We start from the raw sequence: 57671 nt of genomic DNA on the forward strand, positions 1-57671 counted from the left end.
TAAGGAGATAATAAAATGAATATAAATACAGAAAACATAGAAAAAAACAGGATGACTTTTTGGGAGAAGATTTATCTTCCCGAAATAGCACGAGGATTAGGGCTTACTTTGAAACGTATGTTTCGGCAAAAAATGACGCGTCAGTATCCAGAAGAGAGATGGGAGCCGCTTGGTTCTTATCGCGGTCGCCCTGTTTTGGTGGAAGAAGGCGGCAAAGAAAGATGCGTTGCTTGCGGTTTGTGTTCGCGCGTTTGTCCGGCTCTTGCTATCGAAGTGCAAGCAGCAGAAACACCGGACGATAAAGAACGCTTCCCTGCAAAATTTGAAATTAATATGTTACGCTGTATTTATTGTGGTTTCTGCGAAGAAGTTTGCCCAGAAGAAGCAATTGTAATGAGCAAAGATTATGAACTTGTATTCGCAAGTCAAGAATCAGCAATTATGAACAAAGAACAATTACTCGTTCCCATTGCTCAATTGCAAGATAGACTTGAATTCCTTCGTAGATATAAATAATTTCTTAATAAAAATAAATTTAATAGAAAAGCCCGAAAGCTAAATTAGTTTTTGGGCATTTTATTGCCCGCTACGAACAATATCGTGCAAGCGGATAAGACCAAGTAGTTTCCCGTTTTCGACGACGGGAAGGACATTTATTTGACTCTGGCGGTTCTCCATCAAAGCAAGAGCGTTAAGCAGAAGTGAGTTTTCATCAATAACAATTGGATTGCGCGTCATTACATCGCTAACAACAATATCTTTTAGGTTGTCAAATCTATTAAGCAGGCGGCGGACATCGCCATCGGTTATAATCCCAAGCAAGTTCTGTTGGCTGTCGCAAATACAAACGCAACCGAGTGGTTTGCGAGACATTTCAATTAATGCTTCTTTGAAAGTAGAGTTAATTTTAATAATTGGGATATCTTCGCCGGTGTGCATTACGTCTTTAACACGCAAAGTAACGGAACGACCGATTTGACCAAGCGGATGCAAACGGGAAAAATCTTCAATTGTAACACCTTTCACCTTCATTGTAGCGACCGCAAGGGCATCGCCGAGCAGCAGGGCGGCGGTTGTGCTTGAAGTAGGCGCTAAATTAAACGGGCAGGCTTCTCGTGAAACCTGTCCGTTAAGCACAGCGTCTGAATGTCTTGCCAGATAGGAATTTAAACTACCCGTGATTGAAATTATATAAGCGGAAGATATTTTCAAATATGGGACAAGGCGGATAAGTTCTTCTGTATTTCCGCTTTTGGAGAGAAGAATAGCGACATCGTCTTTTTGCACAGCGCCAATATCTCCGTGCAATGCCTCAACAGGATGAAGAAACATTGCCGAAACACCAAAGCTGGAAAAGGTTGCAGCAATTTTTTTTGCTATAATTCCACTTTTGCCTACACCTGAACAAACAATTTTGTTTGCTTTCGAGATGAAGTCAACTGCACGGATGAAATTTTCATCAAGATTACGGGAAACATTTTGCAATTCGGCAATTTCGTCATCGAATACCTCACGAGCAATAGCAAGAACATCCAATTTATTCATTAGATTAATCCCTTTTTGTGTTTTTCGGTTAGTTTTTCAACCATATCTTTAGTCATAGAATAAATATCGTAGCTTGGTTGCCAACCCCATTCGCGTCGAGCGCAACTATCATCGATTGAATGGGGCCACGAGTCGGCTATGGCTTGACGAAAGTCAGGTTTATAATTAATTTCAAAATCAGGGATAAATTTACGAATTTCGTCAGCCAGTTGTTCTGGTGTGAAGCTAAAAGCAGCAACGTTGAAATCACTATGGTGAACTAATTTATCGAAGTCAGCTTCGGCAAGATTTATGGTCGCCTTGATACAATCGGGCATATACATCATCGGAAGCATAGTGTCTTCCTTCAAGAAACAAGTATATTTTTTATTTTTGATTGCTTCGTAGAAAATTTCGACAGCGTAGTCGGTGGTTCCGCCACCAGGCAAAGTTTCGTGAGAGATAATTCCAGGATAGCGAAGACCGCGGCAATCGAGCCCGTAACGATAGACATAGTAATCGCAAAGACGTTCTCCAGCAACTTTTGTAACTCCGTACATTGAAGTTGGATGAAGTACACTATCTTGTGGAACGTTTTCTTTTGGGATGCCACGTCCCCAAACTGCCATTGAGCTTGGAACTATAACACGAGCAAGTTCGAATTTTACGCCAAGGTCGAGCACGTTCATAGTGCCGTTCATATTGACGTTCCAGCAGAGTTGGGGATCTTTTTCGCCAACGCCCGAAAGAATAGCAGCCATATGAAAAACAGTATCAATATCGTATTTGATAATAACTTGACGTATATTGTCAGCTTTTGTAACATCTACCACCTCATATGGACCGCTCTCGGCAATATGTTTCGGAGGATTTGGACGGATGTCAGATGCGACAACGTTGCTATTACCGTAGCGGCGGCGAAGTTCCATCACCAGTTCGCTACCAATTTGACCTAAAGCCCCTGTAACTAAAATTTTCTTAATTTCTTTTCTCATAACTACACAATAATAAAGTAAATAAAAATAACTTGCAAATTTCGTAAAAAAAGCAAAAAAAGCGAAGAGATATTTTAACTATCTGCATTCAATTTTTCTGTTATTCGCCTCATTTGCGTTGCCATCTCTACATTATGGACACGGATAATTTCTATTTGCTTCGACCAAAGCAGAGCGTGTATTACCATAGTGGCAAAATCCCTTTCCTTTGGTTCGGGTATTTGCAGGAATTCACCAATAAAACGTTTTCGTGAAATGCCGAGCAATAGCGGCACCCCAAGACGACAGAAATAATCTATATTACGGAGCAATTCCCAATTTTGCTCAAAGGTTTTGCCAAAGCCTATTCCTATATCTGCGTAAATTTCCTCAACACCTTTGCTTCGGGCAAAAGCTATTTGGCGCTCCAAAAAAGTATAAATATCGTCAAGCAAATTATCGTAATGTATGCTTTGTTGCATAATTTTTGGTGGAGCAGGCAGATGCATCACACAAAGCGACTTTTTATGCTTCGCAGCGAGGTCGGCAAGCCGTGGCTCGAAAGTTAGTCCACTAATATCGTTTATCATATCAGCGCCGCTTTCTATCGCCTGCTCGGCAACTTCGTATTTTGTTGTATCGATTGATATGTAGGATTGCGGATAATGCTCTTTTATAAACTGAATTAAGGGAATAGTTCTTCTAATTTCCAGTTCTACGGGAACGGGGTCGGAACCTGGACGAGTGCTTTCGCCTCCAATATCGAGGATGTCAACTCCCAACTCAAGCCAACGCCCAACTTTTTCCAATACAACCGATAGATTTTCGTTATCTCCACCATCAGAAAAACTATCGGGAGTTGTGTTTATTATTCCCATTATTTTCATTTTTCAAGCAATATTATGAAACATTACATTTTAGATACATTCAATGTAATCAATAAATTCAATTTGAGCAAATCGCACAAAAAAGATGTTCACACTGCAATTTCAGCATTGATTGAACTTATCAAGAATTACCAAAATAGATATTCATCATATCAATTTACATTAGTTTGCGATGGTCGTACTGATGAACCTATAAATCTTGTCGGAAAAATCAGAATTATTAATTCGGGCAATCAGAGCGCAGACGCAATTATCAAGCAAATAATTGATAAAGCATCAGTTAGAACCAATCTTGTTGTTGTCAGCTCCGACCTTGAAGTGTATTCGTATGCAAAAGCGAACCTTTGTTCTGTGCTGACAGCAGAAAATTTTCTTAAATTAATAGATGATTCACCTCAAAAAAATAATAAATTGCATAAAACAATTAAAGAGAAGCCATTTGCACCAAGCAAACGTGAAATTGAAGAATATAAAAAACTATTTGGAGAAGAAAATGAATAATTTCACATATGGAGTTGTCGGGTTAGGAAAAGTTGGTTATGCTGTTTGTCGTAAACTTATTTCCAATGGGCAACTAAAATGGGTTGTAACGAGCAAACTGGCAAATGAAATTGATTTTTCTGGTAGTGTCGAAATATATTCATCAATTGAACAGGTGAAAGAACCTGTTTCGGTTATAGCAATTGCAACAAGCGATGGGGTATTCGAAAAGATTGTAAAAGATATTTGCAGGATTTCCGGCAAAAGAAAGATATGTGATATGGCGTTTCATTTTAGTGGTGCAACTTCTCGCGAGGTACTTCGACCATTATTAGAAATTGGTATAAAAATATTATCGCTTCATCCAATGCAAACTTTTGGGAGGTTTCGCGAGGATATTTTCGAGGGCATTTTTTGGGGTTGTGATTGTTCTGTGAGTGACTTTGAAATTGCAAAACAAATAATTTCAGATCTTGGTGGGATTGCTCATCTGCTTGATGAAAAAATATTACGCGACAAACCTTTATATCACGCTATCGGGGTATCAGTTTCGAATTTTTTGCAAGGAGTTATCGAATTTGCACGCTTGCAGTGCGAAAATCTTTCACTTCTGCCATCAGAAGTACTTCTCCCAATACTTCGAACATCATTTGAAAATTCAGTCTCGGCATTAGAGCAAGGCAGAGATGTACCAATAACTGGACCTGTTGCTCGTGGAGACACCGAACGTATTAATATACATCTCGAAAGCCTGAGAAGTAATAGCCAATATGCTGATGAATACAGATTACTGACTCACTTTTTAGCATCTATTTTGATGAAACAAGGCAAAATTAACGAAGAGACCTACAATAAAATTATCACTATTACTAATCACAAATAAGATGTAATCCGGATTGCTTGGAATTATATCAATTTTGTATATATTATTACTTTGAATAATTAAGCTTGTAGTTTACACCAATTGCTAAACTCATTAAGTGAGGATACCCTGGGACAAACGATACAGCAAAATCTAAACGCTCAGAAAAAGTATATTTATATTCAAACTCGCCACCGTACCACAAAAATATGTATTGCCATTTGTCATTAGCATCCCCTAAAAAAAAATGAGGATTAACGTATCCATCCAATTCAAGCCAATTCCTTCTGTAAACAAAGGTTGGACCAATTCCACCAAATAAACTATGTCTATCGATTTTAAAAATTTTCGCCCTAAGACCAATATGCGAAAACCCTCCTAATCTTTCGGCACAATCAGCATACAAAGCTTGAACTAATTTTAAAGAGAGAAAATCTTTATAGATAAACTTCTCGTAAATTAATTCGCCACCGAGATTCATTACTAAATATGCATTTTTGTCAAGTTTATTGGGCATTAATTTGGCATTCGCCTTTTCACCTTTTGGATGAATGCTCAGACCAAAGAATTTAATACCTATATTATCTTGTGGGTAAATTTCTGAATATGGAAGAATACAAAAAATTAAACATAAAATGAGCCGAAATTTTCTTTCAAACATATTGATGATAAGCATAAATCCACTATTTTGAAAAACCTTCGAAAAAATTGTCGAAAACTTCGCATACCTTTCGAGCAGTTTCTTGTCGAGAACCGCTTGCATCAATAAGGATAAATCTATCAGGTTCTTGGTTGGCAATATAGTTGTAGCCTTCTATAACTTTTAAGAAAAATTCATCACCCGCTTTTTCAATTCTATCGAATTCCTGACGTGAAGTTCTGCGTTTTGACTCGTCGAGGGAAATGGATAGGTAAATTGTAAGATTTGGTATAAGCCCGCCGGTTGCAAATAAATTAAGCTTTTGCACCAAATCGAGAGGTAAACCTCGCCCAAATGCTTGATATGCAGTAGTAGAATCATAGAATCTATCGCAAATTACAATTTTACCTTGTTGGAGTTCAGGCTTAATGATTGTATCCACAAGATTTGCACGAGCGGCTTCGAACAACAATAGCTCCGAGCGAGCTCCAACTTTATGCTTGGAAGAAAGCAGGATTTTACGTAATTGTTCCGAGAAATCGCTACCACCTGGTTCGCGCATAGTTACAACTGTTAAACCTTTGCTTTCAATATATTCTTTTAGCAACTTAATCTGGGTTGTTTTTCCACAACCATCTATTCCTTCGAACGTTATGAGCATAAGAAAACCTATTTTTTCCCTTCTAAAATAACAACAAATTCACCTTTGAAGTTACTTTTATTTTTAATTATTTCTTTAACTTCTGCAATAGATCCACGAATAAACTCTTCGTAAATCTTAGTTAGTTCGCGAGCCAAGCAAATCTGCCTATCAGCAGTTGCTATGTCATGTAATTCATCAAGCAATTTATGAATCCGATAAGGAGATTCATACATCACAGATGTCATATCTAAATCAACAACTTTTTGAAGGAATGTTTTTCGTCCTTTTTTGTGAGGCGGGAAACCGAAAAAAGCAAATTTATCCGCTGCAATTCCGCTTGCAACAATTGCAGTCAAAAATGCTGATGCACCGGGGAGAGATACAATCTGAATGTTTCTTGCAATTGCTTCTCGCACAACAGCCCAACCTGGATCAGAAATAATTGGAGTGCCAGCTTCGCTAATTAGTGCAACGCTTTTTCCACTTTGGATTTTATCGACTAATTCGCCGGCGCGAGCTCGTTCATTATGCTCGAAGTAGCTAATGAGCAACTTCGGTTCAATTTCGAGCAATTTCAGCAATTTAGATGCAGTTCTGCTATCTTCGCAGGCAATAATATCGCATTGTTTCAACACTCGCACAGCTCGAAAAGTAATATCTTCAAGGTTTCCAATAGGAGTAGGCACAATATACAAAGCAGGAGCAATCGAGTTATCCATTTTTCCTTTCCCGCAATTTTTTAAAGAAGTTTTTCAGCAATAGCGAACATTCTTCTTCGCATATGCCACCAAGGACATTAAGCCTGTGATTAAGTCTTGCATCAGAAGTAATATTATAAAGGCTTGCGGCTGCACCTGCTTTGGGGTCGAACGCACCGAAAACAAGCCTTCGCAAGCGGGCAAGGACAATTGCACCGCTGCACATAGGGCAGGGTTCAAGAGTAACGTAAATATCGCAATCGAGTAGATGCTTGTGGCCCACTTTTTTAATAGCGCGTTCTATTGCAATAATTTCAGCATGAGCAGTAGAATTATTCCTTTTCTCCACTTGATTATATCCACGAGCGATTATTTCGCCGCCCTGAACAATTATTGCACCGACGGGTACATCTTCCGATGCCGAGCATTTTCTTGCTTGCTTGATTGCTTCTTTGATATAGTATTCATCGGACTTCATAGTTAAAAGCGATATCCAAGCATTACATTGAAAACACCATCGCCAAAAGCATTTTTGCCGACAATATTAATATTATAGCCAGTATTGATGAAAACATTGTTATCGAACAATATATTAAATCCAGCACCCACTTGCAAAGTTTCTTCGTTTAGCGGACGGCGCCTTAGATTAAATTTGGGCAGTTTTAAATTATCGCCGAGCGGGAGGAAATAATGCCCAAAGAACAAAAGTTGAGTGCCAGGAACAGACACAATGCCAAGCTTTGTATTAAAAATAAATCTTGGTTTTAAATCTTCGTCGCGCCAGTTATACAAACTGCCAAGCTCGAAATTGATATTATCAATAGTTTGCTTAAAATTAGCACCGGCAATGAGTTCGAAAGCACCATCACAAAGAAAATCATAATCGGGGTCGTCTTGCCCACGATAATATCCAAACGGTACATATACACCACCAACCAAAGACACGGCTGTTTCACCATCTATAATCGCATATTCACCCGTTAGCTTCAAATTTTCCACTTGAAACATATTGAAATCGGCTTTGGTTGCCTGTCTATAGTTAGAATCGTAAGTATATTTTTCATTATAGTTTGAATAAACAAAAGATAATTCAGCGTTTAATGTAAAGTTTTTTGTTGCTCTCCATTTGAAATTAGGGATAAAATAATATCTTGAAAGTTGAAATGTATATTTTTTATATCCAATTATTGTGTCATTTTTGATAATTGGCACAGTATCAACTGCTCGAGACACAATATTTCCTTTGCTGCTGAAATAAGTAGATGCATTACTCATCTTGTAATCAAACGATAATTCAAATTTCGGCAATTCTTTTTGCTTTGGTCGCTGCACTTTTAAAGGTTGCGGGAAAAGATTAGCCGACGTCACAATCAATAAAATTCCAAAAAACAATAATTTACGCATAGCAACTCCATACAAACTTTTAAAATTAAGAAAAAATAGAATAAATCAAAAGTTTAATTAAACTTGAACTTCTCGATTGTATCATAATATAGTTGAGAAAAATACGTTTTTTAATTTTTAAACTTGTTTTGGAAGAAAAATGGCAACACGTATCGAAAAAGACACAATGGGCGAAATTGAAGTCCCTAATGAATTTTATTATGGGGCTCAATCAGCTCGTTCATTAATCCATTTTGCAATTGGGACTGAAAAAATGCCCCGCCCTATAATTCGCGCAATGGGTATATTAAAAAAGGCAGCAGCACTTGTGAACTCTGATTTGGGAATTCTGCCAAAAGAAAAAGCAGAACTAATTGTAAAAGCAGCAGACGAAGTAATCGAAGGAAAACTTGACGCGCATTTCCCGCTTTCAATATGGCAAACAGGTTCCGGTACACAAACCAATATGAACACAAACGAAGTGATTTCCAACCGCGCCATTGAAATTGCTGGTGGGGAACTCGGAAGCAAAAAACCTATTCATCCAAACGACGATGTAAATAAATCTCAAAGCTCTAACGATACTTTCCCAACCGCAATGCACATTGCCGCAGCGGAGGAAATTGTTCGAAGGCTTATTCCTGCCGTTTCAAAATTGCGTGATACGTTAGCAAAGAAGTCCGAAGAGTTCAAAGACATTATTAAGGTTGGGCGGACACACCTGCAAGATGCTGTTCCTCTGACACTTGGACAAGAATTTTCTGCTTATGTTCATCAATTAGACAAAGCTCTGGAACGACTAAACAAAGTTTTACCCGATTTATACGAGCTTGCAATTGGTGGGACTGCCGTTGGAACGGGACTGAACGCACATCCCGAATTTGCAGAATGCACTGCAAAAAAAATTTCTGAGCTGACGGGATTGCCATTTGTTTCGGCACCGAACAAGTTCGAGGCACTTGCTGCACACGATGCACTCGTTTTTGCTCACGGTGCATTAAAAACACTTGCCGCATCGCTAATGAAAATCGCCAACGATATTCGCTGGCTTGCTTCGGGTCCACGTTGTGGTTTAGGCGAAATTAGCATACCGGAAAATGAGCCTGGTTCATCGATTATGCCGGGGAAGGTCAATCCCACTCAATCCGAGGCAATGACGATGGTATGCGTTCAGGTTTTTGGCAATGATACTGCAATTAATTTTGGGGGTGCTTCGGGCAATTTCGAGCTGAACGTGTTTAAGCCGGTGATAATCTATAACTTTTTGCAAAGTGTCCGTTTGCTTGCAGATACCTGCTTGATGTTCGAAGAGCACTGCGCCAAAGGCATCGAGCCAATCAAAGAAAAAATCGACTACTACGTGCAAAATACATTAATGCTTGTTACAGCACTAAATCCTTATATCGGCTATGACAATGCTGCAAAAATTGCTAAACACGCACATAAAAATAAACTCACTTTAAAACAAGCAGCTATCGAACTTGAAATTCTCACAGAGGAAGAATTTGATAAATACGTACGCCCTGAAAAAATGCTCGGACCAAATTTATAAACAGTCGAATAATTTTATCTACTACGAATAATCGGTTGTAAGGAAGTTATTCTCAAATTAATAGAGATAACTTCCTTTTTAATTTAAAGCATACTTTTCAGGTAATTGACTTGTGATACAACAATAAACGAGAATAAACAAATCTACATTTTCTTGCGCTTCACAAGATAGCTCGAAAGTGCATAGTCGTAGCTTGAAGAGGTATCGAGTAGATTATAATCAATCTGGTGGTTCAAGCATTCTTTTTTCAGGAAATGAATATAATCATTGACAGCATTTTTGTAAGCAAGTTGAATTTGGTAAGGGTTAGTAAGCATAGTTTCTCCCGACTCCATATCGACAAAATTAGCTGGAGAACCAACTTTAAAATCAATTTCGCGAGGATCGAGAACATGGAAAACAATTACTTCGTGTTTTTTATGGCGGAAGTGTTTCAGAGCGGTTAAAATTTCGTCAGGATTATCGAAGAAATCGCTGAAGACAATAACAAGCCCACGTCGGCGAATTTTCTCGGCGAGCAAGTTCAGAGCGGAAGCAGTTCCTGTATCGTTTGCAGGAGTATTTTGCTCTAAGGCTTTCAGAATTTGACGCATATAAGAAGGCTTCGAATTCGGTGGAAGAAAAGTGCGAATACCGTTGTCGAAAAGAGTAAGTCCAATGGCATCTCTTTGCTGTATCATAAGCAAAGACAAAGCAGCTGCAAGATATGCAGAATACTCATATTTCGAAATATTTCCGTTCGAAGCATAAGCCATCGAACGACTCGCATCAATTGCAATTGTGCAACGTAAGTTTGTTTCTTCCTGAAATTCTTTAACGTAATATTTGCCAGTGCGTGCAAATACTTTCCAATCAAGATATTTAATTTCGTCTCCTGGGCGGTAAGCGCGATGTTCGGCAAATTCTACGCTGAAACCGTGGTAAGGCGAACGGTGCAATCCGGTGATGAACCCTTCAACTACAAGACGGGCAATAAGTTCCAAATTCCCAACTTTTGCAACGGTTTTCGGATCTAAATACTTACGGTAGTCATTCATTTATTCTTCGACGCCAACGTTTAATTCAACATAACCACATAGTATGGCTTTAAGTTTGTCGCCAACAGCAATTGGTCCAACTCCTTCGGGTGTACCTGTAAAGATAATATCGCCTTCTTCGAGATAATAAACTGACGAAAGAAAAGCTACGAGTTCTTCAATGCTACGCTCCATTTGCGAAGTGTTTACTTTTTGGCGAAGAGTGCCGTTCTGGTAGAGCTCAATATCGAAAAAGTTTGATGTAATTTCGGCTGCAGGAACAATTTTCGAAATAGGTGCACTTGTTGCAAACCCTTTTGCAATAGCCCAGGGATGACCGTTTCGTTTTGCTTCGGCTTGAAGATCTCGCATAGTTACGTCAATGCCCACACCATAGCCAGCAATGTAATCCTTTGCCTGTTCTTTCGCGATATTGTGACAATCCTTGCCAATGACGGCAACAAGTTCGCACTCGTAATGGACATTACTGGAAATCTTTGGAAGGATTATATTATCACCATCATATACAATTGAGGAAGGTGGCTTAATAAAAATAATTGGAGAAGTTGGCACAGCCGAACCCATTTCGCGAGCGTGAGTAGCATAGTTTTGTCCAACGCAGTATGCTACGCCTGCTTGCAAAGCATTACCGTTTGTGAAAAATAGTTTCTTTCGCATAATTCACGATTGTTAAAAAGTTATTAGACTGTTTGCAATCAAAATAATTTTATTTTAATAAAGCATTTGATAATTGCAATAGTATATCCTCGTTAAAATGTTTTGATTGCAATTGCAAGCCAATCGGCAAACCATTCGAAGGCGACCCAGCAGGGAACGAAATCGCAGGTATTGCACCAAGATTTGCAGATATTGTAAATAAATCGGAATAATACATTGCAATTGGGTCGTTTATTTTTTCTCCAATTTTAAATGGTGGAGTTGGAGTTGTCGGCATAAGTAGAACATCTACTTCATTAAATATTCTATTATAGTCGTTATAAATCAAGCGTCGTGCTTTTTGAGCTTTTGTGTAGTAAGCATCATAATAGCCAGACGATAGCACAAAGGTGCCGAGCATAATGCGGCGTTTGACCTCCATACCAAAGCCTTCGGAACGAGTACGAGTAACAAAGTCGCCTTCGCCTTCTGCCCGAAAACCATAACGAACTCCATCATAGCGCGACAGGTTGGACGAAGCTTCGGCAGTTGCTAAAATATAATAAGTCGGTATCCAAATATTTGGATTTGTAAATGATATTTCCTTAGGTTGACCACCGAGAGATTTTAATTTTTCTACATAGAAATCATAAGCTCTAACAATATCTTCGGAACAATTATTTAATAATTTGTTGCTTATTACTCCGAAAGTAAATTTTTCGGGCAAATTCTGTAAGTTATCGAAGGTTTGCGATGGTGAAATATTCGCACAGGTACTATCTTTTGCATCAGAACCTGAAATCACATCGAGCACACGAGCAGTATCATCTGCATTCGAAGCCAAAATACCGATTTGATCCAGAGATGAAGCAAAAGCAACAAGTCCCCATCGGGAAATACGTCCGTAGGTTGGTTTAAGTCCCAAAGTACCGCAAAAAGCAGCAGGTTGGCGCACTGAACCACCTGTGTCTGAACCCAGTGCAACGTGGCAAAGCCCAGCAGCGACAGCAGCAGCCGAACCACCCGACGAACCACCGGGTGTGTATTCGTTATTGATTGGATTTAGCACGTTCCCGAAATAAGAGGTTTCGTTGGAACTTCCCATAGCAAATTCGTCTAAATTTGTTTTGCCGATGATTATAGCGCCCTCAGCCATCAAGCGTTCCACAGCAGTAGCATCATAGATAGGCTCGAAATTTTCAAGCATTCGCGAGGCACAAGTTGTTCGTATGCCTTTTGTCGAAATATTGTCTTTAATGGCAACTATCATACCTTCGAGCTTGCGGGGATTTCCATCCAAGAAGCGTTTATCGCTTTCAGCAGCCTGGGCAAGTGCTTTTTCGTTGCAAACAGTAATGAAAATATTTAAATGCCTATTTTCCCAAATTTTATCGAGAATTTCCTTAGTAAAATCGACACAAGTTGTCTCTTTATTTTGGATTTTCTTTAAAAAATCACTGTATTTTATCATTTCCCTGATTCCCTTGATTTTCTTGATTTTTAGGTAATTCCTGACGAATTAAATTTTCAGGTTTAACAGATGCATCGCTGCTGCTATTTACAATTTCTTTTTTAACAACATTAATTTCGTCGGAGACTTCCTGCTGAATCTTGCTTATTTGCGTTTGAATTTCGGATTGAGCCTGACGGAACTGCCGAATACCTTTTCCCAGAAATCGAGCGACTTCCGGAATTTTCTTCGGACCGAAAAGAATAATTATAGCGAGCAAAATTAGCAGAAGTTCGCCGCCGCCAACATCAAACACAACGATGCTCCCTATGGTTCAATTTTTTTGTTATCCTTGTTCTCATCTTCTTCAATTGACGAAGCCTTTTTAAATTCTTTAATCCCAGTGCCAAGCCCACGCATAAGCTCTGGAATTTTTTTTGCGCCGAACAGCACAACAATAATGAGCAAAATTATCAGAATTTCAGAAAAACCCAGAGAACCCATAAAAGCCAATGCCTCCATAACAACCTTTATTTAGAATGAATATAATTAGCAATTGATTTAAAAATAATAAGTCCATCGTCGCAACCAAGAATTTCGTCGGAATAGCGTTCGGGATGTGGCATCATACCTAATACATTGCCTTTTTCGTTAATTATGCCGGCAATATTGTTGATTGAGCCGTTTGGATTAGCCATGTCGGTAATTTCGCCCTGCTCGTTTGAGTAACGAAAGACAATTTGATTATTGTCTTCTAAGCGTTTAATAGTATCAGCATCAGCAAAATAGTTGCCCTCGCCGTGAGCAATTGGAATACGCAGGACAGCATTTTTTTCGATTAAGTTAGAAAATGGAGTCGTTGTGTTTTCCACGCGAAGCCAGACGTCCTTACAAACAAATCGCATATTTGTATTGCGAAGAAGCACACCGGGCAAAAGTTGAGCCTCGGTAAGAATTTGAAATCCATTGCAAATACCAATTACAAGACCGCCACGGTTAGCAAAACCAACGACCGACTTCATAATCGGCGAAAATCGAGCAATAGCACCGCATCGCAGGTAATCACCATAGGAAAACCCACCGGGAATAACAATGCAATCTATATCGTTTGGAATTTGTGTGTCCTTGTGCCAAAGATTAACAACTTCTTCGCCCAAACAGGTTTGAGTAGCAAAAATTGCATCGTGGTCGCAATTTGAACCAGGAAAAGTAATTACGCCAAATTTCATTACTTAAATTTCCTTCAATTCAATAAAATAATCTTCGATAATGGGATTGGCAATAAGTTGCCTGCAAGCTTTATCAATAATTTCGAAGGCTTGCTCTTGTGTTTCAGCAGAAATTTCAGTTGTAACGAATCGTCCGATACGCACGTGGGCGATTTCGGGAATGCCCATAGAATGCAAAGCGTTCTCAACAGTTTTGCCTTGAACATCAAGTATACCTTCGCGTAAAGTAATTTTAACTTCGGATTTGAATTTTTTCATTATTCTTGCTCAATTAATTACAATAAGTCTTTACAAATTAATAAAAAAAATAAAATTATCCTAATTGACAAAATAACATAAAAAAATATGAAAAAATTATTAAAATATATTTGCATATATGATTATTTTTTATTAACTTATTTTTAAGAGTTCTTTTCCTCACTTTCTTCATTCAAAGTCGTCGAGCGACTTTTTCGCCGCGTTATTTAATTGACTTGTTTAATAATCAGTGGTACGATATGAGATTAGAATTTATACTTAATCCGAAAGAGTTGCGATTTTCCATCCCAATCAACTACAACTATTTGCTTTTTAGTTCAATTGTAAATATTCTTTACTATTCGCCTGTAAAATTTCATCCCTGGGTTTCCGACAACCAAAAAGCCACTCGGATATTGCCCAACAATAAGCTTTTCACTTTTTCCAAATTGATATGTCCAAACTCAAAAGTATCTCAAACTTCATATTCAGGGTTTGGAGACGTGAAACTACTTTTCTCAGCACCGATTGAAGACGATTTAGCCCCGGTTATTATATCAACTTTTAAATCACGCGAAGTGTTGAAAATTGAGAATTACAATGGGTATTCGGAATTTTATTTCAAAAGCATCAAGCAATTGCCGGAACCTGAATTTGAAGACGAAAGGAAGTTCGTAATGCTTTCTCCAACAATAATTTCAAAAGTTATGTTCAGCAATGGGAATAAAATTTTGCATTTTTACAGAATAAACGAAAGCGAAACAGCAGGAGCAATTGCCTATAATTTACGCCGAAAATACGAAATAATTCACAAAGCACAATATAAGGGAAGAATTGAGGTAGAGTTTGATAGCGAATATGTTGAAATAAAAGGCGGAAGCGAAGGAGTTAGCAAGCTTGTAACAATACGAGAAGGTTCCGATGAAGAATATAAGCTCAAAGGATTTATCGCACCTGTTACAATTCGTAGCGAACCCGAAATTCTACGAATAGCATATCAGTGCGGTATTGGTGAATTCAACTGCTTGGGGCTCGGGATGCTCGAAACAGTCCTTGCGAAATCAAAGAAAAAATCAGAATTTTTTGAGAATAATTCAGTCAAAAGCAAAGAAAAAGTGGAGTGCATACCTGTGTGATTTATAAAAATGTAGGTGCGTATGTCAATACGCACCTACATTTGATATATTTAAGTGAATTAATGAAATAAATTTATTCGCGTTCGGCGAACCAGATTTGGTCAAGAATATCATCGAATTTGAAAACACCCTTTTTGCCGTTAATCCACGAAGCAGCAAGCAGTGCACCAGCAGCAAATGCTTCGCGGTTTTTTGCATTGTGGGTAAGTTCGATGGTATCCACTGGTGAGTCAATTGTAACCGTGTGCTTGCCTAAATAATCCCCGGCTCGAATGCTCGAAATTTGAAGCATCTCGGGCAAAATTGCACCTTCGGGGTTTCCAAATAGAAGCTGGTTTTTGTGCTTGAATTCACGTAATACTATTTCTCCAAGCGAGATTGCAGTACCTGACGGAGCATCTTTTTTACGTTTATGGTGCGTTTCAACTATAAAAATATCATAACCAGGAGCCAAATTTATCAATTTCGAAGCAACTTGGACAATTTTCATAAAAATGTTCATTCCGATAGAAAAATTTGGGCTCCATAGCATCCCGACGTCATATTTCTTAACTATATTTGTAACTAATTCCAGACTATCATACCAACCGGTTGCACCAATGACAAAATTTTTACCGTTTTTTGCAAGAACACAAGCATTATCATAAACAGCTCGACCAATTGAAAAATCAATAGCGACATCAAAATCAAATTTTGTTTCTTCAACTATTGGATTATCAATATCATATTTAGCAACAACTTCAAAGCCATTGCCCAAAGCGGCCTTCTCGATTTCGTGCCCCATAGTTCCATAGCCAATAATTGCTAATTTTGGAAGTTCAGTGCTCATAAATTCTCCTTGAAAAAATATTAGGTTAATTTAAATCTTAAACGTATTTTTCATTGAAATAGTATAATTTCATTAAATTCCGATAAAAATAATCGTATTTTTGTAACGTCAATAAACTCAATTGAACGATAAAATAAGTTTGAAACGATGATAAAATTATCAAAAAAAGTTGAATATGCAATATTGGCATTGCAATACATTGCAGAAAACAGTTCGAAAACAAACACAGCAAAAGAAATTGCTGGGAAATTATCTTTGCCCTACGATTTTTTGTCCAAGCTTTTGCAAACATTGATGAAAAAAGGCTTGCTGGTGTCTCAATTGGGGGTAAAAGGCGGTTATAAATTAGTGAAACAAATAAGTGAAATTACAGTAGAAGAATTAATGAACGCACTCGACGAGCGTTCAAGCATTGTTGATTGTGCCGATGGTGACAGCAACTGCTGCTCGCGCACTGAAATTTGTGATATTCGCAGTCCGATTATGACCCTGCAAGAGCAAATAAATAACATTTTTAAAAATACTACAATTGCAAATTTGAAGAACAATATAAATATATAGGTTAAGAGTTATGGAAGAGAACAATAATATTCTGGGCAATTTAGCAGAGAATGAATATAAATACGGCTTTGTGTCAAGCATTGAGCAGGAACTTGCTCCAAAAGGCTTGAACGAGGACATTATTCGCTTCATTTCTGCAAAGAAGAATGAACCGGGTTTCTTGCTCGAATGGAGGTTGCGGGCTTTTCACCATTGGCAAAAGATGAAAGAACCAAACTGGGCTAAGGTAAAATACCCACCAATTGATTACCAGGATATTCATTATTATGCAGCACCCAAAAACTTCAATAAATATAAGAGTTTGGACGAAGTAGATCCTGAAATTTTGAAGACATACGAGAAACTGGGTATTCCGCTTGAAGAGCAGAAGCGGCTTGCAGGAGTGGCAGTTGATGCTGTGCTCGATAGTGTTTCTGTTGCAACAACATTCAAGGAAAAGCTGGAAGAGTTGGGGATTATTTTCTGCCCAATTTCCGAAGCAGTACATACTCATCCCGAACTTGTAGAAAAATATCTGGGAAGCGTTGTCCCATACACTGACAACTACTTTGCAGCACTAAATTCAGCAGTGTTTAGCGATGGTTCGTTTGTGTATGTCCCGAAAGGGGTGCGTTGCCCGATGGAGCTTTCGACTTATTTCCGTATAAATGCTTCATCGACTGGGCAATTTGAACGAACTTTGATTATTGCAGATGAGGGCAGTTATGTAAGTTATCTAGAAGGTTGTACAGCACCAATGCGTGACGAAAACCAACTTCACGCAGCAGTGGTCGAGCTAATTGCCCATAAAAATGCTGAAATAAAATACTCAACCGTTCAAAACTGGTACCCCGGCGATAAAGAAGGCAAAGGTGGAATTTACAATTTCGTCACAAAACGTGGACTATGCGAAGGCGAAAATTCAAAAATAAGCTGGACACAAGTCGAAACAGGTTCGGCTATTACTTGGAAATACCCAAGTTGCGTTCTCAAAGGCGATAATTCGGTGGGTGAATTTTATTCTGTTGCTCTGACAAATAATTTTCAGCAGGCGGACACAGGCACAAAGATGATACATTTAGGAAAAAATACCAAAAGCCGAATAGTATCGAAAGGTATTTCTGCGGGACGCAGTGATAATAGCTATCGCGGTCTTGTTAAAATAAGCAAAAAGGCGGACGGCGCTCGCAACTTTTCACAGTGCGACTCTCTGCTGCTGGGCGATAAGTGCGGTGCTCACACCTTCCCATACATTGAAGTTGCCAATCAAACAGCGATAGTAGAACATGAAGCAACAACTTCGAAAATTTCCGAGGATATTATCTTTTATCTCAACCAACGCGGGATATCGACAGAAGACGCTGTTGCATTGATTGTTCACGGTTATGCAAAAGAAGTGCTAAATAATCTTCCTATGGAATTTGCTGTCGAAGCAAAGAAACTGCTTTCAGTTAGTTTGGAAGGTTCGGTTGGATAATTAATTAACAATTAGTATAAAGGATTTAAAAATGGCATTGTTATCAATAAAGAACTTAAAAGCAAAAATCAACGATACGGAAATTTTGCACGGTATCGATTTAGAAATTAATCCGGGCGAAACTCACGCAATTATGGGTCCGAACGGTTCGGGCAAAAGCACACTTGCGTCGGTGCTTGCGGGCAAGCCCGGTTACGAAGTAACAGAAGGCGAAGTGCTGTTCAACGGGAAGAACTTGTTTGAAATGCAACCAGAAGTACGTGCACGCGAAGGAATGTTTCTGGCATTTCAGTATCCCGTGGAAATACCGGGCGTTTCGAATACAAATTTGATTAAATCTGCTGTCAATGAAATAAGAAAATATAGGAATTTAGAACCACTTGACGCATTCGATTTTATCTCGATGATAAAAGAAAAGGCAGCAATGGTTGAAATAGAACAATCGTTTCTGAACCGTTCAGTCAATGAAGGTTTTTCTGGTGGCGAAAAGAAACGCAACGAAGTTTTTCAGATGGCTATGCTTGATCCTGTGCTTGCAGTGCTGGACGAAACAGACTCAGGGCTGGATATTGACGCTCTTCGTATTGTTGCTAACGGTGTAAATAAACTTCGTCGCCAGGACAACTCTTTCCTTGTGATTACTCATTACCAGCGTTTGCTCAATTACATTGTCCCTGATTACGTTCACGTTCTATACAAAGGGCGTATTGTGAAATCTGGCGGTAAAGAACTTGCTCTCGAACTCGAAGAGAAAGGCTATGACTGGATTAAAGATTAACACGGGTGTAACAATGGAAATTAAAAGTAAATTTATTGAGAACTTTGCGAATAAGTTCGACACATATTTGAAAGTGTCCAATTTACCCGAAGAAATTACTCAATTCAAAGCAAAGGCTTTCGAGCGTGTTCTATTAGACCAGATCCCCACTCCAAAAATGGAAGAATGGAAATACACCAATCTTGCATTTTTGAACAAATTTAATTTTGATTTAGCAGCTTTGCCAACCCTTGATTGTAAAACAGTGGATAAATTTATTTTTCAGGGCTTAAAGGCAAATGTGCTTGTTTTCAACAATGGTAAATTTTGCAAAGAATTTTCTATAATTATTGACGAGGCTCTGGAAATAGAAACACTATCGCAAGCTTTGTCGAATGGATTTGTAGGAAATAATTTAAAGTTCGAACTTGTAAGCGATGTATTTACAAATCTGAATGCTGCATTTTTCGAAGATATTACCTTTATCAGAATTAAGAAAAACGCAATAATAAAGCATCCTGTGCATCTGTTGCAAATTTTTGATGGAAATTTGTCGCAAACTTCAATTTTTCCGAGGACTTATATTTCAGTAGAAGAAAATGCACAGGCAAAATTCATTGAAACTTACCAAAAAATTGGGGAATTCGACACTCTTTCAGCAAGCTTGACTGAAATTAAAATTGCCGCGTTTGCTCGATTTGACTTTGTGAGAACGCAAATTTTGCCTGATAATCACATTTTCTTTGGTCAAACAAACGTCGAGCAGAATAGAAATTCAGTATTCAACGATATTACTTTTACTCTGGACGGGAAATTTATCCGCAATAATCTAAATACAAAGTTCGTTGGTGAATATGCCGAAACACATTATTATGGCTTTTATTTTGCGGATAAAATCAATTATATTGATAATCATACGTTTATGGACCACGCATTTCCAAATTGCTTCAGCAATGAGATATACAAAGGCATAGTTGGCGATAGTGCAACTGCTGTGTTCAACGGCAAAATTTTGGTCAGGCCCGATGCACAAAAGACGAACGCATATCAATCTAACAAAAATATATTGCTATCGGACAATGCAACAATTAACGCAAAACCTGAACTTGAAATTTATGCCGACGACGTGAAATGTTCGCATGGTGCAACTTCTGGCACACTCGATGAAGAACAGTTGTTTTATCTGCGTTCCCGCGGAATCAATTACGAAAATGCTCGAAATTTGCTACTTGCAGCTTTTGGCGAAGAAATTATTGAAAAAATTGAAATACCGCAGATACAAAATATGCTATCAGAACTATTTGAAAGCAAACTTGTAGGAAAACTACAATGAGCAATATTGATGAAAGATTATTAGAAATTCGTCAGGATTTTCCTGTGCTAAATAGGTTGGTGTATGGCAAACCGCTGGTGTATCTTGATAATGCAGCAACAACACAGAAGCCAAAATGTGTGATTTCTGCAATTTCTGATTACTACTTGAACTATAATAGCAATATCCACCGCGGTGTCCATAGGCTAAGCCAAGAAGCAACCGATGAATACGAAAAATCGCGTAAAATTATCAAAGAATTTATCAATGCTAATAATACAAATGAAATAATTTTCACTCGTGGCACAACCGAAGGAATAAATTTGGTTGCTCATAGTTTTGTGCGTCCTCGATTGAGCAAAGGCGACGAAATACTGATTACTTATATGGAGCATCACTCGAACATAGTTCCGTGGCAGATAGTTTGCGAAGAGACCGGTGCAAAATTAGTCGTTGCACCAATTAACGATGCTGGGGAACTAATTTTCGAAGAGTTTGAAAAATTGCTCACTGAAAGAGTTAAATTTGTTTCGGTTGTGTATGTATCGAATTCGCTCGGAACAATTAATCCGATAGAGGAAATTATCAAAAAAGCACATTCGAAGGGGATTCCTGTGCTAATTGATGCCGCACAATCAATACAGCATATGAAAATCGATGTTCGCCGTCTCGATTGCGATTTTTTGGCGTTTTCGGGGCACAAAATTTATGGGCCAACGGGCATTGGAGTGCTCTACGGCAAGGATGAGCATCTTGACAAAATGCGTCCCTATCAGGGAGGCGGCGATATGATTAAATCTGTTTCGTTCGTGCGAACTATTTACAACGATTTACCATATAAATTCGAGGCAGGAACGCCAAATATAGAAGGGGCAATTGGGCTTGGGAAAGCAATTGAATATGTTAATCAAATTGGCTTCGACTTTATAATAGAACACGAGAATCAATTGCTCGAATACGCACAGGAAAAATTATCAGAAATAGATGGACTAAAAATAATTGGTACTGCTTCACGAAAAGCAAGTGTTGTTTCGTTCGTGCTTGAAAATGTACACCCGCACGATGTCGGAACAATGCTCGATGTAGATGGAGTTGCTGTTCGGACGGGACATCATTGCACGGAGCCAATTATGCGGCGCTTCGGGGTGCCTGCAACAACTCGTGCTTCCTTTGCTTTCTACAATACAAAACAAGAAATTGATATTTTAGCCAATTCAATTCAAAAAGTAATAAAAATGTTTAGTTAGGATTTGTGATGGAAGAATTAAAAGAATTATATCAACAGGTGATCTTAGACCATAACAAGAATCCACGTAATTTTGGGGAATTACCTACTTGCAATCGCCACGCGGAAGGGCACAATCCGCTTTGTGGCGACCAAATAGAAGTATTCATTTTGGTCGATGAGGACACAGGCAAAATTGAAGACGTAAGGTTCAAAGGTGCGGGCTGTGCTATTTCGAAAGCCTCAGCTTCGATAATGACAACACTGCTGAAAGGCAAGACAATCGAGGAAGCAAGGAAATTATTCGAACAATTTCATAAAGTTGTAACCTCAGACCCATCGTCTAATACAGATGTAATAAATTTAGGGAAACTTGCTGTTTTTTGTGGGGTACGTGAGTTCCCAGCACGTGTAAAATGTGCAAGCCTTGCCTGGCATACAATGTTAAATGCACTGGATAATCATACTACTACAAAAGTTAGCACGGAGCAATTATGAGCGAGAGCTACATTTCACCTCAGGAATTAGAAGAAAAAATAATTAATGAAATAAAAGGTATTTACGACCCTGAAATACCTGTAAATATTTACGATTTAGGGTTGATTTATGATATTGCAATAACTGAACAGAACGAAGTTGTTGTGCTGATGACACTTACTTCTCCAAATTGTCCCGAAGCGATTGGATTGCCTGCCGAAGTGCAGGAACGAATTAAGCAAATCGAAGGTGTCAAAGATGCGAAAGTCCTACTAACTTTCGATCCACCCTGGGACAAATCAATGATGAGCGAAATTGCTCGTTTCGAACTTGGTTTTTAACAATTAATGTGAATAATATGGCTATTGATTTTCATAGATTAAGAGTTAGTGAAATAATCAGAGAAACGCCAGAAGCAGTTTCTATTGTTTTCGAATTGCCAGAGGAATTGCAATCGGTTTTCACTTACAAGCCGGGTCAATATCTTACAATAAAATTACCTGATGGCAATACAGCAGAGCGCCGAGCGTATTCGATTTCGAGTTCGCCACACTGGGACGAGCCAATTATGATTACAGTCAAGAAACTTCCAGAAGGTAATTTGTCGGTATATCTAAATGAGAAATTGCAAGTTGGTGACTATTTAGATGTTATGCCGCCGCTTGGTGCGTTCGTACCTGATTTCGAAACAAAACCGAATGCGAACTATGTGCTTTATGCCGCCGGAAGTGGAATTACACCTATTTTTTCAATATTAAAATCAATTTTGAAAGTAAAAGAAAAATCTAAGATTCTATTGCTATATTCGAATAGAACACTTGAATCAATAATTTTCCACAAGAAATTACTTGAACTTGAACAACAATATAGCAGTAGATTGAAGATGATTTTTGGGCTAACGCGATACGACAACAACTGGCAAGGCCATAAAGGTCGCTTTACAACGCTAAATCTGACTGCACTATTGCAGAAGAATGCCCCTGATTTCCGAGAGCGTGAGCATTTTCTGTGTGGTCCATCGGGGATGATGCGACAGGTGCTCGATGCTCTGGAAATACTCGCAGTGAACAAAGCGAGAATTCACAAAGAATCTTTCACTGCCGAGGAAAGCATTTACCATAATGAGGCGAAAAAGCCCGATGTCGAAATATTACCAAGACGCATAAAAATTAAACTATACGGCGAAACGTTTGAGATAAATGTTGAGCCAGAAGATACGATTGTAAGTGCTTTGCAAAAAGAAGGATATATGCCACCGTATAGCTGTCAAATTGGGGCTTGCTCGACTTGTCGTGCAAAATCAGTAAGCGGAAGCTTCTATATGGATATATGCGAAGCGCTTACCGAAGAAGAAAAGAAAAACGGCTACATTCTTACTTGCCGTGCTCACCCACTTGAAGATAATTGTTTTATTGATTATGATTAAAGGAGAAACAAATGGAAGAAATTCGCACAGATTGCGAAAGAATTATCCCTGATATTGAGGGAATAGATACATCTGATCATATATTTGTCTCAGAGCGAGCCATCGAGGCAATATCGCAGATAAAAATCGAAAACAACATCCCAGATGATATGTTCATCCGAATTGCTACAAAAAGCGGAGGTTGCAGCGGTATGAACTACATCATTGGCTTTGATACTCTGCAAAACGACAACGATATTACTTACAAGGTTCGTAATCATACATTTATCGTCGATAGAAAAAGTATTTTTTACCTAATGGGCGTTACACTCGACTACATCGAAGATGAACGCGGCAAAGGCTTTGTGTTCGATAATCCTTACCACGAAAAAACATGTGGATGTAGCCATTAATAATTAAAAATAATGAGGCGAATAATGATAGAGAAACCAGCACAAACAAGCATAGAAATCAATGAATTAAGCAAGAAGAGGTGGAGCCCCCGTTCGTACGATGCAAATCGTCCGGTAAGCCGCCAGCAAATACTTTCTTTGTGCGAAGCTGCGCGATGGGCGCCATCGTGTTACAATGACCAGCCGTGGAAATTTATCATTTGCGATAAGTTCACAAACAAAGATGCCTACGATAAACTATTCAGCTGTCTTGTAGAGCTCAATCAAGGTTGGGCAGTAAATGCACCTGTTTTGATTGCTGTTGTTGCAACAAATAATTTCTCATTTAATGGGAAAGAAAATCGTTGGGCACAGTATGATTGCGGCGCAGCAGCGGTAACATTAGCCTATGAAGCAGTTAATCAAGGACTTGTAATTCATCAAATGGGGGGCTTCGATGCTGAAAAGCTAATGAAAGAATTTTCGATACCAGACGACCACACACCAATGGCAGTAATAGCAGTTGGTTATCAATCTGAGATTGAGAAATTGTCAGAGCAGTATCAAAAAACTGAAAAAGCAGAGCGCAGCCGTCGTCCACTGAACGAGAATTTTTATTTATCTGATTGGGGCAAAGGAATAGAATAATTTTTTTGAATAAATAATTATTTCGTTCACAATAAATAAAAAGGCGTTTGACTTGGTCAAACGCCTTTTTTCGCAGAAAACTGCACCATTAGTCGTCGGGATTTGTTTCTCTCATTCGGTAACCAACTCCACGAATGCTTTGAAGGAAGGGTTTGCCGTCATCTTTTTCAATTTTTTGACGTAAACGTTTAATATATACGTCGATAATGTTCGATTCCGGGTCGAAATTGTGTTTCCATACGTGTTGAGTGATAGTGGAACGGCTGAGAATACGATTTTTATTGCGCATAAGATATTCCAGAAGCGAATACTCCTTTGTGGTGAGTTCAATTTCGCGACCATTTCGATATGCAAGGTGCGAAACAGTATCAAGGACAAGATCGCCGCAGCGCAATTTGGTTGATTTCTCGGGGCTGCTACGACGCAAAATCGAGCGTAGTCGTGCAGCAAGTTCCTCAAAGCTGAAAGGTTTCGGTAAATAATCGTCTGCACCTAAATCAAGACCAGTTACTCTGTCTTCGGTTGTTCCACGAGCAGTAAGCATAAGAATTGGTGTCGAGACACCACTATCACGTAATTCTTTCAAAACAGTAAACCCATCTTTGCCGGGGAGCATTACATCGAGCAAAATAGCATCGAAATGATTGTTCATTGCCATTTCGATAGCAGCAACTCCATCGCCCGCCACTTCGACAACGTAGCGGTCTTCTTCAAGTCCGTGTTTGATGAAGTTTGCCACCTTTCGTTCGTCTTCAACAACTAAAATTCTCATTTTCCCTCCTGATTTTGATAATTGAGTAAATAATATTCAATATTTAACTCCTAATTTTTATACATAATAAGTTAATTGTCCATTCATAATTATTTTTTATTAATATAACTATTAATCGAAAATATCGCAAAAGTATTTTTAATTATTTTTTAATAATTCATATAAGTTAATAATATAAAGAACAAAATATAGATTGTATAATTTCTATATTTTTCAGATAATTACACAAGATATTTTAATTGTTTTTTTATAGATGTCCTAATTTTGTCTTTCATTTTTTTGAGTTATAAAAAAACTCTTTAATTAATAAACGAATTATGAAGATATGTTCATTAAAAACTTGTAATTTGTTATTAGAATTTATTTTAATTATTTTTACTTTGTTGATTTTATTAATATATAGGTTGCTTATGTATCAATTTGACAACTTATTAATTGACGAAAATATAGTTTCTACCTATTTCGCCTGCAATTTGAAAAAATGCAAAGGTGCGTGTTGCACTTTCCCCGGTGAATATGGGGCACCGCTTTTGGACGAAGAAATCGAAGCAATTGAAAACTGCCTTGAAGAAACAAAAAAACATTTATCAAAGCGCTCGCTGAAAGTGCTCGAAAGAGATGGCTTTTACGCAGGGAAGCCGGGGAAATACACAACTGTTTGCATAGACAAGCGAGACTGCATCTTTGTTTATTACGATGGCGATGTTGCCTTGTGTGCTCTCGAAAAAGCATATAACGAAGGCAAAACAAAATTTAAAAAACCGCTCTCGTGCCATCTGTTCCCAATTCGCGTCGGGAATTTTGGCGGAAAATATATATATTACGAAAAAATCGAAGAATGCAACCCAGCAATCGAAAACGGGAAAAGCAACAGAATTTTTATGATTAATTTTTTAACTGAACCGCTCGAAAGATTTCTTGGCAAGGAAAAATTATGCCATTTTATCGATTTTTGTAACAATTGCAAAAATAATATTTAAACTAAATTCGTTATTTATTACTGATGTATCATAAACATATATTTGTATGAAATTATCGATAGATTTAAAAACTACTTTAACACAGACACTCACTCCGCAGCAAATTCAATATCTGAAATTGCTGCAATTACCCGTTTTGCAATTTGAGCAGCAGATACGTCAGGAAATAGAATCCAACCCAATGCTTGAAGAAGTTTCAGAATTAGACGATTTATTAGATGCCGAAGAAATAGGTCTATTCCCAAGCGAACAGGAAAATTTCAACGATACAATAATTGAAGAGCCTATTCCCAGCAATGACTTTGAAAATATCGATAGCAATGGTGAATTTGAAGCAGAAGAAAAAGAGTTGATAATTGATGAACGCGACCCATTTGAATATTACGAAGCCATTTGGCAGGACGGAAGCGAAGTTTCCCGGAAATCAAGCGATGATTACGATGAATACGAAAACTATGAACCATACCAAATAAATGCTCCAACCTCAATTGTGGAAGATTTGTTCCAGCAATTGCGTGTTCATAACTTAACAGGAGAAGAATTATTGCTGGGTTCGCACATCTTGGGAAATATAGATGACGATGGCTATTTACGTCGTGAACTTCAAGAAATTGTCGATGAAACAAATTCATTTATCGCTAATCATAATTTTGAAATTCAAAAACGCGAATTTGAGCGAAAGAACAACAAACCGATAGATTTCTACAAGCAAAACCCCGCCCGAATGTATGCTCTTGGCGAAGAAGCCGCCCAATTGCTCTCGAATGTCATCAACGAGCATCCCGATATCGCTCAAAACATACCCAAAATGGAACTTTACAAAAAGTTCTTGCAAAAGAAAAATGAAAATAATGGCGAAAAAATTCTAAATCAAGTAAATATAGCACAAGCCGAAAGAATTTTAAAGATCATCCAATCATTAGATCCACCAGGGATTGGCTCTCGCACAATTCAGGAATGCTTATTATCACAATTAGAGCATATTCAGACTCCGAACGATGCACAAAAACTTGCCATAGACATTTTGCGCGATGGGTATGATGCTTTTGCCAAGAAACATTATCACGTTTTGATTAAGCAATTCGACATAACAGAAGAGCAACTAAAAGCAGCGCTCGACATCATCAAACGGCTTAACCCAAAACCCGGCGGTGGCGACAACGTAGTTGAGATGAACACAGTAATTCCTGATTTTATTGTTGTCAAAGACGACAACGGCGAACTAACAATCATCGTAAATGATGGGAATATGCCGCAAATTCGTCTATCGTCTGCTTACGAAAGACTTCGAAGAGAGGTAAAATCACAAAAAGTAAACAAAGAAACGCGTGAGTGGATACGCTCCAAGTATGAAGACGCAAAGTTTTTAATTCAGGCAATACGCCAGAGAAAAGCAACTATGCTGAAAGTGATGACAGCAATTGCACACCACCAAAGAGAATTCTTCGATTACGGCATTTCTGCACTAAAACCATTGATTTACAAAGACGTTGCAGAATCTACGGGACTGGATATTTCCACAGTCTGCAGAATAGTAAACGGTAAATATGTGCAAACTCAATTTGGCACTTTTGAATTGAAGTTTTTCTTCTCAGAATCTTTGCCAAACGACGAAGGAGAAGAAGTTTCCACTACTGTTATTAAAGAAGAAATCAGAAAAATCATTGACCAAGAACCCAAAGATAAGCCTTACAGCGACGACAAAATCAGCGATTTGCTTAAAGAACGTGGCTACAACGTTGCTCGCCGCACCGTTGCAAAATATCGTGAGCAACTTAAAATCTCGGTTGCCCGACTTCGTAAGGAACTATAATGGAGCAAAAAATTGAATTTCATTGAATTTGCAGCTCGCTTTGATAAAATAATAAGAAAGCAAATTTTGAAACTTCCTTCGGCTGTGCCGATTTTTCTTTATTCATATTCTCGCAAATTATTTCTAAAAGCATTCGAAACTAATTTGAATTTCGAGCAAACTTTGCCGCCCGAGCATTTAAAACAAATGCTATGGAATATTGAGTTTCGCTCGCCAATTTTCAATGCGGCAGGTGTGTTCAAAAAAGGTGTTGGCTATGACACTGTCTATAAGCAAGGTGCGGGAGCTTTTCTTGCCGGCACAACAACAAGTAAACCACGCTCGGGAAACATAACAAATGGGATATTGCACCCATTTGTTCCGTATGCAGAAACAGAAAGCGCTTCGAATTGGATGGGGCTCCCAAACGAAGGGCACTCGGCTGTTGCCAAAAGGTTATCGCAGGTGCAGAAGCAGAAAGGCTGCCCCATTGGAGCATCGATTGCTGCCGATACGGGTGCGAATGCAAATGAAATTCTTACTGGAATACTTGAAGGATTTGAGCTATACGATAGAGCTGGGGTCGATTTTATCGAACTAAACGAAAGTTGTCCAAATGTATCTCATCATAGCACAACACATAATATTATTGATAGAGATATTTCAAATAGATTAGTGTTTATTTCAGAAAAGTATCTGAAAAAACGCAAACGCAACTTACCTGTTATTGTTAAATTTTCGAATGATATTGAAATAGAAGCAATCCCGTCTATGATTGATTTGCTTGTCGAACTCGGATATGATGGGATAAATATAGGCAACACATCTACAAAATATGATTATTATAGGCAATTTGTAAGCAGCAAAGACATTAAAAATTATGATTATTTTACTGCAACTTTTGGCGGTGGATTAAGTGGGAAACTGCTAAAAGAAAATTCCTTCGAAAAGAGCAAATACGCTGCGAAATACATAAGTGGGAAAAATTTAAGAAAAGAGTTTTATGTCATTCGCACTGGCGGAATTAGTTCGCCGATTGATATTATTAATTCCCAACAAAGTGGAGTGAATCTTTTTCAGTGGTTTTCTGCATATTTCGAGAATTTTTCGAAATATGGTTATTCACTTTATTCTGAATTATATAGATGGCTTTAAAGTTATTTCGGAAGCTTAATCTTAAAGGTGCAAACCCCGCTTCGTGAAATAATGTCAATAACCCCGTAATTTTCTTTCAATATTGATTCGGCTGTGCTGACCCCGAAGCAATCTTCCTTAATAACGCTCGCTGGCGGAGCAATACTTTTGCGGCAGGCATTGTGCTGCACTTCGATAACTACAGTGCCTAAATCCTGATATGCTTTTAATTTAATATATCCATCGTTGTCTACTTTGGAAAGTGCATTCAACGAATTGAGTATCATAATATCAATGCAAGCTTTAACTCCTTTCGGATTGCATTCAACGAACAAATTATCTTTTGACTTTTCAACAAAGAAATCAAGGTGGTGAAGCACAGCAGCTTCGTTGAAATCATTGTATATTTCATCTAAAAGATTATTTACGTTTATTTTCTCTTTTTGAACTTTATGGCGTTTAGAAAATTCGACAAAGGCATCTTTCACTCTACGAGTATGTTCGAACTTAAATTTAAGTAGCGCAAGGCATTCATTAATTCCATTTTCGTCCTTGTTTGCAATTTTATCCTCAAGCCTTTTGAATTCCGATTCAATAACATCCTGCAAAATATCCAGAGCTTTGCCAAGCGAACTGAAAATATCATCTCGAACATCTTGCTGGACAAGATCTTTTTCGTAAGCAGCTTCTTTAAGAGGGCGCAAATCTTGCATAAAAGCAACTCTTCCGAGTGGATTTTTCTTGTCGTGCAGTTCAATTGCCCAAAATCGCACGGGCACTTTTGCGCCATCAATATTCAAAATTTCAATTTCGCGAGGTTTCATTAGCATTTCTTCTCCCTCGGTATAGCGGAAAAATTCTTCGGGAAGAATTCTGTTAATTAAGTTAACGCTTGGTTTCTTTGTTTCCCGCCAGTTCAGAATTCTACGAAAAGCATTGTTAATAATCTGAATTTTTCCTTTGGCATCGAAAGCAATTATTCCTTCCGAGGAATGCTGAATAACAGAATTATAGAAATCGTGAGCAGTTTTAAGTTGCTCTTGCAAATTATTAATTTCAGTAATATCCAAAGCAATTTCCATCACAAGCGAAATGCCTTTTTCGTCGGAAGTAATTGGAGCAGTAGTAACAAGGTAATATGTTTTATCGCCACTAGAGCTGAAACCAATTTGAGTAGAAGTGTGTGACTGAGCATCTTCGAAAGTCATAACAGCGGGACAGCTCGGACATTCGGTACGGCGTTTTTTGTATGCTTCGAAACAAGTTTTGTTTCGGCTATCGCCAAAAGTTTCGCGAAACTTATCATTTGCTCGAATAATATTGAAATTTCTGTCAATTATTGTTATATAGCAAGGGACTAAATCGAACAATAAATTATATTCCTTTTGCCAACCTAAATCCTTTTGCTCAGTTGATATTTCGAGAATATATGATATTTCACCGCTTTCGTCTTTGACGGGAACAAAGAAGACGGAATAGTTAAATTTTCTTCCGAGCGCATCAGTCAAAACTTCGTATGCAACCATTGGTTCGCCACCGCGCACTACTTCCGGCACCTTGCAATATGGGCATGGGAACTGATTTTTCTTGCAAATAGAGTAGCAAGTTTTGTTTATGTTGTCGTCCCCGTAAAATTTTTTGAAATGAGAATTCGCCCAGACAACCTTATAATTTTTATCCATTAACGCAATTTGAAAAGGAAGGATATCTAAAAAATCCTCTTTAATGATTTTTTCAATAATATTTTCCATCTTCTTCGCCACAAATATAAGTTTATCAAAATTAATAAATTATGCAAAAAATATCAATAAGATATACACTAAAATAAGTTATTTATGTCAAAAAATCTGAAAATTAATTAATTATAATTTTATTTTAATTTTTTAATTTTTATTAAATAATTATATTTCAGTAATCTAATATTAATTAGTATTTTTCGTTTTAATTAATTATTTTATAAAATTTGAGGATAATAGAAAAATGACGGCATATATTCTTTCAGCCAAAAGAACTCCAATAGGCGCATTTATGGGTGCATTATCAAACTCGACAGCTCCTCAGCTGGGTGCTGAAGCAATCAAAGTAGCAATAGAGCAATCGGCTGTACGGAAAGAAGATATCAACGAAGTGATAATGGGGAATGTGCTTATTGGTGGAGTTGGTCAGGCACCAGCCCGGCAAGCAGCAATTTTTGCAAATTTGCCTTATTCGGTCGAGTGTATGACAATCAATAAGGTCTGTGGTAGCGGGCTAAAATCTGTAATGCTTGCCGAACAGGCAATCCGTTGCGGTGATGCCGATGTAATTGTGGCTGGTGGGCAAGAATCTATGTCCAATGCACCATACTTTTTGCAAAAGGCTCGTTCGGGCTATAAAATGGGAAACTCTGAACTCATTGATATGATGATTTATGACGGACTTTGGGATATTTATAGCCAATCGCATATGGGATTACTGGCTGAAAAGTGTGCCGAAGAATACAATATCTCACGTCAGGAACAAGATGAATACGCAATATTAAGCTACAAGCGAGCACTTGAAGCCCAAGCAAATGACTATTTTGCAGACGAAATTATACCAATCAAAGCAAGTATTGGAAAAGAATTGGTTACAATAAACAAAGATGAAGAGCCAGAAAAAGTAAAATTCGATAAAATACCTCAATTAAAACCTGTATTCAAAAAAGATGGCACAATAACAGCTGCAAATGCTTCCTCAATTGACGACGGAGCTGCAGCATTGGTAGTCGCATCAGAAACATATGTCCGTAGTAATAATTTGAAGCCTCTGGCAAAAATCATTGCTCACGTTTCTTTTTCTGATGCACCCGAGTGGTTTACCACTGCCCCAGCCTCTGCAATTAAAAAAGCGATAAAAAAGGCAAATCTTGATATAAACGACATTGACTTGTTCGAAATAAACGAAGCTTTTGCTGTTGTTCCGCTATATGCAATAAAATCTTTGAATATCCCGATAGAAAAAATAAACATTAGCGGTGGAGCTGTATCTCTTGGTCATCCAATAGGGGCATCGGGTGCGAGAATTCTTACAACACTTATTTATGCACTTCGGAGAAACAATAAAAAGCTTGGTATTGCCTCGCTTTGCATTGGTGGAGGAGAGGCAAACGCTATGATTATTGAAATAGTGTAATTTTGCTTTTATATATTTTGTTTTATTCATATTTTAATATATGTATTATTTTGCTCAGCAATAATATGCCTTTAATTGAAGAATTTAATCGTCACGGGAATTTTCTTTTCCGATATAGGAGTATGCTTCCGTTAGTAGCTTTTTTAACAGCTTTGGGTATTTTCATCTTCAACAAAATATATTCAAGGCCGAACCTTACAGGATTAAGCGATTTGTATATACTATCTTGCTTTGCAGTAAGTATGGTAGGCTTTGCAATTCGTGTATATACTGTTGGACATACACCCGACCGGACATCTGGAAGAAACACAAAAGAGCAGGTTGCCGACCGGCTGAACACCACAGGTTCTTATTCACTTGTTCGTCATCCACTATATCTTGGAAATTTCTTTATGTGGCTCGGACTGGCAATGCTCAGTAACAGTGTTTGGTTCGTGGTTGTTTTTATTTTAGGTTTCTGGTTGTATTATGAAAGAATAATGTTTGCAGAAGAGATGTTTTTGCGCACAAAATTTGGTGATGATTACATTAATTGGGCATCGAAGGTACCAGCTTTTGTTCCAAATTTACGGAATTGGATGCCTCCCGACACTAAATTTAGAATTAAAAAAGTATTACGAAAAGAAAAAGATGGATTTGTTGCTGTTGTTTTGATTGTGTTTATTTTTAATTTTATTCAGGAATACGGAAGAGTTAAGGCGTTCGATCATTTTGATATATGGTTCTTTTTGACAATTTCGGCAATTATTGTTTACGCAGTATTGCAATTTTTGAAGAAGAAAACTCAAATTTTGAAAGATTAATCATTATTGAACCTTAAAGTAAACATTTTTGCACGTTTTCCTTCGAGCAAGGACATATCGGGCGGCAGAAAAGTGCTACGTATAACGCAGACACCACTCGTTTGGTCTAAACGTTTTGCCCAGAGATAGAGGAATTTGGCTTTATCCTCGAACTTGCAAATTTTACCGTTCTCTGTTACTTCTACGTTAAGATTATCGACTTCATAAAAATACATATGCCGCCACATTGGAAGTTTTTCGTCAATGAATCGCTTCATAAAAAAAGTAATGTAGCGTGCTTCGAATTTAAAAAGATGGGTTACTTCGTCAGTAACAAAAGCTAAAATTACCCGTCCGGCAAATTGCATTTTGAATTCGCTACAAGTCATTGCCTTGCTGCTTAATTGATTGATTCCTATCAGTTTGCAGGTCTTTGAGAATGGACAAATCGTGCGACAAATCAATTAAATTTGCCACTGCCCCATTGGTATCTACGAAATAAGTTTCGTCGAAACGCTTTTTGATTTGTTCGTCGGCATCATCTACGGCAGTACGCAGAAGATGCCGCAATTCTTCGATTGAAGAAATAAACTGAGTTTTTATAGAATCGGCACTATTGCCTATAGATTTTTTGGAAGTCTTGTATAATTGGAAAACGCTTTTTCCTGTGAAAATAAGCTTATTAGCAAAAGCAAAGTCGCCACGGCTTGCAGAAATTTCCAGAAGCACTTCTAAATCATTCTTTTTTCGAAGCCCCGATTCAGAATAAGCTTCGAGAAAATCAATCACACGCCGAGTATCTTCTGAAATATTCATTGCTACACCATATTATGAATGCAATGGCGTACTATACCAAGAATCTCGAACTGCCAATCTGGAAATATCTCTATAGGGAAGAATCTTTTGTTAGCCGAAAACAAATACACTTTCCCATTAATCAAGCGAAAAATTTTCACAAGCATTTCGCCGTTTAGCGAAGCTATAACAATATCACCATCTTTTGGGTAGTTGTTTTTTTCAACAATCAGAATATCGCCATCGAAAATGTTCTCCTCTATCATACTTTCGCCAGAAACTTGCACCATATAATAATTTCCTTTACTTGGAAGAAGCAAGCGAACTAAATCAAGTGAATTAATTTTTTCTGCAACAACTGGTTTGCCACCGGCTTTAAACTGCGCCGGCAGAACAGGAGCTTCGTAATAGAATTTTTCTTTTATTTCCGGTAATTTTTTTGCTCGCATAATAATTCATTTATCCAAATAATAACAAAACAATATCTCCGAATAATCAATTACTATGCCGAATTATAGAGAATGAATAATTTTTGTAACAACTCCGAGCAATATAAATTCGACGTAACCATCTATTTTTAGAGGAAGAAATTGATTATCAGCTGATTGCAAATATGGAACATCGCCAAATTTACGAAAAACTTTAATTGTTAGTTCGCCGCTGATAGAGGATAGAACAAGTTTTCCGTCGGTTGGCTCGATAACGGTATCTACAATTAAAATATCGCCATCACAAATACCGAAATGGCGAAGCGACTCACCATTAACGCGAGCGAAAAATGTTGCAGCAGGATGCTGAACAAGAAATTCATTAAGATCAATTTCGCTTTCGATTGTCTGGTCGACTGGTGTCGGAGTTCCTGCCGAAACACTCATCAAATATAAAGGAAGCTTTTTATATTCACCTGAACTTGTCTGATACCCAATAAGTTGAATTGTTTCCATCTTTATGCTCGAAAAATACTAATAATATTCGATAAATTAAGTAAATCTTAAGAAATAATCAAATTATTATTTATGTCAGATTTAGACGTTTAAAAAGATGAGTTTTTGATATTCTTCGAGAATAATTTTAACGTTTGTTTTCCAACTATAATTTGCACGTATATAATCAGCGGCAGACTTGCCAAGAATAGAGAGCATTTGCTTATTTCGGAGCAAAGCCAAAATGCTATTGGTTGTATCTTCGGCAGAATTTGCACGCACAAGTCCTTGTGCCTTCCCGGCAGAAATGCCTTGTGCAGCAATATCTGTTGCAACAACAGGCAAACCTGTTGCCATCGCTTCCAGAATTTTGACACGAACACCTGCCCCAACAAACAACGGTGCAATATATAGAGTTGCTTTTTGCAAACAAGGGACAATATCCTCGACATAGCCTATTGGACAAACACCCAGGCGAGCATAGTTTCGAAGTTTTTCGGGTAAACCTTTTCCGTAGAGATTTAGTTTAACACCAGATAATTCATTTTTGAGCTTTGGCATAACATTTTCGATGAACCAGACCAAACCATCTACATTAGGCTGCCACTTATAAGTGGTTGCGATAGCAAGCGTTTTGCTTTCGCGATTGCTCATATCAGCGTATTTAAATTTTTCGCAATCGACACCAACGGGAACACACAAAATATTTGCATTGGGCGAAAGCTGGCGAGCTAATTCTGCTTCGTTTTCAGTAATGGCAAAGCAAGCATCTACCGCAGACATAATTTCGATTTCTGCTTTTTTGAGTGCTTCTGCTTGTTGTCTAATGAACAATTTTTTGGGATTTGTATCGTTAAGATTTTCAGCATAGCGCTGCCATATCATAAATTCAATGTTATGAAGACGGAGCCCAACGGGTATTCCAAATTTGCGACCAAGGACAATCCCAAGTCTTGCCATTGCTGTGTGGTCGCAATGGATAACGTCGTAGCGCTCTTGTTCGCAAAGAGCAGATAAATATTCCAGTACTTTTGCCGAATAATGCTTGTTTAAATACAGTGAAGAGTTAGTTATAAATGCAAGAAATGCTCCAAACAATGAATTTTTAGGAATATGCGGATAAATAGTAACTTTCCCGTATTGTTTTGCTTCGTCTAAGGCATTATCGCTAATTTTGACATCTTCGAAAGCGAACAAATGCACCTCGCATCCCAAACGGCTCAAATTGATAAATATATTAGCTATGCCTATTTTCCCACCGTCATCCAAAGGAAACGGAAAACGAGGTGCAAGTTGCAAAATTTTCAAAAATGCCTCAATTTAAATCAAACTTATAATACTTTATATTTTGCATAAAATTCTGCAATGCGATCAAATGCTTTGTTCAGAATTTCTTCGGGTGGCAGAATAACAATTCGGAAGTGATGCGAACCAGGTTTCTGGCCAAACCCACTTCCCGGAACAACTACAACACCTGTTTCTTTGAGCAATTCTTTACAGAAATCGTTATCATCTTCAACTTCAATTGACGGGAAAGCATAGAAGGCACCATCAGGACGAACAAGCGAAATACCTGGAATAGTAGCAAGTTTGTTCATTGTGATTTCGAGCCTATTTTTCAGTCGGTTATTTACATCGGTAAGATGGGACTGGTCGCCGTCCAAAGCCGCAATGATTGAGTGTTGCTCGGGGTGGTTAGCCGAAACACGTGCACGAAGTAGCTTATTGATAGCATCAATATAATCGCTCAGAACTGAACGGTTGCCACTGACAACGCCCCAACCTAAACGAAAACCAGGAGCAATATAATTTTTGGATAATCCCGAGAATGTAATGCAAGAAACCTCTTGATTAAGAGATGCTATCGAAATAAATTCTTTTTCCCCAAATATTAATTTATCATAGATTTCATCAGCTATGATAACCAAATTGTGTTCCAAAGCTAAATCAATAATTTTTAGTAATGTTTCTTTCTTGCAAACCGAACCTGTTGGATTGTTCGGATTAATAAGAACGATAGCACGAGTTTTATCATTAATCTTTGATTTAATATCTTCAATATCGGGTTGCCAGCCGTTTTCTTCGTCAAGATAGTAGGGATTGGAAACAAGTTCAAGCTTACTTTGGACTGCTGTGTATAGCGGATAGCCGGGAGTCGGCATAAGGAAATTTTCGCCGGGGTTGAGCAATGCAGTCAAACAAATTTCAATTGCTTCGCTTGCACCTGTTGTAATGAAAACATCTAAAATGTTTTTAATTCCTTTGCGTTCAGCATCGCGAACAATAGCGTCAATAGCAGGTTTGATACCGCTCGATGGAGCATAGCCGTTTTTGTTTTCGAGCATTGCTTTGTAAGTAGCTTCGATAACGTGCTTTGGCGTAACAAAATCATAAACGTTTGGGTCGCCAATATTCAGATAAAGCAATTCCTTGCCACTTTTCTTTACTTCTTCTGCCAGAACGATAATATCACGAATTGCGTAAGTTACATTATGTGTTTTACTCGCGGGTTTGATTTTAATATCTTTCATAAATCACCAAGTCAATAAAAATTCACAAAAAATATTTACAAAGTTACCGAAAATTAATAGATTAAAAAATTGAAATAAAAAAGAATAATTGATAATAGATTACTAAAAAAATAAAAAAGAAAAGATTTACCACTTTCAAAAAAAAAAGCTACACGCAAAAAGTGCAGCCTGCCGAATTACTTAAATTATAAATCACCTGACGACAACAACCCTTTTGTTCGCAAGGAAAGAACCATTGCGAAGAACAACAAAATACACACCGCTCGGAATGCTACTTATATCAAGTTTAATTACGCTGTCTGGTGAATTGTGAACCTGGCGAACAAGCAAACCTCCGTTTTGGTTGTAGAGTTCAATTTCTACGGTCCCGCCTGAAAGTTCACCGTATGAAATAAACAGTTCTTCCGTTGCTGGTTGTGGAGTGATTGTCAGAGAAGTAGTTTCATATTCCACAACACCTTTGAGCATAAGAATTGCATCTGTTTCGTATCTAAGAGTTTGTTGTAGTTCTCCAACTGATAAATTACGTGTTTCTGCAATTTGAAGACTGCCTATTGCCTGATCTTTACGGCTCCATACCTTTACAATAAGTTCCTCGCCTTCGTAAGCACCATCTTTTTCTGGTGTAAAATCATCGTTGCCCCAAACGACCACACCACGCGATCCTTCCTGCCATACACTTGAACCTACAAGCAAGCCATCGCGAGTGAAAATGCCTACTTCGTCGCCATCTTGAATATTTGAAATTTCCATCGGAATTACTGCGGTTTTACCTGTGATATGATTTTTTCGGATAAATACGGATGGCTCAATAAAACTGTTCTTTGATGTAACTGTTTTAGTTGCTGAATTAGCTGGATATACTAATCTTGCACCTTGTATCATTTTTATCATATATCCTTTTCCTGGCTCTAATGTTTGCAAAGTATTGAAAAATGGCGGATGATATACTTGCCCATAGATGGACTTCACCTGCAATATTTTATTTAATATGCTTGATAATGCAGATGTCAATGACATCGAAGAAGTCCTTGGGTAAGGCAACCAATACCAATTCGTAGATAAAAATATTGGCAAAGCCTGGGGGGTAATCTTAATTCCATATATTGGCAATGTTGCCTGGCTGGACAGACGAAGCTGATAAGCGTGAAATCTATTCCACTGGCTAAGTGATGATGAAAATGGCGGAGAATAAACAAGTCCATAGTTATTTCTCATTATCTGCAATTTTTGAGATATAGGGGACATTAAGTATGAAATGTTTAATAAATCAGGTAAAACATAACTAGAAATCATATTCCATCCAGTATTTAAGGAAATATTGTGCGTTATTTTTACTATTGCACGAATGGTATCAATCAAAGTGATACCGTTCGGTTGGTAAGTGCTCAAACCTGATGTAATATTGAAATCGGCGTAGTGTTCGGATAATGTTTGAGCGTCCCAGACTTTAATAATATATGTTTCGCCCGAAGAAAAACCCTCTTTTGTATTTTGCGTATAATCATCATCTCCCCAAACAACTATACCAAAGTTTTGTCCATTCCATATCATATATCCGGCACATTTCTCAACGCTTTCATCAAGACAAAACACACCAATAGCATCTCCATTTGAAATGTTCCTATCGTCAATTTTATATACTCCGTTTGGGTTTAATCCAATAACTGCATAATTGCCCGTATTATTAGTATAATTCCAATTATCCGGAAGCGGAATTGAAAGGGTTGTAAAACTCCACACCGAAGACCAAGCTGATGTGCCATTCGAATTTGATGCTCTCACTCGCCAATAATACGTCGTGCTATACGATAAATTGCTCAACTGCCGGCTTGTCCCTGTTGTTTGTTCATCTATCAATGTTGTGCTAAACGTATTGCTTGCTGACACCTGCACCTGATAACTTGTCGCATTCGATGAAGCCTGCCATTCTAATGTCGGTGATATCGATACACCGCTTGCATTGTTCGCTGGAGACAATAACACCGGCACCGATAGCGGTGCTTGCTGCGTTGTAAAACTCCACACCGAAGACCAAGCTGATGTGCCACTCGAATTTGATGCTCTCACTCGCCAATAATACGTCGTGCTATACGATAAATTGCTCAACTGCCGGCTTGTCCCTGTTGTTTGTTCATCTATCAATGTTGTGCTAAACGTATTGCTTGCTGACACCTGCACCTGATAACTTGTCGCATTCGATGAAGCCTGCCATTCTAATGTCGGTGATATCGATACACCGCTTGCATTGTTTGCTGGAGACAGCAAATTTGGAACACCTGGTTGTGGAGGAGCTGGAATAATTGCACCATTGATAAAATTTAAATTAACAGAACCATACAATGTGCCAAAATTATTATCAACTAGGGTCTCCGTTAGCCCAGATGTTCCCCAGGTTAGAGGGACTGTACCTGTGCTATTGTAATAAACATTGATGTAGAACAAAACATAACCGTTTGGAAAACTAACATCGTTGAAATTTGAAACCATCCAGGTGTTGCTAATGATAGTTGGATCGTACTCCAAATTACCCTGCCACTCGTTAGGATTTGTTAATGAACCATACGAAAAACCGACATTTGCGCCTGTTTTAGTAATACCGCTGGTATGAAAAATATAAAATTGTCCCACACCAATGGCATTTGTACCATTAGCACCACTAATACTTATTGGAATTGAAATTAATTGCCCCGGCGCCGCTTGAATTGTTCCAATTGTAAGAGTAATTGTATTCTGCGAGAACAGATTTGCCGGCATCAAGTAAAATAATATCAGCAGAGGTATTACAATTTTTTTCATAGTTGAAATTTATTATTAGTTGAACATATCTCAATTATTTATGGAGTGTAGCTCCCATTAATATCACCAGAGCAAAGCGACTGAATACTGAGAGTAACATTTGCACCATTTATTTCAACACTAGTAGGATAGAAAACATAATTAGGAGCGGTCCAAGTATATGGCTGCAAATTATTCAATCGCCTTCTTATTTGATTTGCATCGACTATATTAACTTGATTGTTTACGTTTATATCAGCAGCAATTAATCTGACACCAGTCAGTGGTGTAAACGACGATTGCACATTATTAAGATGTAACCGGATTAAGTTAACATCGACTATACTAACACCTCCCCAATTTTTTGTTGTTGTAATATCTAATGAATAGTTCCCATTTGACAAACCTGTAAATATAAAGTAGCCAAGAGAATTTGTGGTGGTTTGTGTAATTTGCTGCCCTGATGAATTTAACAAGCGAACCACGCAGTTGTCCATAGGAGTTTGAGCAGTATTTGCATATTTTATTGTACCTTCGATTTGATAAAGTTGCTGCACAGGCGTTGAAAACTTTCTCTTAGCAGACCAGGCACTTATCTGAGACAGATTGGCACTTCGCACTCGCCAATAATATGTTGTTGCAAATGAAAGAGTATTTATCGAATAGTTTGTTGAATTAGTGGTATAATTTATTAAAACAGTTGAGAATAAACTATCAGTGGAAATCTCAATAATATAATTTTCAGCATTAGTTGAAGTATTCCAAACGAAATTGACAGTATTCGAAAGCAAAGTAGAATTATTTGCAGGCGAGACTAAATCAGGCGGGAGCAAAATGGGTTCGGTAGTAAATGTTCTAACACCAGCCCACAAAGAGGAATCACCACTCAAATCGTAAGATTTCACACGCCAATAATACAATGTATTAGTATCCAGTTTTGATTGTAGGAGAATAGTTTTCGATGAGTTATTAGCAGTGTCGTTAAACGCCAGAATAGAAAAGTTACTAAATTTAGAGACTTGAATCCTATAATAAGCTGCATAAGGATCATTTGACCAGATAAATTGAGGTAAAAGAGAAACATTTGTTGCTCCATCAATGGGTGAAATTAAAGTAGGTGGCGATAAAGTATATTGTGCAAGAATTCTGCCACTGGCTCCAACTACCCAACCTTTTTGCGGGGAAACAAATTTAACACTATTAAAATTTATCGCTTGCTGCAAGTTCACATTTTGGGCAAACCATTGCGAACCTCCATTTGTTGTTGCAAGAATTATTCCTCCATCACCAACTGCCCAACCTCTGTTTATATCAAGAAAATGAACTCCATAAAGCCAATTGCTTGTATTCGAAGTTTGTTGGAACCAATAAGTGCCCCCAGTAGTAGTTTTATATATTACACCACCACCACCGACTGCCCATCCATAGTTGTAGTTTACAAAATGAACGCTATAAAGTGGCAAGGTCCCACCTATTGATTGGCTGAACCAGTTTGTTCCACCATCATAAGTCAATAATATTGTTCCATTTTGCCCGACGACACAACCGAAATTAGCATCAACGAAATGAACACTTAGAAGGATTAGATTAACATAGCTTGTCTGCGAAACCCAACTGCTTCCACCATTAGTTGTTTTACGAATTGTGCCACCTTGACCCACAACCCAACCTACTTGATCATTTACGAAACAAACACTGAAAAGTGTGTTGCTTGTCCCACTTGCCTGCGAAATCCAACTTGCTCCTCCGTCCGTTGTTTTGCGGATTGTGCCATTCTGACCCACAACCCAACCTACTTGATCATTTGCGAAACAAACACTGAAAAGTGTGTTGCTTGTCCCACTTGCCTGCGAAATCCAACTTGCTCCTCCGTCCGTTGTTTTACGGATTACACCAGCATTTCCGACAGCCCAACCCATAGTTGAATCTAAAAAGAACACATCTCTCAGCTCTTCTGTTGTGTTGCTTTGTTGGACTATCCAACCTGAATGCAATTGATTATAAGCCAAAATTGCTACAAGCAAGACTATTATTGTTCTCATAAAGAAGCCTTTTGTAGAAATATAAATCAATAACCCTTACGATAAATTTTCTTAATATCGTATAATTCTTAGACTGATTATCGTAAAATTTATTCTATTCTTTAATATGAATGACCGTATGATTTTTCAATAATTTAATATGCATTAAAACTAACTGATTTGAGAAAAAGGAAGAGATGTTATCATTTTATAAAAAATGGGCTGTAGATACAGCCCCAAATATTTATAAAGCTCACTCCCCTATGTTCGCTTAACCATTGGAAGAGTGAGCATTACTAAGTTGCCCTCTTCGCCGCCAAAAGTTTCGACACTCATTGCACCATTCATCCGACGAATTATAGATGATGCTTTAGCAAAGTTCAGAATTACATCTTGCTTGTCCAAGCCTATCACATTTATAATATTATTCTGATTGTCTCTGTAAATTTTGATTAATTCAGCAATATCTCTATTGCCGGGTCCAAGGATTTGAAGTTCGACGGCACCGTCGTAAGTATTTTCCTGCACAACTACATCAAACGAAACATTATCCATATCAGTAGTTAAAGCATCATATATTAATACCAGCGATTTTTCAAGAAGAGACGGGCTAACCACAGCAGTTGAAGTTGTTTCCGATGTATCAATATTAAGGAATATTTTTTCTTTTCTATCTTGCTTTTTATAGACTTCCAGAGCATTGTATAGAGCTGGCTCTATTTTGGTTGTAACGAATCTATCGAGCGAGGATTCGCCCTGGTCCAGAGCAGCATCGACAATATCAGAAACAAACGTGAATATTTCCTCCGAGCTTTGCTCTGCATATTGCAGGTAAGACATCATTTCATCTTCTGTTTCATAGAATTTGTTCGAGAGAAGTTGCAGGTAACCGATAATACCGGTAAGTGAGTTACGAAGCTGGTGGCTGAGCTTAATCATAAAGAACGATTTAGCGTGGCTTGCTTCGAGAGCGTATTGCTCAGCAATTTCGATTTGCTTGCGTTTGATTTCTGCTTCTTGTTCGGCAAGTTTTTCGAGCGTTACATCACGGCCAATTGCATAGACAAAGCCATCAGATTTAGATGTTGTCAGGTTCCAGCTTACCCAAACAAGTTCGCCAGAACGGTTTTTCATCTGGAAGTCTGCTTTTTCGGTGTGTTCATCTTGGGAATTATTAATAATGTTTATTAGTTGATTAAAATCTTTTTCTTGCATAAACAAGTCGGCGAAATTCAAAGCTAGAAATTCTGTAATCGAGTAGCCGAACATACCTTGCACAGCGGGGTTGATAGTTTTCCATTTCCCCTGAAAATCAATAACGCCGATAACGTCTTTCGTTGCTTCCAGAATTCTGCGTTGCGAACGCGTAATTCGTTCTGCAATATCTTCGGCTCGGGCACGGCTTGTAAGAACCGAGATAATGAAACCAAACAGGAAGAAGCTAAGCAAAAATGACGCTGCAAATGATAGTTCAGGCAAATATTCTTGTAACTTCCCGCCATAATTCGGAATAGTATAGAAATGACCAACGAACTGCTTATTCCCTACGTTGAGTTTCACTTCGTCGGTTAATATTGGCTTGAAGCCAGTTTTAAGCAATTTAGCATTGTCGGAAGCAAAAATTTCTTCCTGCTTATTATCATCAATTTGATAATACTTGAAAATAACTGATGTATCCGTTGGGAAAAAATCGTCTTTTTCACCTTTGAGAGCTGTTTTGAAAAAGTTTTTAACGTCTATTTCCATTACAAGCGAAGCATAATATTTCGAACGTCGGCTATCTAGGGTTGAGACGTCTGCATCTTGCTGATAAATAGGTAGAATAAGGCAGAACCCCATCGTATCCTGCCTGATGGGGAACACTTTTGTAGCTATCAATTGGTTGTCGTCGCGGGCAAGTTCTATACTCGAAGAAATTTCTGGAATAGTTGAGTAGTCGAACCCAATTCGATGAATGTTTTTATTGTAATCTACACAATGTAGAACTGGATAGTAGAATTTTCTGTTGCCGGGTGGATTCAACTCATAATCATAATACCCCTGAGAGCGAGCAGAAAAAACAAAATTCGCAATATTATTACCATCAACATAAGGAACGTAGGATAAGCTCAAAATAGATGAGTAGGTCTTCGCGGGAACTGTTCCATATAGTTCGAAATAGTCGCGAACAACTTCAACATTTTGATAATAAAGACCGTGAATAGATTGCAACACTTGCTTTTGACGGTCGAGGTAGTTTTCAATACGAGTAGCGATAGAGCTTACAGCTTTGTCGAATTCCTGACGGCGAGTGCTCTCAACATTTTGCTTAACAAAATCCCTTATGGCAAAGCTTGCAGCCACAAGAATTATCAAAATTATATAAGCAACATAAGTTCGCCGAAAATCGAACAGGATAGATTTCCTTTTCTGCCCCGCCTGCTTGACGACTATATCAAAAGATGTATCATTTGCCATATTGCAAAACTTTTATTTTTGTTTAATAATATTTTCAACATCAGAAACAAAGGTAGTTGTGTTTATCGGTTTAGGAATATAACCCGTAAAGCCAATATTAACGAATTTCTGTCTATCCTGAGTAGTTGCAAATCCAGTAATAGCAATAATAGGAGTTGCTGAATGAATATCAATTTGCCGCACTTGATAATAAAGGTCAGTGCCATTCATATCTGGCAAAAGTATATCCATAATAATCGCTTTCACAAGATTAGCCGATAACCACTCAACTGCGGGCTTGCCTTCTTCAAAATCTACTGTTTCATAACCAGCACGTTTCAATAAAGTACAATAAAGCTTCCGGATTGGAGTATTGTCTTCGATTACACAAATCAATTTTTCTACATTCATAAAAATTATCTCCAATTAATTTATCTTGGAACAACAATTATTTCGACACGCCTATTCTTACGTTGATTAGCAGGAGTATCGTTCGGAGCAACAGGGATGAGAGCGCCTCGGCTTGTTGCAAGAACACGATTTGCCGGTATTCCTTTTTGATTAACCAAATAATTTCGCACATTAGTTGCGCGGGTAGCAGCACGCTGAGTGTTCTGTGGCAATGTTCCTTGGTTGTCGGAGTGTCCAGTAATACGAATTTCAAAGTTTGGATTGGCTCGCAAATAATCGGCGAGCAGGTCCAGATATTCTATAATCTGTGGGCTTAGATTTGTTGTTTCTGGCTTATCAAAACTAAATGCAACCATCTGATTCGGGATAATCCTGCGACGAACCTGCCCAGTGATTTCACGTTGGCGAAGTTCTTCCTGAAAAATTGGAGTAGTAACTTCTGCAACTTCTTCAATTATTTCAGGCAATTCAACCATTGCCAACCACGCTGCTACAAGCGGCTCGGGCGAACGAAAACCAGTAAATTCCACACCACTCACAGAAACCTGAGCTAAGAACTGCGGAGGCTCGACGTAAGTTTCATCAAATCGCAGTGTATCAAATTCTCGGTGGTCTTTACCAAATTTTATTGCAAAACCAACTTTAAAGCCAAGAGTTTTCCATGAAGAATTAAGTTGCGATAGTGCTTTTGTTCCGCCATTGATAGCAACGTATGGATTGCCTATAAAACGTGCTTTGCCTGCATAATCAGCAAGCAGAAACTCATAACCCGCACCTAAATTAAATTCCAGACGCACATTAGGTTTTATGCCCGGAACGCGGACAAATTCATCAATTATTCCAGAATTAATATAACGCTTTGCTTGCTTTGCTGTTGCACTGAGGTTAAATCCGATATCAAGTCCACCGTAGTAATACAAACCGCCAATATCTGAAAAATACTTTACTTGCGGCGATAGGATTATATAATCAAGAACTGATCTATATTCATACCTGGTCCTCAAACTATCGTCCATTTGATTTGTTCGAGTGGAAAAGGCTTTGCGGTCGAGCAACGAAATGCCAAGCGAATAGGCTAATCTTTCATTTCTGGGCTTATATTCGGCCATTACACCAAAATAAAAGCCCCCGCCGAAAGTTGAATTGAAACTAATTTGTGGATTATATAAAGTGTCTTTGATAAGTGGATTTATCTTGCTGTATAAATCGCCGAAAAACAAATTAATGTTCGGTCCGCCGAACACTCCAAACCACCAATCACCGTAGTAGCGTTCTACCTTCAAGGTGTCCAGCGAAGGCAAAGTATAAAATTCTCGCAGGTAACCATCAGGAATTTGTGCATTTGAGAATGAAATCGAAAATAGAGTAATTAGCAAATATTGTATTTTTTTTCTTATCATTAATTATTTGTAATAAATCTTGTGTTTAAAATAAATCCACTATCAGAAATTAAATTAACAAAATATATGCCATCGGACAAATTCATTTTTCGTAAAATTTGTGTAGTCCCGCTGTGTAAATATATATCTTCCTGCTCGCTAATTTGCCTTCCAGTTATGTCGAAAATTTGCAATTTATACATTGCTTCTTCTACTAAAAACAAATTAAGAGTAAGAATATTGTTTGAATATTTTGCATTAATCTTAGGTTTATCGAAAACCAGAATTTCTTTGTCGCTATCCCAGAAACAATTAGAGATGACCTTAACAATCGATGATTCACCGAAGAAATAGTAAAAATCGGGATTAGTTGGAATTATCGTATCAATTGTAATGATAGACTTACCAATTTGCGAACCTAAGGCAAGAAAATTTAATTTTTCAGAAACTCCATTAGACACCTCGCCACTCATATTATACTGTATTTTGCCGGGTATTAGTTCATTATCCCAGTAGAGCAAATTGTGAGGGTAATTGGCGTGAAGTTCGAAGAAATATCTATTGCGAGGCATTTTACTCGGTTGATAATTGTGACTTACTTTAAGTTCAACAATTTTCTTTTCACCGAATTTGGCTTGAATATCTTGCAGATGGACAGCAAACTTATACCCACAATTCAGTGAAATAGTGTCCTGCTGCGAAGTTATTTCAGGTAATTGCAATAAAATGAACGAGCCATCACGAGCCGAAGCAGCAAGATATTTTCCATTACTTGAAATTGTAGAATAAATGAACTGCGAATTGTATCTATGTTGGTAGAAAAGCGAACCTGTGAGCAAATCCACGAAATTCAAATTACTATCCAAAGAACCAGAAGCAAAATACTTCCCGTTTTTCGGTACAACAACCGAACGAACGTGCCCACTATGCAGTTCTATTTCGCGGGACAATGACAAATCTGGGATCAGCCACGAACGCACTTTTCCGTCTGCTGCTGCCGATAAAACCAACGGAGCGCCACCAGCAAAATCAACATCAAATACAACAGTATTTTGATTGCCCAGACCGTGCGAGCCGAACTTACGTATATCGTCTGTAACCGTATTTATTAGATGGAGCGAACCGTTGTATGCACCGCAGAGTAGGCTATCGCCCGTTTGAGAGAATGCGATGCTATAAATCTCATTTCCCTCAGCTGACGAATCAACCCGATAAGTCTTTACAAAATCAAACTTCTGATAATCGAAAACACCGACAAATCCACTATCTGCACCGAAAGCAATGATTTTTTTTGTTGGATGGTGGGCAATTCTTCGCACATTACCGGAAAAAAGACCTATCCCAATATCTTTTTTTTCTATGCGAGCAGCATCGAACATATAAATCCCGTTTACTGTACCAACAAAAAGTGTGTCCGCTGATGGTGTCGGCAGAACGAAACGAATTTGCCCAAATTGTTGCAGATTTATTGTTTTAATAAGTCGGCGATTTGCAATATCCCAGAAATTCACCTCATTTGCGTTGGCGGTAACAAGTGCAAAATCTTGTACTGCAAAAAAAACTGAACGTATTTCCGAAGTATGTGCATTTTCTCTGTGCCAGAGCACAACCGGTTTGGAATAATTTTCAAAATTTGCAACAATTTGTAAATTTTTAGATTTCACATAGGGAACTCGAAACAAAAAATAACCATCTTTCGATGGAATTCTTCCAAAAAAGTAACTTACGGAATCATCGAAACCGGTAATATCAACAAAATTGAAACTATTAGGCTGCAAATTTAAATAAACTGTATCATCAACGAAGTAGATAGGACGAGGATTGGTTACAATAATACTTTGAGAATGCAGGATACTTAAATGTATCAGCAAAAGACAATATATTATAAGAAATGATTTCATTAAGTTTATTTATTCCGAACATACAGTACTTTAACAATAGCGCGAGAGAGTTCAACACCCGGATCGTTAATCGGATATGCAATAAAAACAATGTCGTAGCTTCCCTGAGAAGTAATCTCCGAAGCTTTGAAGTAAGTTTCGTGCCAGCCGCGAGGAGTAATGCGCGATTCGAGCAAATCGTTCGAAGAATTATCACGCAAAGTTGCTATCTGCTTGCCTGAGCGGTCGTAAACGTAGCAGGAAAGCCGAACATCATCGCGGACAAAATAGCGAACTTTTGTTTCAGAAACAAAAGGGTTTGGGTCTGCTTGGGCAAATTCTATAACAGCATTTGGAACAGGAACCAGGCGAGTAGCAAGTTTGATAATTCTATCGTTCTCGTCTTGATAATAAAGTCTGTAAATGTACTCCACACCACGATATTCAATATCATCTGTAATTATGCCGTATTCTTTGCCCGTTGGTGAACTGTATAGACCAGTTAGCATACTGGAAAATTTCGGGTCGTTCCAATCAGCAACAGTGACAGTAAAGGCAGCGTCCGGAATATCTTCCAAATTCATATCTGCCGAAGGAACACGCACTGCACGCTTGATAATAAAGCCCTTGGTTTTGTATTCAGAGTGGGTTTTGAACCAGAGTTCCACTTTTAAGTTTCCGACGTAGTGAGCAAAGAAGTAATCAAGCGATGTTGCAGGTGGTTTGGTGGGGTCGTCTTTATATGATACAAGAGAAGTAGAAACATCTCCCATTTCAATGTTATCATCTGTTTCAACATCTAAAATCTCTATTGGAATAGGATCTCCATCATGATATTTAAAAGCAACTGCCTGATAATAATTCGTGGGACGCTTCCAATAAATTTTTTCTTCAATTGGCGAACCATCCCGTGTTGAAAGACGAAAACGACCAATTTTCACACTCGTATCAGGTGGTATTAGAAGCACATCATTAAGTGTTTCGGGACCCAAAACAATTACTTGAATCCTATCTTTCAGAGTACCAGTGAAAATTTTATATGGACGACCACCAGGAAGTACAACGGGCAATTCGCTTGTTTGAGGTATCATTTCAAGTTTCAAATTAGTGTAATCATAATCTGGCATATTAGCAAATTCAAATTGAAATGTAGAATTAGCATAGTACCGCCAGATATCGCTTGTTCGCTGCATATAAATATCAAATTCAAAAGTGCTTGGAGATGCTTTATATGAATTTCTAACAGATGCAACAGCCAGTGTGTCGTCTATAAGCACCTGAGATTGAAGTGAAATAAGCGATAAAATGAAAACACTTAATATTGATATAATATATTTCATTATGGGATAGCCGAAACTCTATTTCTATTGTTGAAGCTAATGTTAAAATCTCGTGTAGTGATAATTCCATCCATATTCATATCGCCGACAAGATAGCCATTGAATAAATTATATTCCCAAATGTTTGCATCAGGGATGATAGAGTAAAAATCTCTATCATCAATTCGACCGTTTTCGAAAATACTGCCGTTCATTTCGCCGGCAATCAAGGCATAAACAAAACTTCCATCAAGATTTTTATCAACACGTTTCAGCGAAGAAACACCACCCATTACTAAATCAGGTGAGGTAAAATCTAAACTGCGGGTTACCCCGGGCATAATTGAAACCTGCTCTTTGGTAATTACTGCCAAATGGTTTCTGTGGCGAATTGCAACATAGTAATCGCTGCTATCCAATCGGTTTGTCTGGCTATAATTTGCAACTGCGATCACCTCATTACCGTATATATCAACTAAACGACCATCTCGCTTGACAAGGTAAGTGCGAAAAATACCCGGTTGAGTGAAGCTTTTGCGAAATTCTACAACCACCCAATCAACTACTGAATCAGGAAGCTGCGTTGTAACGTAGAATTGCCTCATCGGGTCCAGGTTATACGGATAAATATCAGGTGGAGGAACCGGCAAATAGCCTCGCTGACGAAGGTCGTCCGCCATCGAGCCAAAACGATAAGCACCTTCTAAGAATACTTTACCCGCAATCTGAAAAAGTGCAGCCGCAGTACTACCTATTGCGAAATAACCTAAATTGTTAATGTTTGTTGCATAACTAAATGCCCAACCACGAGCTGTGTCCCATTGCGGTTCGGCAGAAGTTTGCAGATCAACCCAGGAATTTGCGAACCAACTTTGCAATTTTAGGAGCTCAAATTGTAAATTGTTTTGTTCATCAAGAGTATCAGTTTGTGAGCGACGCCATCCATAACCGAAAAGCATATTTGTTCCGACATCAACAAATTCGCCTGAGGAATTCTTCCCACGAATTTCAAAGAAACGGCGAACTTTTGTATTGCCCAAAGGTTGCATCGGGAAAGTTGCTGGACGAACAGTAGCAATCAACTCAGTTATACCATTAGCCGAGTTTTCGTCAGGGAAAATGGCATAAGTGAATGGATTGTGCAAAAGCATTCTTTCGCCACCGGTACGGACACGAGTAAGCCGCAATGTTCCGCTAATTTCAGCATTTGGATTGTTCTCATTATAGACAGGATTTTTTGTGGATGCAATTGTCAGTGTATCTTGCAAAAAAATTCTGCCACCGACGTAAAGGCTATCGTTTACTGCAACATTTTTATCAATAATCAAGTCACCTGAATTTGCTTGAATTAGTTTTTGCAATGAATTTGCATTTGATGGAAGCTCACCGCTTGCAATAATTGAGCCATTACCCGAATAGCGAACATCTACGCGCCCTTCAAAAATTGGCTCGACTGATAAACTGCTACCGGTAAAACGTTCGATTTCAGTAGAATCTGCCATTGCGAAATTCTCGGCTTCCGTATTATTGAGAGTGCCGCGAGTAAGTGTTAGTTTTTCGGTAATCTGAAACCCACCGCTGACTACATTCACGCCAAAAGGATTATCAATATTTAGACGTGAAAATTGACCATTTGCTAAAATGTTCTGCGGTGCATTATCGTTGCTCAAGCGCAAATCGCGTGGACCATCGTAGCGTGCGTCGCGATTGACAACAGTTGAACGTGCTATAACGTCTTCGGGTTGAAGTCCAATCCAGCGAGTAGTAAAATCGGCGCCATCGACAATTATCAACGAATCCAAAACAATCAAATTGCGAGTCCGATTGTTCTGATCCTTAAAATCGGCAACAATCTTTTTAGCATTGTTTTTTAGCACAAGTTGATTGTAAACGATATTCGGGACTACTTGCTGAGAACCTTCGCGTTGCTGCAAAAATTCGACACGACCACCCAATGTATCGGGCAAAGCATTTACCTGCCCATTTTTAACTTTGATAGTTCCTTTGTTGTTGATTTTACCACCGGAATTATCCAATACATATTGAGCTGCCATCTGTGTGGTAGCTAATATTATCATTACAACAATATGTATTAGTATTCTTTTCATTTTTTCTTTTAGTTTATAAAAGCCCGGTTTCTCGAGGTTTTGAGTGTTTTTTTTCGATACACCGGGCTTTTACGAACAATTATTTAACAGAAATTATTGATTAATTTCAATAATGCCTTCGTTGTTAATAGTACCATTATTTTGAATTGCATTAGTTTCAAGTACTGCTGGGTTTGGACCATAAGGAGTAATCCAGATACCATTAAATCCAGGATTAGTAGTAAACGACGATTTAGCAGCAATACCTGTTCCAAATGCTGGTTGCATTGTATTTGTATTCAAGTTCTGCAGCGTAACTCCGAGAGCTGATTTAGTCTTGAATACATAAGTTGCTCCGTTATCTTCGTTGCCAAGGATAAATGCAGCATTTGTTAAGTTAGCTACAACAATTGAATTTGCGGCTGGATTTGTACCATAAACGCTTGCTTCAGATGTAGTGTTGCCAGTAGCAGGAGTTCCTGCAAATGGACCAGCAATACCAGCATAAACCATATGGCGAATTTCAACATTGTCATCTTCAGATGGGCGAGTACCTTCATCCCAAGTATTCGGATTTGTCCAGCGACCGTCTGTAATTGAGTAGAAAGTAGTCGGACCAGCAGCAAGAACAATGTCGTTTCCGCTTGCGAACAATCCGATGCCGTTAGGCAAGTTAGCAGTTGCGGTATTACCAATACCAGCAAGTTCAACATAACCAAGAGAAGCTGCCGTTGCAGCAGTTCTTGTTGGGATTTGGCCAGTACCAACCTTTTCACGAGCTGGCTGGTTGGATGCTTCATACATACGAAGTGATGCTTGAGTGTATGGAGCAGTCCAGTTTGTTCTTTCGTCTTCACGATAAGCAGCACGAACAGTCATTGCAAAAGCACCTGTATTGCCGGCATAGCTTAGGTTGATTTTTCTATTTACATCAGTAGTTGAGTTATAATCGAATGGATTTTGACCAGGACGAACATTCAATGTAATCGAAGTTGGGTTATCTGCATCGGCAACCAAAGTAACGATGGTGTTAGTATTGTTGAAAGTATATGCTTGAGCAGTTGTATTAGTTACACGCGAGAATAGACCAACAACTTCGTTCATACTAGTGTAGGTTGCGGTAGCTGTTGGAGTGTTCATACGGAAGGTGCCATTATTGGCTGCCATATCAAGATTGCCACCATCAAGCGAGAAATTACCGCAAACGTTAATATCGTTGCCATAAGATGCAGTTCCACCAGTTTTAAGTCCAGTACCGGAGAGGAACAAATTACCATAACGTTTGCCATCCTGGTTCAAAGTTGGGAGAATAGTTTGAGCACCACCGTTATAAGTAATGTTCGAACCGCAAGCAAAGTTAAGATTTGTACCATCGCCATTGTTTGCGATGCTGCTCGAAATAACAAGATTATTACCAGTACCTAAATTAAGGACACCTGTTGAGCCGATAGTTGTAGCACCTGCAAATGTAACTGTACCAAGGTTGCCAGCACCTCCATCGTTAGCAGTTAAAGTACCGTTGAGAGCTAATGTACCATTGAAATTCACAGCACCAGTACCAGTTACATTAAAGTTTGAACCATTTTGCGTAGTAACTGCATCGCTGAAAGTAACAGATCCGGCACCAGTATTAACAGTACCAGTTCCTTGAACTGTAACAGGAGCCCCACTTGCAAAGGTAGAAGCACCAGCACCAAGATTCAAAGTACCAGCAACTGCAAAATCGTCTGTTGCATTAACCTGATATGCAGTTACAGTAGTTGCAGCAACAACTGTAGCTTGGCTTGAAGCATTGATAATATAGTATGGATCAGTTGTTGGATAAATATTCTGCGAACCACCTGTAGCAGCATAGTAGAATGTGCCTGTTCCAAAGTTTAGCGATGAAGCAGTCGAATAGAACGGATAAGTGGAAAGTTGAGCATAGCCTGCAAGAGGAGTAGGACAAGCTTCGCCGATAACGCGAATACCGTCCTGCATCACCTTGGAGCCACCCGACACAACAAGTCTCTGATAGTAATAAGGCTGAACGACCTGATTAGCTGTCGTTGAAGCCCATTCGACAACACCAGGAATAGCGTTAGCCGCGCTTTGACCTAAATTAGCCGAACCTGTAATAGTGGCATTTGTAGCTTTCAGCTTTATAACTCCACCACAGGTTGCATTATAATTTCCATTGTTGATAAAGCCTTGAGCAAATAGTTCTATTCCGACTAAATTCAGAACTATTGCTGCAAGAAAAATTGTCCAATTTTTTTTCATTCTGTTTCTCATATTGGTACCCAATAATGTATTCATAATAATAATTTTCATCTATAACAAAAATACGTTTTCGATGCAATAAATTTTTAAGTAGAAATACTTAATTTTTAGTAACATAACGTTTATTCACCTATTTGAATAACACCTTGATTTTGAATAGTAGCATTATTAATCACATTTTTCCTAACTGTAAGAGCATTTATCTCGTTAACATTCAAAGTTGCGTTATCTTTGATAAATAAATTTCCTAATATTACTATTGGGGTATTAACAAATTTTGTGCCATTCCCAGAAAGAATAACATTATTTGGATAATTCGCTAATCCAAAAGGATTTGGGATAAGTGTCTGAGTGCCATAGAACTCTATATTTGAGTACTCCCCAAGCAAATAATTAGCAAAACCTGATAGTACACTTGTTGTTGGATTTACATTGCCACCAAAAGCAATTGTTGAGCTATCAAGCAAACGGAATGAAGTACTTCCACTGATGATGTTTGCTAACATTGTGCCCTGGTTGTGCAAATCAAGGCGACCGTTGTAGAGTAGCGTGATACCACCAACAGAAGGATTTGCAACGTTCAACCTAACATTATGAAGCGAATCGTTCCAACCAATAATAACTGAATCTCCTGCAAACTCATTTACGTTGCTTGGGAATTCACCTTCGGGAGCAAAAATTGTTCTGCTTTCGTTGAGAGCCCAAGTGTTGTGGTCGTTCCATAATCCGCTTTGTTTGCTATAAAAGGCAAGATTTTTCTTTTCACCGATGTAGAAATCACCAAAACCGCTCCAAAAATCGGCAGAATTTGCAATTTCAACAGATGCAACAGAAGTATTCCAATTAAGTTGAGAATATTGATGTAAATTCCAAAGAGGAGTTTCGGCAGGATATGATTTACGTAGCAGATATGCATTCGATACATTCGCACCTGGAAAATTATTAACTTCAGAAGCAGGGAACGTGAATTTTGTATTAAATTGCCTTGTGCCAAGAGTAAAATTGTTTTTGTTTCGAATTTGCCACCAATAATTTACACGTCGAGTTTCATGAATTCTTGCTGAATTTATGCTCGGATGAGAATTTGCAATAACAGAAACAAAACCAGAATTGCCACTACCCGAAGTGAAGGTTAATTCGGCAGGAGTATAAACATTTCCAAACCCAACTTCAAATTTAAATGAGCCTGCTCCCGTACCAAACGGACGCAAAAGCAATCCATCAATATGCCCGCTACCGTTTCGAACAATAGTAGTTGTGTCGTGCAAAAGTTTGACAACTTTATTATTGGTTCTTGCATTGATAACAGAATTATTAGTATTTGCAAATGTTAGACGACGTTCGATTTTAATTTCAGCTGAATCAATTGAACCAGACAAAATTAAGTTCCCGTTATTTTTGTTTATAGTTAGATTATAGAAATTAACACCGGAAGTGTCGTTCATTACAACGTATTGATTACCATTCCCATTGATTGTAACATTTGAATTACCGCCAAAAACTTGTGTCCCATTATTTGCGATAAGATTTCCAAGCAAATTAACATTAGCACTGCCAAAGGACAAATAACCAAGGTCAACGCGAACAGTGTCATCAATGGTAAATGTGGTAGGCGAGAAAGTAACAGTTTTGCTAGATGTACCAGAGTTGTTTACAATTACAGTTTTTGGGTTAGTCGGGCCATCGCCAGTAGCCTGATTTAAAGAACCGACATATTCGAAAATACCTTTGCCGTAAGAACGAATATTAGCTGTTCTAATAGAACCAATATTGGGATAAAGCCCAGTAAGAGAATTAAACCCATAGGCATCATCAGTAGCAATATAACAACTATCACGAAGTTCGAAAGAAAGCCCGCGAATATAGCGTTCGTCGAGAAGGACAAGCTTACCTGGCAAGCCATTGATTTTCTCAACCGTAAGCGAGCGGATCCGCGGATTGCTTTGATTAACTGTTACAACGCGCCCATTACCGATAAAAACTCTGTCTGTTTCAAGATTTGGCCATCTCGGAGCAACTGCACCATTATAGCCCTCAATTGACCAGGTGTTAATATCATTCCAATTGCCTGATTGACGAGAATAGAAACGCAAGCCAGCAATTTCAGCAACAAAGAAATCACCAAATTCAACGTTATTCCTAGTTGTAGTTGAGGAATCGGTTCGTAAATCTGGAACAGTTGTAAACCAAGCACCAGGAGCATTCCAGGCAGGAGTACGGCGGAAGTGCTCCATAATACCAAAAGAAGTACCAACTTTCAGGTCGCCCGAAGGTTGATAACCTTTTCTGAAAAATGTTGTTAACGCAAAAGTTCTGCCTGAACCTAATTCAAATTGTGGACTACCTGCCGGAACAATCCTCCAGTAGCGGTCAATCTGAGTATTCGGTTGATGCAGATCGCAATTTGCTAAATCTGGATGTAACACTCCATAGGCAGTAACTGATAGCAAGCCTTGCGTTCCTGAGCCAGAGGATATATCTAATTGAACAGGAGTATATGCATCGGACGAACCAACAGTAAATAAAATATTTTGTGAGCCATTATTAATCCAGCGTCGGAGTTCACCATTGACGTGTCCTTGGCTAAATCTCTGGATAGAAGCCAGATCGATTGATGAAGTCCCAACCTGCACATATCTATTATTTGTATTAACAATTCCAGTATTTCCAATAGAAAATTCGAGAGTGTTTTTAATTATCAAATTGGAATTTGGATAATTTACGTTGTTCGACAATTCAACGGAACCACCGTTAGACTTACTGATAGCTAAATCAAAGAATGGGATATTGTCACTGCGTTTTATTTTAACAGTCTGAATTTGCTTTGTAGGTGGATTTGAACTGCTATTCCCAACAAAAGCAAATCGCCGCGTACCAGTATTCCCCGTTCGGAAAAGTCCATCAATAGTTAAATCACCGCCTAAATTGACCGTATTACCATTCATATTAAAGATTGAATTATCGCGAATGGTAAGGTCGTTTCGTATGGTTATGATTGGACTACCGAGCAAAAGCTCTTTTCCGTAAGTATTAGCAATATCGAGATTCCAGAAAGGGACAGAGGAGATGATATCAAAATTCTGAGTATTTGACAAGAGCGAATCTGGATGACCAATCTGAACAGTACCGCCAGTTACCGTATTTACGGTGGTGTTAACAAAATAGTCGGGGTCCTTTTCTCCAATTGCACTTGTATCCATCGTGCGAAGAACAACAACTCGACCTCCTGTCATCGTAAATTTTGAATTAGCTTCGCCAAAATCGAAAGCAGCACGGCGTTGTGAACTGTTGGTAGTTGAACCTTTAATCATCACTCGAATTTCTGCACTATCACGCAAACGGAAATCTACAGCTGATGTTAAGAATCTTCGACGTAGCGAACCAGCTACATTGAGTTTGCTACCACCTTGGAAATCAATTATTGTAACGCTTTCATATTGGAAATGTTCATCTTTCTGATTACCTATATTCATTGTACCGTTGAGAAGCCACACGGAAGCATTTTGCCCGCAAATTAATCCATCACTATATGTTACGCTACCATCTCGAACAACAAGCCCGACTAAATCACCCAAAAAGACATCACCATCTCCGTCGGTCGAAAGCGTTATGTTAGCAGCATTATCGTGGTAATACATTCCTGCATCCAGAATGAAATCCACACTCGGTCGAGTGAGCACTGCATTAGTAAATGCATTTGAAAACGATTGAGATTCGTTATGCAAGTTATAGATAGAGTCGGATTTAACAACTCGAACAGTACCAATCGAGGTATAGTTTCCTTCACCTCTGATATAAGAATGTTT

The 57671-nt window shown here is 38.3% G+C and carries 55 protein-coding genes (2 of these 55 cut by a window edge); 21 read left to right on the top strand and 34 right to left on the bottom strand.

Annotated elements, in window-relative coordinates; all coding sequences use genetic code 11:
- Both nuoH and AC6QZF_RS02445 read left to right on the top strand, forming a co-directional pair.
- Nucleotides 1-3: the final stretch of an NADH-quinone oxidoreductase subunit NuoH gene (nuoH, locus tag AC6QZF_RS02440; RefSeq protein WP_499798290.1), read on the top strand. The gene continues 1041 nt to the left of window position 1, outside the view; only the last 3 of its 1044 coding nucleotides appear in the window; its start codon lies beyond the left edge, outside the window; the stop codon is at nucleotides 1-3.
- A gap of 12 nt (nucleotides 4-15) precedes the next feature.
- Entirely contained in the window at nucleotides 16-516 is a 501-nt protein-coding gene (locus AC6QZF_RS02445) for a NuoI/complex I 23 kDa subunit family protein (protein WP_499798291.1), read from the top strand.
- 60 nt (nucleotides 517-576) lie between these two features.
- On the opposite strand, the gene AC6QZF_RS02450 is transcribed toward AC6QZF_RS02445, so the two are convergent.
- The 3 genes from AC6QZF_RS02450 to folP all read right to left on the bottom strand — a co-directional run bounded on the left by AC6QZF_RS02450 (nucleotide 577) and on the right by folP (nucleotide 3385).
- Nucleotides 577-1545: a KpsF/GutQ family sugar-phosphate isomerase gene (locus AC6QZF_RS02450; RefSeq protein ID WP_499798292.1), complete on the bottom strand. Its 969-nt coding sequence runs from the start codon at nucleotides 1543-1545 to the stop codon at nucleotides 577-579.
- A complete protein-coding gene (locus AC6QZF_RS02455) occupies nucleotides 1545-2507 on the bottom strand; it encodes an NAD-dependent epimerase/dehydratase family protein (protein ID WP_499798356.1) in 963 nt (320 codons plus the stop codon). Before AC6QZF_RS02455 ends, AC6QZF_RS02450 begins: the two co-directional genes overlap by 1 nt.
- Nucleotides 2508-2593: 86 nt before the next feature.
- A complete protein-coding gene (folP, locus tag AC6QZF_RS02460) occupies nucleotides 2594-3385 on the bottom strand; it encodes a dihydropteroate synthase (protein WP_499798293.1) in 792 nt (263 codons plus the stop codon).
- A gap of 15 nt (nucleotides 3386-3400) precedes the next feature.
- On the opposite strand from folP, the gene AC6QZF_RS02465 reads away from it, so the two are divergent.
- Nucleotides 3401-3886, top strand: a complete 486-nt coding sequence (locus AC6QZF_RS02465; protein ID WP_499798294.1) for an NYN domain-containing protein — start codon at nucleotides 3401-3403, stop codon at nucleotides 3884-3886.
- Nucleotides 3879-4748 carry a DUF2520 domain-containing protein gene (locus tag AC6QZF_RS02470; RefSeq protein WP_499798295.1) on the top strand — a complete coding sequence of 290 codons (870 nt, stop codon included), beginning with the start codon at nucleotides 3879-3881 and terminating at the stop codon, nucleotides 4746-4748. The genes AC6QZF_RS02465 and AC6QZF_RS02470 overlap by 8 nt, the downstream gene beginning before the upstream one ends.
- A 46-nt stretch (nucleotides 4749-4794) precedes the next feature.
- Here the strand turns inward: AC6QZF_RS02470 and AC6QZF_RS02475 are convergent, their stop codons facing one another.
- From AC6QZF_RS02475 to AC6QZF_RS02495, 5 genes are read right to left on the bottom strand one after another with little or no spacing between them, the layout of a single operon-like run.
- A complete protein-coding gene (locus tag AC6QZF_RS02475) occupies nucleotides 4795-5403 on the bottom strand; it encodes a hypothetical protein (RefSeq protein ID WP_499798296.1) in 609 nt (202 codons plus the stop codon).
- Between the two features lie 7 nt (nucleotides 5404-5410).
- Nucleotides 5411-6028 (bottom strand): dTMP kinase, encoded by a 618-nt coding sequence (tmk, locus tag AC6QZF_RS02480; protein WP_499798297.1) that lies wholly within the window; start codon nucleotides 6026-6028, stop codon nucleotides 5411-5413.
- An 8-nt stretch (nucleotides 6029-6036) separates the two neighbouring features.
- Complete coding sequence (gene rsmI, locus AC6QZF_RS02485; RefSeq protein ID WP_499798298.1) at nucleotides 6037-6729, bottom strand: 16S rRNA (cytidine(1402)-2'-O)-methyltransferase; 693 nt, start codon at nucleotides 6727-6729, stop codon at nucleotides 6037-6039.
- On the bottom strand, nucleotides 6722-7186 hold the full coding sequence (tadA, locus tag AC6QZF_RS02490) for a tRNA adenosine(34) deaminase TadA (protein WP_499798299.1): 465 nt from the start codon (nucleotides 7184-7186) through the stop codon (nucleotides 6722-6724). Before tadA ends, rsmI begins: the two co-directional genes overlap by 8 nt.
- A gap of 2 nt (nucleotides 7187-7188) precedes the next feature.
- Nucleotides 7189-8112: a hypothetical protein gene (locus tag AC6QZF_RS02495; RefSeq protein ID WP_499798300.1), complete on the bottom strand. Its 924-nt coding sequence runs from the start codon at nucleotides 8110-8112 to the stop codon at nucleotides 7189-7191.
- 139 nt (nucleotides 8113-8251) lie between these two features.
- Between AC6QZF_RS02495 and fumC the strand changes: the two genes are divergently transcribed.
- Nucleotides 8252-9643 carry a class II fumarate hydratase gene (gene fumC, locus AC6QZF_RS02500; RefSeq protein ID WP_499798301.1) on the top strand — a complete coding sequence of 464 codons (1392 nt, stop codon included), beginning with the start codon at nucleotides 8252-8254 and terminating at the stop codon, nucleotides 9641-9643.
- A 143-nt stretch (nucleotides 9644-9786) separates the two neighbouring features.
- Here fumC and AC6QZF_RS02505 read toward each other — a convergent pair whose 3' ends face one another.
- From AC6QZF_RS02505 to purS, 7 genes are read right to left on the bottom strand one after another with little or no spacing between them, the layout of a single operon-like run.
- Nucleotides 9787-10680, bottom strand: coding sequence for a DUF58 domain-containing protein (locus AC6QZF_RS02505; RefSeq protein WP_499798302.1), 894 nt, complete (start codon nucleotides 10678-10680; stop codon nucleotides 9787-9789).
- Nucleotides 10681-11337 carry a fumarylacetoacetate hydrolase family protein gene (locus AC6QZF_RS02510; protein ID WP_499798303.1) on the bottom strand — a complete coding sequence of 219 codons (657 nt, stop codon included), beginning with the start codon at nucleotides 11335-11337 and terminating at the stop codon, nucleotides 10681-10683. It abuts the gene before it with no gap.
- Between the two features lie 49 nt (nucleotides 11338-11386).
- Nucleotides 11387-12787 (bottom strand): Asp-tRNA(Asn)/Glu-tRNA(Gln) amidotransferase subunit GatA, encoded by a 1401-nt coding sequence (gatA, locus tag AC6QZF_RS02515; protein WP_499798304.1) that lies wholly within the window; start codon nucleotides 12785-12787, stop codon nucleotides 11387-11389.
- On the bottom strand, nucleotides 12771-13082 hold the full coding sequence (gene tatA / locus AC6QZF_RS02520; protein WP_499798305.1) for a twin-arginine translocase TatA/TatE family subunit: 312 nt from the start codon (nucleotides 13080-13082) through the stop codon (nucleotides 12771-12773). The genes gatA and tatA (AC6QZF_RS02520) overlap by 17 nt, the downstream gene beginning before the upstream one ends.
- Nucleotides 13083-13093: 11 nt before the next feature.
- The gene (tatA, locus tag AC6QZF_RS02525) at nucleotides 13094-13270 is read right to left on the bottom strand and encodes a twin-arginine translocase TatA/TatE family subunit (protein WP_499798306.1); all 177 of its coding nucleotides are present in this window, start codon (nucleotides 13268-13270) and stop codon (nucleotides 13094-13096) included.
- Between the two features lie 26 nt (nucleotides 13271-13296).
- Nucleotides 13297-13995, bottom strand: a complete 699-nt coding sequence (gene purQ, locus AC6QZF_RS02530; RefSeq protein WP_499798307.1) for a phosphoribosylformylglycinamidine synthase subunit PurQ — start codon at nucleotides 13993-13995, stop codon at nucleotides 13297-13299.
- 3 nt (nucleotides 13996-13998) lie between these two features.
- On the bottom strand, nucleotides 13999-14253 hold the full coding sequence (purS, locus tag AC6QZF_RS02535) for a phosphoribosylformylglycinamidine synthase subunit PurS (protein ID WP_499798308.1): 255 nt from the start codon (nucleotides 14251-14253) through the stop codon (nucleotides 13999-14001).
- A 239-nt stretch (nucleotides 14254-14492) separates the two neighbouring features.
- On the opposite strand from purS, the gene cas6 reads away from it, so the two are divergent.
- Nucleotides 14493-15368: a CRISPR-associated endoribonuclease Cas6 gene (cas6, locus tag AC6QZF_RS02540; protein WP_499798309.1), complete on the top strand. Its 876-nt coding sequence runs from the start codon at nucleotides 14493-14495 to the stop codon at nucleotides 15366-15368.
- Between the two features lie 73 nt (nucleotides 15369-15441).
- Here cas6 and dapB read toward each other — a convergent pair whose 3' ends face one another.
- Nucleotides 15442-16197, bottom strand: a complete 756-nt coding sequence (dapB, locus tag AC6QZF_RS02545; protein ID WP_499798310.1) for a 4-hydroxy-tetrahydrodipicolinate reductase — start codon at nucleotides 16195-16197, stop codon at nucleotides 15442-15444.
- A 147-nt stretch (nucleotides 16198-16344) separates the two neighbouring features.
- Between dapB and AC6QZF_RS02550 the strand changes: the two genes are divergently transcribed.
- The 10 genes from AC6QZF_RS02550 to AC6QZF_RS02595 are packed head-to-tail and all read left to right on the top strand — an operon-like array spanning nucleotide 16345 to nucleotide 24430.
- On the top strand, nucleotides 16345-16758 hold the full coding sequence (locus tag AC6QZF_RS02550) for an RrF2 family transcriptional regulator (protein WP_499798311.1): 414 nt from the start codon (nucleotides 16345-16347) through the stop codon (nucleotides 16756-16758).
- Between the two features lie 10 nt (nucleotides 16759-16768).
- Nucleotides 16769-18214, top strand: coding sequence for a Fe-S cluster assembly protein SufB (gene sufB, locus AC6QZF_RS02555; protein WP_499798312.1), 1446 nt, complete (start codon nucleotides 16769-16771; stop codon nucleotides 18212-18214).
- Nucleotides 18215-18251: 37 nt separating this feature from the next.
- Nucleotides 18252-18992, top strand: a complete 741-nt coding sequence (gene sufC / locus AC6QZF_RS02560) for a Fe-S cluster assembly ATPase SufC (RefSeq protein ID WP_499798357.1) — start codon at nucleotides 18252-18254, stop codon at nucleotides 18990-18992.
- Nucleotides 18973-20304: a Fe-S cluster assembly protein SufD gene (sufD, locus tag AC6QZF_RS02565; protein WP_499798313.1), complete on the top strand. Its 1332-nt coding sequence runs from the start codon at nucleotides 18973-18975 to the stop codon at nucleotides 20302-20304. The genes sufC and sufD overlap by 20 nt, the downstream gene beginning before the upstream one ends.
- Nucleotides 20301-21530, top strand: coding sequence for an aminotransferase class V-fold PLP-dependent enzyme (locus AC6QZF_RS02570; RefSeq protein ID WP_499798314.1), 1230 nt, complete (start codon nucleotides 20301-20303; stop codon nucleotides 21528-21530). Before sufD ends, AC6QZF_RS02570 begins: the two co-directional genes overlap by 4 nt.
- Before the next feature lie 8 nt (nucleotides 21531-21538).
- Complete coding sequence (sufU, locus tag AC6QZF_RS02575) at nucleotides 21539-22006, top strand: Fe-S cluster assembly sulfur transfer protein SufU (protein WP_499798315.1); 468 nt, start codon at nucleotides 21539-21541, stop codon at nucleotides 22004-22006.
- Complete coding sequence (locus AC6QZF_RS02580) at nucleotides 22003-22326, top strand: iron-sulfur cluster assembly protein (protein WP_499798316.1); 324 nt, start codon at nucleotides 22003-22005, stop codon at nucleotides 22324-22326. Before sufU ends, AC6QZF_RS02580 begins: the two co-directional genes overlap by 4 nt.
- 17 nt (nucleotides 22327-22343) lie before the next feature.
- Nucleotides 22344-23411, top strand: coding sequence for a 2Fe-2S iron-sulfur cluster-binding protein (locus AC6QZF_RS02585; RefSeq protein ID WP_499798317.1), 1068 nt, complete (start codon nucleotides 22344-22346; stop codon nucleotides 23409-23411).
- 11 nt (nucleotides 23412-23422) lie between these two features.
- Nucleotides 23423-23803, top strand: coding sequence for a HesB/IscA family protein (locus AC6QZF_RS02590; RefSeq protein ID WP_499798318.1), 381 nt, complete (start codon nucleotides 23423-23425; stop codon nucleotides 23801-23803).
- 24 nt (nucleotides 23804-23827) lie between these two features.
- A complete protein-coding gene (locus AC6QZF_RS02595) occupies nucleotides 23828-24430 on the top strand; it encodes a nitroreductase family protein (RefSeq protein ID WP_499798319.1) in 603 nt (200 codons plus the stop codon).
- A gap of 88 nt (nucleotides 24431-24518) precedes the next feature.
- On the opposite strand, the gene AC6QZF_RS02600 is transcribed toward AC6QZF_RS02595, so the two are convergent.
- Nucleotides 24519-25202: a response regulator transcription factor gene (locus AC6QZF_RS02600; protein WP_491814660.1), complete on the bottom strand. Its 684-nt coding sequence runs from the start codon at nucleotides 25200-25202 to the stop codon at nucleotides 24519-24521.
- Nucleotides 25203-25612: 410 nt separating this feature from the next.
- Here AC6QZF_RS02600 and AC6QZF_RS02605 point away from each other — a divergent pair, with 410 nt between their 5' ends.
- Genes AC6QZF_RS02605 through AC6QZF_RS02615 form a run of 3 tightly spaced genes read left to right on the top strand, consistent with a single transcriptional unit; the run spans nucleotide 25613 to nucleotide 29129 of the window.
- Nucleotides 25613-26182 (top strand): DUF3109 family protein, encoded by a 570-nt coding sequence (locus tag AC6QZF_RS02605; RefSeq protein ID WP_499798320.1) that lies wholly within the window; start codon nucleotides 25613-25615, stop codon nucleotides 26180-26182.
- Nucleotides 26183-26228: 46 nt separating this feature from the next.
- On the top strand, nucleotides 26229-27995 hold the full coding sequence (gene rpoN, locus AC6QZF_RS02610; RefSeq protein ID WP_499798321.1) for an RNA polymerase factor sigma-54: 1767 nt from the start codon (nucleotides 26229-26231) through the stop codon (nucleotides 27993-27995).
- A gap of 12 nt (nucleotides 27996-28007) precedes the next feature.
- Complete coding sequence (locus AC6QZF_RS02615) at nucleotides 28008-29129, top strand: beta/alpha barrel domain-containing protein (RefSeq protein ID WP_499798322.1); 1122 nt, start codon at nucleotides 28008-28010, stop codon at nucleotides 29127-29129.
- A gap of 2 nt (nucleotides 29130-29131) precedes the next feature.
- Here the strand turns inward: AC6QZF_RS02615 and AC6QZF_RS02620 are convergent, their stop codons facing one another.
- Nucleotides 29132-30859, bottom strand: coding sequence for a PAS domain-containing protein (locus AC6QZF_RS02620; RefSeq protein WP_499798323.1), 1728 nt, complete (start codon nucleotides 30857-30859; stop codon nucleotides 29132-29134).
- A 229-nt stretch (nucleotides 30860-31088) separates the two neighbouring features.
- Between AC6QZF_RS02620 and AC6QZF_RS02625 the strand changes: the two genes are divergently transcribed.
- Both AC6QZF_RS02625 and AC6QZF_RS02630 read left to right on the top strand, forming a co-directional pair.
- A complete protein-coding gene (locus AC6QZF_RS02625) occupies nucleotides 31089-32261 on the top strand; it encodes a thiolase family protein (RefSeq protein ID WP_499798324.1) in 1173 nt (390 codons plus the stop codon).
- Between the two features lie 65 nt (nucleotides 32262-32326).
- Nucleotides 32327-33064 (top strand): methyltransferase family protein, encoded by a 738-nt coding sequence (locus tag AC6QZF_RS02630; RefSeq protein WP_499798325.1) that lies wholly within the window; start codon nucleotides 32327-32329, stop codon nucleotides 33062-33064.
- Here the strand turns inward: AC6QZF_RS02630 and AC6QZF_RS02635 are convergent.
- From AC6QZF_RS02635 to AC6QZF_RS02710, 16 genes are all read right to left on the bottom strand, one after another.
- Entirely contained in the window at nucleotides 33061-33432 is a 372-nt protein-coding gene (locus tag AC6QZF_RS02635) for a hypothetical protein (RefSeq protein WP_499798326.1), read from the bottom strand. The two genes, AC6QZF_RS02630 and AC6QZF_RS02635, sit on opposite strands and share 4 nt — an antisense overlap.
- The gene (locus tag AC6QZF_RS02640; RefSeq protein WP_499798327.1) at nucleotides 33422-33859 is read right to left on the bottom strand and encodes a hypothetical protein; all 438 of its coding nucleotides are present in this window, start codon (nucleotides 33857-33859) and stop codon (nucleotides 33422-33424) included. Before AC6QZF_RS02640 ends, AC6QZF_RS02635 begins: the two co-directional genes overlap by 11 nt.
- Before the next feature lie 2 nt (nucleotides 33860-33861).
- Nucleotides 33862-34287, bottom strand: coding sequence for a LexA family protein (locus AC6QZF_RS02645; RefSeq protein ID WP_499798328.1), 426 nt, complete (start codon nucleotides 34285-34287; stop codon nucleotides 33862-33864).
- A 63-nt stretch (nucleotides 34288-34350) separates the two neighbouring features.
- Nucleotides 34351-34782 carry a LexA family protein gene (locus AC6QZF_RS02650; RefSeq protein ID WP_499798329.1) on the bottom strand — a complete coding sequence of 144 codons (432 nt, stop codon included), beginning with the start codon at nucleotides 34780-34782 and terminating at the stop codon, nucleotides 34351-34353.
- An 81-nt stretch (nucleotides 34783-34863) separates the two neighbouring features.
- Complete coding sequence (locus AC6QZF_RS02655; RefSeq protein ID WP_499798330.1) at nucleotides 34864-36069, bottom strand: glycosyltransferase family 4 protein; 1206 nt, start codon at nucleotides 36067-36069, stop codon at nucleotides 34864-34866.
- A 23-nt stretch (nucleotides 36070-36092) separates the two neighbouring features.
- Entirely contained in the window at nucleotides 36093-37292 is a 1200-nt protein-coding gene (locus tag AC6QZF_RS02660; protein WP_499798331.1) for an aminotransferase class I/II-fold pyridoxal phosphate-dependent enzyme, read from the bottom strand.
- Nucleotides 37293-37484: 192 nt separating this feature from the next.
- Nucleotides 37485-40091, bottom strand: coding sequence for a T9SS type A sorting domain-containing protein (locus AC6QZF_RS02665; protein WP_499798332.1), 2607 nt, complete (start codon nucleotides 40089-40091; stop codon nucleotides 37485-37487).
- A 38-nt stretch (nucleotides 40092-40129) separates the two neighbouring features.
- A complete protein-coding gene (locus AC6QZF_RS02670) occupies nucleotides 40130-42112 on the bottom strand; it encodes a WD40/YVTN/BNR-like repeat-containing protein (protein WP_499798333.1) in 1983 nt (660 codons plus the stop codon).
- 240 nt (nucleotides 42113-42352) lie between these two features.
- On the bottom strand, nucleotides 42353-44548 hold the full coding sequence (locus AC6QZF_RS02675; RefSeq protein WP_499798334.1) for a CHASE domain-containing sensor histidine kinase: 2196 nt from the start codon (nucleotides 44546-44548) through the stop codon (nucleotides 42353-42355).
- Nucleotides 44549-44560: 12 nt separating this feature from the next.
- On the bottom strand, nucleotides 44561-44938 hold the full coding sequence (locus tag AC6QZF_RS02680) for a response regulator (protein WP_499798335.1): 378 nt from the start codon (nucleotides 44936-44938) through the stop codon (nucleotides 44561-44563).
- A gap of 20 nt (nucleotides 44939-44958) precedes the next feature.
- Nucleotides 44959-46338, bottom strand: coding sequence for an OmpA family protein (locus tag AC6QZF_RS02685; RefSeq protein ID WP_499798336.1), 1380 nt, complete (start codon nucleotides 46336-46338; stop codon nucleotides 44959-44961).
- Nucleotides 46338-48218 (bottom strand): T9SS type A sorting domain-containing protein, encoded by a 1881-nt coding sequence (locus AC6QZF_RS02690; protein ID WP_499798337.1) that lies wholly within the window; start codon nucleotides 48216-48218, stop codon nucleotides 46338-46340. The genes AC6QZF_RS02685 and AC6QZF_RS02690 overlap by 1 nt, the downstream gene beginning before the upstream one ends.
- A gap of 5 nt (nucleotides 48219-48223) precedes the next feature.
- On the bottom strand, nucleotides 48224-49537 hold the full coding sequence (locus AC6QZF_RS02695) for a hypothetical protein (RefSeq protein ID WP_499798338.1): 1314 nt from the start codon (nucleotides 49535-49537) through the stop codon (nucleotides 48224-48226).
- Complete coding sequence (locus tag AC6QZF_RS02700; RefSeq protein WP_499798339.1) at nucleotides 49537-51624, bottom strand: hypothetical protein; 2088 nt, start codon at nucleotides 51622-51624, stop codon at nucleotides 49537-49539. Before AC6QZF_RS02700 ends, AC6QZF_RS02695 begins: the two co-directional genes overlap by 1 nt.
- 93 nt (nucleotides 51625-51717) lie before the next feature.
- The gene (locus AC6QZF_RS02705) at nucleotides 51718-53865 is read right to left on the bottom strand and encodes a beta strand repeat-containing protein (protein ID WP_499798340.1); all 2148 of its coding nucleotides are present in this window, start codon (nucleotides 53863-53865) and stop codon (nucleotides 51718-51720) included.
- A gap of 122 nt (nucleotides 53866-53987) precedes the next feature.
- On the bottom strand, nucleotides 53988-57671 hold the final stretch of the coding sequence (locus AC6QZF_RS02710) for a hypothetical protein (RefSeq protein ID WP_499798341.1). 6693 nt of this gene lie beyond the right edge of the window; only the last 3684 of its 10377 coding nucleotides appear in the window; the start codon falls outside the window, past its right edge — the gene reads right to left on this strand; the stop codon is at nucleotides 53988-53990.

Source organism: Eximiradius sp. (assembly GCA_937127445.1).
Taxonomy (GTDB): domain Bacteria; phylum Bacteroidota; class Ignavibacteria; order Kapaibacteriales; family UBA2268; genus JAKIZO01.

Excerpts from the sequence above, each read along its gene's own strand:
- AC6QZF_RS02495 (WP_499798300.1), bottom strand. The coding sequence starts at position 8,112 with ATGCGTAAATTATTGTTTTTTGGAATTTTATTGATTGTGACGTCGGCT.
- AC6QZF_RS02650 (WP_499798329.1), bottom strand. The coding sequence starts at position 34,782 with ATGGAAACAATTCAACTTATTGGGTATCAGACAAGTTCAGGTGAATAT.
- AC6QZF_RS02620 (WP_499798323.1), bottom strand. The coding sequence starts at position 30,859 with ATGGAAAATATTATTGAAAAAATCATTAAAGAGGATTTTTTAGATATC.
- AC6QZF_RS02670 (WP_499798333.1), bottom strand. The coding sequence starts at position 42,112 with ATGAGAACAATAATAGTCTTGCTTGTAGCAATTTTGGCTTATAATCAA.
- tatA (WP_499798306.1), bottom strand. The coding sequence starts at position 13,270 with ATGGGTTCTCTGGGTTTTTCTGAAATTCTGATAATTTTGCTCATTATT.
- gatA (WP_499798304.1), bottom strand. The coding sequence starts at position 12,787 with ATGATAAAATACAGTGATTTTTTAAAGAAAATCCAAAATAAAGAGACA.
- AC6QZF_RS02675 (WP_499798334.1), bottom strand. The coding sequence starts at position 44,548 with ATGGCAAATGATACATCTTTTGATATAGTCGTCAAGCAGGCGGGGCAG.
- folP (WP_499798293.1), bottom strand. The coding sequence starts at position 3,385 with ATGAAAATAATGGGAATAATAAACACAACTCCCGATAGTTTTTCTGAT.
- AC6QZF_RS02700 (WP_499798339.1), bottom strand. The coding sequence starts at position 51,624 with ATGAAAAGAATACTAATACATATTGTTGTAATGATAATATTAGCTACC.
- AC6QZF_RS02685 (WP_499798336.1), bottom strand. The coding sequence starts at position 46,338 with ATGATAAGAAAAAAAATACAATATTTGCTAATTACTCTATTTTCGATT.
- cas6 (WP_499798309.1), top strand. The coding sequence starts at position 14,493 with ATGAGATTAGAATTTATACTTAATCCGAAAGAGTTGCGATTTTCCATC.
- AC6QZF_RS02550 (WP_499798311.1), top strand. The coding sequence starts at position 16,345 with ATGATAAAATTATCAAAAAAAGTTGAATATGCAATATTGGCATTGCAA.
- rpoN (WP_499798321.1), top strand. The coding sequence starts at position 26,229 with ATGAAATTATCGATAGATTTAAAAACTACTTTAACACAGACACTCACT.
- AC6QZF_RS02665 (WP_499798332.1), bottom strand. The coding sequence starts at position 40,091 with ATGAAAAAAATTGTAATACCTCTGCTGATATTATTTTACTTGATGCCG.
- AC6QZF_RS02600 (WP_491814660.1), bottom strand. The coding sequence starts at position 25,202 with ATGAGAATTTTAGTTGTTGAAGACGAACGAAAGGTGGCAAACTTCATC.
- AC6QZF_RS02590 (WP_499798318.1), top strand. The coding sequence starts at position 23,423 with ATGGAAGAAATTCGCACAGATTGCGAAAGAATTATCCCTGATATTGAG.
- AC6QZF_RS02680 (WP_499798335.1), bottom strand. The coding sequence starts at position 44,938 with ATGAATGTAGAAAAATTGATTTGTGTAATCGAAGACAATACTCCAATC.
- AC6QZF_RS02470 (WP_499798295.1), top strand. The coding sequence starts at position 3,879 with ATGAATAATTTCACATATGGAGTTGTCGGGTTAGGAAAAGTTGGTTAT.
- sufB (WP_499798312.1), top strand. The coding sequence starts at position 16,769 with ATGGAAGAGAACAATAATATTCTGGGCAATTTAGCAGAGAATGAATAT.
- AC6QZF_RS02585 (WP_499798317.1), top strand. The coding sequence starts at position 22,344 with ATGGCTATTGATTTTCATAGATTAAGAGTTAGTGAAATAATCAGAGAA.
- sufD (WP_499798313.1), top strand. The coding sequence starts at position 18,973 with ATGACTGGATTAAAGATTAACACGGGTGTAACAATGGAAATTAAAAGT.
- AC6QZF_RS02645 (WP_499798328.1), bottom strand. The coding sequence starts at position 34,287 with ATGCGAGCAAAAAAATTACCGGAAATAAAAGAAAAATTCTATTACGAA.
- rsmI (WP_499798298.1), bottom strand. The coding sequence starts at position 6,729 with ATGGATAACTCGATTGCTCCTGCTTTGTATATTGTGCCTACTCCTATT.
- AC6QZF_RS02580 (WP_499798316.1), top strand. The coding sequence starts at position 22,003 with ATGAGCGAGAGCTACATTTCACCTCAGGAATTAGAAGAAAAAATAATT.
- AC6QZF_RS02690 (WP_499798337.1), bottom strand. The coding sequence starts at position 48,218 with ATGAAATCATTTCTTATAATATATTGTCTTTTGCTGATACATTTAAGT.
- AC6QZF_RS02660 (WP_499798331.1), bottom strand. The coding sequence starts at position 37,292 with ATGAAAGATATTAAAATCAAACCCGCGAGTAAAACACATAATGTAACT.
- fumC (WP_499798301.1), top strand. The coding sequence starts at position 8,252 with ATGGCAACACGTATCGAAAAAGACACAATGGGCGAAATTGAAGTCCCT.
- AC6QZF_RS02505 (WP_499798302.1), bottom strand. The coding sequence starts at position 10,680 with ATGAATGACTACCGTAAGTATTTAGATCCGAAAACCGTTGCAAAAGTT.
- AC6QZF_RS02625 (WP_499798324.1), top strand. The coding sequence starts at position 31,089 with ATGACGGCATATATTCTTTCAGCCAAAAGAACTCCAATAGGCGCATTT.
- sufU (WP_499798315.1), top strand. The coding sequence starts at position 21,539 with ATGGAAGAATTAAAAGAATTATATCAACAGGTGATCTTAGACCATAAC.
- AC6QZF_RS02450 (WP_499798292.1), bottom strand. The coding sequence starts at position 1,545 with ATGAATAAATTGGATGTTCTTGCTATTGCTCGTGAGGTATTCGATGAC.
- AC6QZF_RS02475 (WP_499798296.1), bottom strand. The coding sequence starts at position 5,403 with ATGCTTATCATCAATATGTTTGAAAGAAAATTTCGGCTCATTTTATGT.
- AC6QZF_RS02695 (WP_499798338.1), bottom strand. The coding sequence starts at position 49,537 with ATGAAATATATTATATCAATATTAAGTGTTTTCATTTTATCGCTTATT.
- AC6QZF_RS02595 (WP_499798319.1), top strand. The coding sequence starts at position 23,828 with ATGATAGAGAAACCAGCACAAACAAGCATAGAAATCAATGAATTAAGC.
- purQ (WP_499798307.1), bottom strand. The coding sequence starts at position 13,995 with ATGAAATTTGGCGTAATTACTTTTCCTGGTTCAAATTGCGACCACGAT.
- tmk (WP_499798297.1), bottom strand. The coding sequence starts at position 6,028 with ATGCTCATAACGTTCGAAGGAATAGATGGTTGTGGAAAAACAACCCAG.
- AC6QZF_RS02570 (WP_499798314.1), top strand. The coding sequence starts at position 20,301 with ATGAGCAATATTGATGAAAGATTATTAGAAATTCGTCAGGATTTTCCT.
- AC6QZF_RS02635 (WP_499798326.1), bottom strand. The coding sequence starts at position 33,432 with ATGACTTGTAGCGAATTCAAAATGCAATTTGCCGGACGGGTAATTTTA.
- AC6QZF_RS02465 (WP_499798294.1), top strand. The coding sequence starts at position 3,401 with ATGAAACATTACATTTTAGATACATTCAATGTAATCAATAAATTCAAT.
- AC6QZF_RS02630 (WP_499798325.1), top strand. The coding sequence starts at position 32,327 with ATGCCTTTAATTGAAGAATTTAATCGTCACGGGAATTTTCTTTTCCGA.
- purS (WP_499798308.1), bottom strand. The coding sequence starts at position 14,253 with ATGAAAAAATTCAAATCCGAAGTTAAAATTACTTTACGCGAAGGTATA.
- AC6QZF_RS02640 (WP_499798327.1), bottom strand. The coding sequence starts at position 33,859 with ATGAATATTTCAGAAGATACTCGGCGTGTGATTGATTTTCTCGAAGCT.
- AC6QZF_RS02705 (WP_499798340.1), bottom strand. The coding sequence starts at position 53,865 with ATGAAAAAAAATTGGACAATTTTTCTTGCAGCAATAGTTCTGAATTTA.
- tadA (WP_499798299.1), bottom strand. The coding sequence starts at position 7,186 with ATGAAGTCCGATGAATACTATATCAAAGAAGCAATCAAGCAAGCAAGA.
- AC6QZF_RS02445 (WP_499798291.1), top strand. The coding sequence starts at position 16 with ATGAATATAAATACAGAAAACATAGAAAAAAACAGGATGACTTTTTGG.
- dapB (WP_499798310.1), bottom strand. The coding sequence starts at position 16,197 with ATGAGCACTGAACTTCCAAAATTAGCAATTATTGGCTATGGAACTATG.
- AC6QZF_RS02510 (WP_499798303.1), bottom strand. The coding sequence starts at position 11,337 with ATGCGAAAGAAACTATTTTTCACAAACGGTAATGCTTTGCAAGCAGGC.
- AC6QZF_RS02605 (WP_499798320.1), top strand. The coding sequence starts at position 25,613 with ATGTATCAATTTGACAACTTATTAATTGACGAAAATATAGTTTCTACC.